General features: G+C 66.7%; 51 protein-coding genes and 2 pseudogenes (1 of these 53 cut by a window edge). 26 read left to right on the top strand and 27 right to left on the bottom strand.

Going from position 1 to position 55,309, the window contains the following annotated elements; translation table 11 throughout:
* Positions 1-327, bottom strand: partial view of a LysE family translocator gene (locus G3N96_RS11065; RefSeq protein WP_206137230.1) — the 5' portion only. It extends 285 nt beyond the left edge of the window; only the first 327 of its 612 coding nucleotides appear in the window; it begins with the start codon at positions 325-327; its stop codon lies off the left edge, out of view.
* 88 nt (positions 328-415) lie between these two features.
* On the opposite strand from G3N96_RS11065, the gene G3N96_RS11060 reads away from it, so the two are divergent.
* Complete coding sequence (locus G3N96_RS11060) at positions 416-943, top strand: GNAT family N-acetyltransferase (RefSeq protein ID WP_206137229.1); 528 nt, start codon at positions 416-418, stop codon at positions 941-943.
* 18 nt (positions 944-961) lie between these two features.
* On the opposite strand, the gene G3N96_RS11055 is transcribed toward G3N96_RS11060, so the two are convergent.
* The 3 genes from G3N96_RS11055 to G3N96_RS11045 all read right to left on the bottom strand — a co-directional run bounded on the left by G3N96_RS11055 (position 962) and on the right by G3N96_RS11045 (position 3,336).
* Positions 962-2,023: an alkene reductase gene (locus G3N96_RS11055; RefSeq protein ID WP_206137228.1), complete on the bottom strand. Its 1,062-nt coding sequence runs from the start codon at positions 2,021-2,023 to the stop codon at positions 962-964.
* An 82-nt stretch (positions 2,024-2,105) separates the two neighbouring features.
* On the bottom strand, positions 2,106-2,414 hold the full coding sequence (locus G3N96_RS11050) for a helix-turn-helix transcriptional regulator (RefSeq protein WP_089427115.1): 309 nt from the start codon (positions 2,412-2,414) through the stop codon (positions 2,106-2,108).
* 325 nt (positions 2,415-2,739) lie between these two features.
* The gene (locus G3N96_RS11045) at positions 2,740-3,336 is read right to left on the bottom strand and encodes a carboxymuconolactone decarboxylase family protein (protein ID WP_206137227.1); all 597 of its coding nucleotides are present in this window, start codon (positions 3,334-3,336) and stop codon (positions 2,740-2,742) included.
* 182 nt (positions 3,337-3,518) lie between these two features.
* Here G3N96_RS11045 and G3N96_RS11040 point away from each other — a divergent pair, with 182 nt between their 5' ends.
* Together G3N96_RS11040 and G3N96_RS11035 are read left to right on the top strand one after the other, a co-directional pair.
* Positions 3,519-3,830, top strand: coding sequence for a winged helix-turn-helix transcriptional regulator (locus G3N96_RS11040; RefSeq protein ID WP_241022590.1), 312 nt, complete (start codon positions 3,519-3,521; stop codon positions 3,828-3,830).
* 85 nt (positions 3,831-3,915) lie between these two features.
* Positions 3,916-4,596, top strand: a complete 681-nt coding sequence (locus tag G3N96_RS11035) for an HAD-IA family hydrolase (RefSeq protein WP_206137226.1) — start codon at positions 3,916-3,918, stop codon at positions 4,594-4,596.
* A 266-nt stretch (positions 4,597-4,862) separates the two neighbouring features.
* Here G3N96_RS11035 and G3N96_RS11030 read toward each other — a convergent pair whose 3' ends face one another.
* The gene (locus G3N96_RS11030; RefSeq protein WP_241022589.1) at positions 4,863-5,162 is read right to left on the bottom strand and encodes a hypothetical protein; all 300 of its coding nucleotides are present in this window, start codon (positions 5,160-5,162) and stop codon (positions 4,863-4,865) included.
* Positions 5,163-5,546: 384 nt separating this feature from the next.
* On the opposite strand from G3N96_RS11030, the gene G3N96_RS11025 reads away from it, so the two are divergent.
* Complete coding sequence (locus G3N96_RS11025; protein ID WP_206137225.1) at positions 5,547-6,707, top strand: alpha/beta fold hydrolase; 1,161 nt, start codon at positions 5,547-5,549, stop codon at positions 6,705-6,707.
* 128 nt (positions 6,708-6,835) lie between these two features.
* Positions 6,836-7,801 (top strand): annotated as a pseudogene (locus G3N96_RS11020) (D-2-hydroxyacid dehydrogenase family protein); the annotation flags it as partial.
* A 277-nt stretch (positions 7,802-8,078) separates the two neighbouring features.
* Here G3N96_RS11020 and G3N96_RS11015 read toward each other — a convergent pair.
* The 3 genes from G3N96_RS11015 to G3N96_RS11005 all read right to left on the bottom strand — a co-directional run bounded on the left by G3N96_RS11015 (position 8,079) and on the right by G3N96_RS11005 (position 10,675).
* The gene (locus tag G3N96_RS11015) at positions 8,079-9,218 is read right to left on the bottom strand and encodes a patatin-like phospholipase family protein (protein ID WP_206137223.1); all 1,140 of its coding nucleotides are present in this window, start codon (positions 9,216-9,218) and stop codon (positions 8,079-8,081) included.
* 157 nt (positions 9,219-9,375) lie between these two features.
* Positions 9,376-9,708, bottom strand: coding sequence for a cupredoxin family copper-binding protein (locus G3N96_RS11010; protein ID WP_206137222.1), 333 nt, complete (start codon positions 9,706-9,708; stop codon positions 9,376-9,378).
* A 25-nt stretch (positions 9,709-9,733) separates the two neighbouring features.
* Positions 9,734-10,675, bottom strand: a complete 942-nt coding sequence (locus tag G3N96_RS11005) for a metallophosphoesterase (protein WP_206137221.1) — start codon at positions 10,673-10,675, stop codon at positions 9,734-9,736.
* 255 nt (positions 10,676-10,930) lie between these two features.
* On the opposite strand from G3N96_RS11005, the gene G3N96_RS11000 reads away from it, so the two are divergent.
* The 3 genes from G3N96_RS11000 to G3N96_RS10990 all read left to right on the top strand — a co-directional run bounded on the left by G3N96_RS11000 (position 10,931) and on the right by G3N96_RS10990 (position 15,714).
* Positions 10,931-12,520 carry an inorganic phosphate transporter gene (locus tag G3N96_RS11000; protein WP_206137220.1) on the top strand — a complete coding sequence of 530 codons (1,590 nt, stop codon included), beginning with the start codon at positions 10,931-10,933 and terminating at the stop codon, positions 12,518-12,520.
* A gap of 81 nt (positions 12,521-12,601) precedes the next feature.
* A complete protein-coding gene (locus G3N96_RS10995) occupies positions 12,602-14,356 on the top strand; it encodes an ABC transporter permease subunit (protein ID WP_206137219.1) in 1,755 nt (584 codons plus the stop codon).
* An 11-nt stretch (positions 14,357-14,367) separates the two neighbouring features.
* Positions 14,368-15,714 (top strand): nitrate/sulfonate/bicarbonate ABC transporter ATP-binding protein, encoded by a 1,347-nt coding sequence (locus tag G3N96_RS10990; RefSeq protein WP_046548245.1) that lies wholly within the window; start codon positions 14,368-14,370, stop codon positions 15,712-15,714.
* Between the two features lie 27 nt (positions 15,715-15,741).
* On the opposite strand, the gene G3N96_RS10985 is transcribed toward G3N96_RS10990, so the two are convergent.
* Positions 15,742-16,620: a MurR/RpiR family transcriptional regulator gene (locus tag G3N96_RS10985; RefSeq protein ID WP_206137241.1), complete on the bottom strand. Its 879-nt coding sequence runs from the start codon at positions 16,618-16,620 to the stop codon at positions 15,742-15,744.
* A 362-nt stretch (positions 16,621-16,982) separates the two neighbouring features.
* On the opposite strand from G3N96_RS10985, the gene ggt reads away from it, so the two are divergent.
* Positions 16,983-18,734, top strand: a complete 1,752-nt coding sequence (ggt, locus tag G3N96_RS10980; protein WP_206137218.1) for a gamma-glutamyltransferase — start codon at positions 16,983-16,985, stop codon at positions 18,732-18,734.
* 234 nt (positions 18,735-18,968) lie between these two features.
* Positions 18,969-20,297 carry a dicarboxylate/amino acid:cation symporter gene (locus tag G3N96_RS10975; protein WP_206137217.1) on the top strand — a complete coding sequence of 443 codons (1,329 nt, stop codon included), beginning with the start codon at positions 18,969-18,971 and terminating at the stop codon, positions 20,295-20,297.
* A gap of 29 nt (positions 20,298-20,326) precedes the next feature.
* Here G3N96_RS10975 and G3N96_RS10970 read toward each other — a convergent pair whose 3' ends face one another.
* A complete protein-coding gene (locus G3N96_RS10970) occupies positions 20,327-20,725 on the bottom strand; it encodes a DUF3331 domain-containing protein (protein ID WP_206137216.1) in 399 nt (132 codons plus the stop codon).
* 44 nt (positions 20,726-20,769) lie between these two features.
* Positions 20,770-22,062, bottom strand: a complete 1,293-nt coding sequence (locus G3N96_RS10965) for an NAD(P)/FAD-dependent oxidoreductase (RefSeq protein ID WP_206137215.1) — start codon at positions 22,060-22,062, stop codon at positions 20,770-20,772.
* 149 nt (positions 22,063-22,211) lie between these two features.
* Between G3N96_RS10965 and G3N96_RS10960 the strand changes: the two genes are divergently transcribed.
* Positions 22,212-22,865 carry a TetR/AcrR family transcriptional regulator gene (locus tag G3N96_RS10960; RefSeq protein WP_206137214.1) on the top strand — a complete coding sequence of 218 codons (654 nt, stop codon included), beginning with the start codon at positions 22,212-22,214 and terminating at the stop codon, positions 22,863-22,865.
* A 24-nt stretch (positions 22,866-22,889) separates the two neighbouring features.
* Here the strand turns inward: G3N96_RS10960 and G3N96_RS10955 are convergent.
* Positions 22,890-23,078 (bottom strand): annotated as a pseudogene (locus tag G3N96_RS10955) (LysR family transcriptional regulator); the annotation flags it as partial.
* 19 nt (positions 23,079-23,097) lie between these two features.
* On the bottom strand, positions 23,098-23,577 hold the full coding sequence (soxR, locus tag G3N96_RS10950) for a redox-sensitive transcriptional activator SoxR (RefSeq protein WP_124585397.1): 480 nt from the start codon (positions 23,575-23,577) through the stop codon (positions 23,098-23,100).
* An 80-nt stretch (positions 23,578-23,657) separates the two neighbouring features.
* Between soxR and G3N96_RS10945 the strand changes: the two genes are divergently transcribed.
* From G3N96_RS10945 to G3N96_RS10935, 3 genes are read left to right on the top strand one after another with little or no spacing between them, the layout of a single operon-like run.
* The gene (locus G3N96_RS10945; protein ID WP_206137213.1) at positions 23,658-24,893 is read left to right on the top strand and encodes an efflux RND transporter periplasmic adaptor subunit; all 1,236 of its coding nucleotides are present in this window, start codon (positions 23,658-23,660) and stop codon (positions 24,891-24,893) included.
* A gap of 13 nt (positions 24,894-24,906) precedes the next feature.
* Complete coding sequence (locus G3N96_RS10940; protein WP_206137212.1) at positions 24,907-28,080, top strand: multidrug efflux RND transporter permease subunit; 3,174 nt, start codon at positions 24,907-24,909, stop codon at positions 28,078-28,080.
* On the top strand, positions 28,077-29,597 hold the full coding sequence (locus G3N96_RS10935) for an efflux transporter outer membrane subunit (RefSeq protein WP_206137211.1): 1,521 nt from the start codon (positions 28,077-28,079) through the stop codon (positions 29,595-29,597). The genes G3N96_RS10940 and G3N96_RS10935 overlap by 4 nt, the downstream gene beginning before the upstream one ends.
* Positions 29,598-29,656: 59 nt before the next feature.
* On the opposite strand, the gene aceE is transcribed toward G3N96_RS10935, so the two are convergent.
* Complete coding sequence (aceE, locus tag G3N96_RS10930; RefSeq protein ID WP_206137210.1) at positions 29,657-32,350, bottom strand: pyruvate dehydrogenase (acetyl-transferring), homodimeric type; 2,694 nt, start codon at positions 32,348-32,350, stop codon at positions 29,657-29,659.
* A gap of 173 nt (positions 32,351-32,523) precedes the next feature.
* Between aceE and G3N96_RS10925 the strand changes: the two genes are divergently transcribed.
* Entirely contained in the window at positions 32,524-32,979 is a 456-nt protein-coding gene (locus tag G3N96_RS10925; RefSeq protein ID WP_206137209.1) for a MarR family transcriptional regulator, read from the top strand.
* 2 nt (positions 32,980-32,981) lie between these two features.
* Here G3N96_RS10925 and G3N96_RS10920 read toward each other — a convergent pair whose 3' ends face one another.
* The gene (locus G3N96_RS10920) at positions 32,982-34,097 is read right to left on the bottom strand and encodes a pyruvate dehydrogenase (protein WP_206137208.1); all 1,116 of its coding nucleotides are present in this window, start codon (positions 34,095-34,097) and stop codon (positions 32,982-32,984) included.
* Positions 34,098-34,202: 105 nt separating this feature from the next.
* On the opposite strand from G3N96_RS10920, the gene G3N96_RS10915 reads away from it, so the two are divergent.
* Together G3N96_RS10915 and G3N96_RS10910 are read left to right on the top strand one after the other, a co-directional pair.
* Positions 34,203-34,850 (top strand): glutathione binding-like protein, encoded by a 648-nt coding sequence (locus G3N96_RS10915; RefSeq protein WP_124585411.1) that lies wholly within the window; start codon positions 34,203-34,205, stop codon positions 34,848-34,850.
* Between the two features lie 202 nt (positions 34,851-35,052).
* Positions 35,053-36,570 (top strand): cytosine permease, encoded by a 1,518-nt coding sequence (locus G3N96_RS10910; RefSeq protein WP_206137207.1) that lies wholly within the window; start codon positions 35,053-35,055, stop codon positions 36,568-36,570.
* A gap of 195 nt (positions 36,571-36,765) precedes the next feature.
* Here G3N96_RS10910 and G3N96_RS10905 read toward each other — a convergent pair whose 3' ends face one another.
* From G3N96_RS10905 to G3N96_RS10895, 3 genes are all read right to left on the bottom strand, one after another.
* The gene (locus G3N96_RS10905; RefSeq protein WP_124585415.1) at positions 36,766-37,521 is read right to left on the bottom strand and encodes a glucose 1-dehydrogenase; all 756 of its coding nucleotides are present in this window, start codon (positions 37,519-37,521) and stop codon (positions 36,766-36,768) included.
* 40 nt (positions 37,522-37,561) lie between these two features.
* Entirely contained in the window at positions 37,562-38,098 is a 537-nt protein-coding gene (locus tag G3N96_RS10900; RefSeq protein ID WP_206137206.1) for a VOC family protein, read from the bottom strand.
* 209 nt (positions 38,099-38,307) lie between these two features.
* Positions 38,308-39,225, bottom strand: coding sequence for a LysR family transcriptional regulator (locus G3N96_RS10895; RefSeq protein WP_206137205.1), 918 nt, complete (start codon positions 39,223-39,225; stop codon positions 38,308-38,310).
* Between the two features lie 331 nt (positions 39,226-39,556).
* Between G3N96_RS10895 and G3N96_RS10890 the strand changes: the two genes are divergently transcribed.
* The 3 genes from G3N96_RS10890 (at position 39,557) to G3N96_RS10880 (ending at position 43,065) form a co-directional block, all read left to right on the top strand.
* Positions 39,557-40,873, top strand: a complete 1,317-nt coding sequence (locus G3N96_RS10890; RefSeq protein WP_206137204.1) for an MFS transporter — start codon at positions 39,557-39,559, stop codon at positions 40,871-40,873.
* Between the two features lie 156 nt (positions 40,874-41,029).
* Positions 41,030-42,280, top strand: coding sequence for an MFS transporter (locus G3N96_RS10885; RefSeq protein ID WP_206137203.1), 1,251 nt, complete (start codon positions 41,030-41,032; stop codon positions 42,278-42,280).
* A gap of 173 nt (positions 42,281-42,453) precedes the next feature.
* Positions 42,454-43,065 (top strand): cysteine hydrolase family protein, encoded by a 612-nt coding sequence (locus G3N96_RS10880; protein ID WP_206137202.1) that lies wholly within the window; start codon positions 42,454-42,456, stop codon positions 43,063-43,065.
* Positions 43,066-43,085: 20 nt separating this feature from the next.
* Here G3N96_RS10880 and G3N96_RS10875 read toward each other — a convergent pair whose 3' ends face one another.
* The 4 genes from G3N96_RS10875 to G3N96_RS10860 all read right to left on the bottom strand — a co-directional run bounded on the left by G3N96_RS10875 (position 43,086) and on the right by G3N96_RS10860 (position 46,654).
* A complete protein-coding gene (locus tag G3N96_RS10875; protein ID WP_206137201.1) occupies positions 43,086-44,711 on the bottom strand; it encodes an amidohydrolase in 1,626 nt (541 codons plus the stop codon).
* A gap of 110 nt (positions 44,712-44,821) precedes the next feature.
* On the bottom strand, positions 44,822-44,980 hold the full coding sequence (locus tag G3N96_RS10870) for a hypothetical protein (protein WP_206137200.1): 159 nt from the start codon (positions 44,978-44,980) through the stop codon (positions 44,822-44,824).
* A gap of 149 nt (positions 44,981-45,129) precedes the next feature.
* Complete coding sequence (locus tag G3N96_RS10865) at positions 45,130-45,945, bottom strand: helix-turn-helix transcriptional regulator (RefSeq protein WP_206137199.1); 816 nt, start codon at positions 45,943-45,945, stop codon at positions 45,130-45,132.
* Positions 45,946-46,177: 232 nt separating this feature from the next.
* Complete coding sequence (locus G3N96_RS10860) at positions 46,178-46,654, bottom strand: nuclear transport factor 2 family protein (protein ID WP_206137198.1); 477 nt, start codon at positions 46,652-46,654, stop codon at positions 46,178-46,180.
* 329 nt (positions 46,655-46,983) lie between these two features.
* Here G3N96_RS10860 and G3N96_RS10855 point away from each other — a divergent pair, with 329 nt between their 5' ends.
* On the top strand, positions 46,984-47,370 hold the full coding sequence (locus tag G3N96_RS10855; RefSeq protein WP_206137240.1) for a helix-turn-helix domain-containing protein: 387 nt from the start codon (positions 46,984-46,986) through the stop codon (positions 47,368-47,370).
* A 487-nt stretch (positions 47,371-47,857) separates the two neighbouring features.
* On the opposite strand, the gene G3N96_RS10850 is transcribed toward G3N96_RS10855, so the two are convergent.
* A complete protein-coding gene (locus tag G3N96_RS10850) occupies positions 47,858-48,232 on the bottom strand; it encodes a YXWGXW repeat-containing protein (protein ID WP_206137197.1) in 375 nt (124 codons plus the stop codon).
* A 594-nt stretch (positions 48,233-48,826) separates the two neighbouring features.
* Here G3N96_RS10850 and G3N96_RS10845 point away from each other — a divergent pair.
* Positions 48,827-49,945 carry a porin gene (locus G3N96_RS10845; protein WP_206137196.1) on the top strand — a complete coding sequence of 373 codons (1,119 nt, stop codon included), beginning with the start codon at positions 48,827-48,829 and terminating at the stop codon, positions 49,943-49,945.
* 176 nt (positions 49,946-50,121) lie between these two features.
* On the opposite strand, the gene G3N96_RS10840 is transcribed toward G3N96_RS10845, so the two are convergent.
* Positions 50,122-50,520 (bottom strand): GreA/GreB family elongation factor, encoded by a 399-nt coding sequence (locus tag G3N96_RS10840; protein WP_059239999.1) that lies wholly within the window; start codon positions 50,518-50,520, stop codon positions 50,122-50,124.
* 513 nt (positions 50,521-51,033) lie between these two features.
* Between G3N96_RS10840 and G3N96_RS10835 the strand changes: the two genes are divergently transcribed.
* On the top strand, positions 51,034-51,363 hold the full coding sequence (locus G3N96_RS10835) for a DUF4148 domain-containing protein (RefSeq protein ID WP_124583969.1): 330 nt from the start codon (positions 51,034-51,036) through the stop codon (positions 51,361-51,363).
* 153 nt (positions 51,364-51,516) lie between these two features.
* Here G3N96_RS10835 and G3N96_RS10830 read toward each other — a convergent pair whose 3' ends face one another.
* Positions 51,517-51,978 carry a CBS domain-containing protein gene (locus G3N96_RS10830; protein WP_069252006.1) on the bottom strand — a complete coding sequence of 154 codons (462 nt, stop codon included), beginning with the start codon at positions 51,976-51,978 and terminating at the stop codon, positions 51,517-51,519.
* 177 nt (positions 51,979-52,155) lie between these two features.
* On the opposite strand from G3N96_RS10830, the gene ribA reads away from it, so the two are divergent.
* Together ribA and G3N96_RS10820 are read left to right on the top strand one after the other, a co-directional pair.
* Positions 52,156-52,806 carry a GTP cyclohydrolase II gene (gene ribA, locus G3N96_RS10825; RefSeq protein WP_069260282.1) on the top strand — a complete coding sequence of 217 codons (651 nt, stop codon included), beginning with the start codon at positions 52,156-52,158 and terminating at the stop codon, positions 52,804-52,806.
* A gap of 160 nt (positions 52,807-52,966) precedes the next feature.
* A complete protein-coding gene (locus tag G3N96_RS10820; RefSeq protein ID WP_206137195.1) occupies positions 52,967-53,533 on the top strand; it encodes a GNAT family N-acetyltransferase in 567 nt (188 codons plus the stop codon).
* Positions 53,534-53,554: 21 nt separating this feature from the next.
* On the opposite strand, the gene G3N96_RS10815 is transcribed toward G3N96_RS10820, so the two are convergent.
* Entirely contained in the window at positions 53,555-53,941 is a 387-nt protein-coding gene (locus G3N96_RS10815; RefSeq protein WP_124584105.1) for a VOC family protein, read from the bottom strand.
* Between the two features lie 297 nt (positions 53,942-54,238).
* Between G3N96_RS10815 and G3N96_RS10810 the strand changes: the two genes are divergently transcribed.
* On the top strand, positions 54,239-54,529 hold the full coding sequence (locus tag G3N96_RS10810) for a hypothetical protein (RefSeq protein WP_206137194.1): 291 nt from the start codon (positions 54,239-54,241) through the stop codon (positions 54,527-54,529).
* Between the two features lie 173 nt (positions 54,530-54,702).
* Here G3N96_RS10810 and G3N96_RS10805 read toward each other — a convergent pair.
* Positions 54,703-55,309: hypothetical protein (locus G3N96_RS10805; RefSeq protein ID WP_206137193.1), on the bottom strand; the 607-nt coding region annotated here is incomplete at its 5' end.

Below are 55,309 nucleotides of genomic sequence, written 5' to 3'. Positions count from 1 at the left end.
CCACGGCGACTGGCCGCGCGGCAGGTCGTCGGCGCCGGTTTCCGTCGGCGCGGTCCACATCTTCCAGGCAAGGAACAGCAGGTATGCGACGCCGAGCAGCTTCAGCACGATCAGCCCGGCCGCGAACGTGCGCGCGAACGCGGACAGCCCGGCGACCGCAAGCGTGAGCCACAGCGCTTCGCCGAGCCACATGGCCGCGAGGAACGGCAGCACGTCCCGCACGCCGTTCGTCAGCACGCGCGCGACCAGCGCGGCGACGCTCGGGCCGGGCGTGCCGGCGGTGACGAGCAGGGTGACGGCGAAGACGGCGAGCGCGGACAACGTCATGACGAACCTCGTGGGTGGGGGCCTTCGAAACGTATGAGGTTTCGATTATAGTGACGGCCGTTCCAGACTGCCTGCCTGAATTGCCGTGATGACTGCATCGATCCTGATCCGTCCCGCCACGCGGGAAGACGCGGCCGCGATGGCCGCCGTCGAAGTCGCCGCCGCGCAGCGGTTCCGCGCAATCGGCATGACCCACATCGCCGACGCCGAGCCGACCGATGCGGCGGCCGTGCGCGTGCGCATCGACGACGGTCGCGCGTATGTCGCGGTCGATCCCGAGGGCACGTGCGTCGGGTTTGCGTTCTACCGGCGGATCGATGGGCAGCGGCTCTATCTGGAAGAACTGGATGTCGCGCCGTCGCATGCCGGACAGCGGATCGGCGCGCGCCTGATCGAACAAGTGATGGCGCGGGCGGCGCAGGAAGGGATCGCGGAGGTCGTGCTGTCGACGTTTCGCGAGGCGCCGTGGAATGCGCCGTATTACGCGCGCCTGGGGTTCAGCATCGTCGCCGACGCTGCGCTCGACGACACGCTCCGTGCGATCCGCGCGCACCACGTGTCGCTCGGGCTCGACGAGACACAGCGCGTGTTCATGCGTGCGGACGTGCGCCGCTGAACACGCGCTGCCGGGCCGTCAGGCCGCGTTGCTCAGCGCCGGGTAATCGGTATAACCCGTTTCGCCTTCCGCGTAGAACGTTTCCGGCACCGGCTTGTTGAGCGGCGCACCGAGTTCGAGGCGGCGCGGCAGGTCGGGGTTCGCGATGAACAGCTTGCCCCATGCGATCGCGTCGGCGCTGCCGCTTGCGAGCGTGGCCTGTGCGGTGTCGAGCGTGAACTGCTCGTTCGCGATCAGCGGGCCGCCGAACGCTTCCTTCAGGCGCGGGCTCAAGTGGTCGCCCGAATACGACTCCCGCGTGAAGAGGAACGCGATCTTGCGACGGCCGAGTTCGCGCGCCACATAACCGAACGTTGCCGCCGGATCGGAATCGCCCATCGTGTGCGCGTCGCCGCGCGGGGCAAGGTGCACGCCGACGCGGCCGGCGCCCCACACGTCGATCGCCGCATCGACCACTTCGAGCAGCAGGCGTGCGCGGTTCTCGATCGGGCCGCCGTACGCATCGGTGCGGTGGTTGGTGCTGTCCTGCAGGAACTGGTCGAGCAGGTAGCCGTTCGCGCCGTGGATCTCGACGCCGTCGAAGCCGGCCGCTTTCGCGTTCTCCGCCCCCTTGCGGTACGCGGCGACGATGCCCGGGATTTCGTCGAGCTCGAGTGCGCGCGGCGTCACGTACGGGCGCTGCGGACGCACGAGGCTCACGTGGCCGCCCGCGGCGATCGCGCTCGGCGCGACCGGCAGGTCGCCGTTCAGGAACACCGGGTCGGAGATCCGGCCGACGTGCCAGAGTTGCAGCACGATGCGCCCACCGGCCGTATGCACGGCCTGCGTCACCTGTTTCCAGCCCTCGACCTGCTCGTCGGACCAGATGCCGGGGGTATCCGCGTAGCCGACGCCCTGCGGCGTGACCGACGTGGCCTCGGTAATGATCAGGCCGGCCGTTGCGCGCTCGGCGTAGTAGCGGGCCATCAGTGCGTTCGGCACGCGCGTCGCGCCCGCACGGGAGCGGGTGAGCGGCGCCATCACGATGCGGTTCGGCAGGGTCAGGTCGCCGAGGGTGACGGGATCGAACAGGGTGGGCATGGCAAATAACCTCTTCACGAAAGGCGGGAAACCGTCGCGTCATGGGCGACAGCGCTCCGCATGGCCGGTTCGGCCGTGTTGACTAGAGTTCGCGGCGCAGGGCGTCGTGAAATGCGTCGATGACGGCCTCGTTGCGCTGAAAGAACGCCCACTGGCCGATCCGTGTCGACGTCACGAGCCCCGCGCGCTGGAGCGTCGCGAGGTGCGCGGAGACGGTCGACTGCGACAGCCCGCAGCGCGCGTCGATCTGGCCCGCACAGACGCCGTGTTCGTACGGCAGCGTCTGGTTCGGGAAATGCTCGCCCGGCGTTTTTAGCCAGAGGAGGATTTCCCGGCGCACGGGGTTCGAGAGCGCTTTCAGGATGGCTTCGATGTCGAGTTCGGTCGGCATGGATCGGGCGGGCGTTTCAGTCAGGCAAACAGGTATCGTCGATGGGCGAATCATATATCGGAACTTGACGATATGTTTGAAAGCATTGCTGTCAATGGGGTTGATAGTGAAACGCGATAACGGGGATGGATCGGGGTGACGCTCGAGGGCGTGCGCGGCGGGTCGCTCCGCGATGGCGCGATCCGGCCCTCAGTCGGGCAGTCCGGCGAACGTGTACCGCCCCTGCGTCGCATCGACATGCGCGACCGCATCCGGCACGCGTGTCACGGGCGGAAAGCCATCCACCTGCTGGACCATCGCCTTGTATTCATCTCCATGCCAGAAATCACGGTCGATCCTCCGTCGGCAAATCAGGGGAATGAACCGCACATGCCGACGTACGAGACGGAAACCGTGCCGCATGCGCTTCAAGCGGCAGGCGCAGTGCAGTCGCGAGATAACTGACCGTCCGATAGAAGCCCGCGAGCATCAGCAGCTCGAGCCGTGCCTCGTCACTGAAATGCCGGCACAGCGCGTGCCACAGGTCATCGTCGATATCGCAGTGCCGATCCAGCGCATCGCACATCCGGATCAGCACCCGGTCGTCATCGTCCCAGCATGCATCGTCGGCGGAGCCGAGCGCCAACGACCGGATCTGTTCGCTGGTCAGCTTCGCCGTCCGGGCGAACACGGCGACATGCACGCCCCATTCGTATTCGCACCCGCAAAGCGCGGTAGTGCGGTCGATGACGATCTCGCGTTGCCGGATGTCGAGATGGCCCTTGTCCAGCAGGCCGGCGGCGAAGAATTTCGTGAACAGGCGCGGATCGCGGGCGAGCGTGGTGAAGAGTCGCAACGGTGGACGGCCCTGCATGATCCGGTCGATCGACGCTGCGATGCCGGGTTCGAACGGCGGTGATGCGGATGCAATACGCTGAGTCATGTGAGCCCCTTGCCTGAGACGATGCATGCGTGGAAGCGTAGGCGTCGTGCTTTAAAAAGTAAAGCAAAGGCGAGGCGTGATTCAAGCAATTGACTCCGCGTGGCTATTGCTTTAAAAAGTACAGCATGACCACACCAAAAATCGGACAGCGCGTTCGCGGATCGAAGACAGGACGACCCATCATGGTCGTGCTGGATCTGCTCGGGCGGCGCACCACGCTGCGCATCCTGTGGGAACTGCGCGGCGAGCCGCTCACATTCCGGGCACTGCAGGAAGCCTGCGAAACGAATGCGCGCCTGCTCAATACGCGGCTGGCCGAGCTCAAGGCGTCGGGCCTCGTCGAGCACGGCGAGGGCGGCTATTGCATGACGGCCGAAGGCCGGCGGCTCGAGGCGTCGCTGCAACCGTTGCTGGGGTGGGCAAAACAATGGGCGAAGCGCGACCCGGACGGGTTCGACGCGGCCGATCGCGAGCAATCCGGTCAGGAACGCTGATCGATCGACACGCGGGTAGGTATCGCAACGTCATGCCGGTTGGCGCATCGCGCGCGCAAGCCGATTTCTTTCGGAGAATCCTTTCATGCCGGTTCGGGCCGTCATCTTCGATTTCGATCTGACGCTGGCGGATTCGTCCGCCGCAATCATCGAATGCACCGAATACGCGCTGCATCAACTGGATGCCGCCGGCGCGACGCCGGCGCAGATCGGTGCGGTGATCGGGCTGCCGCTGCACGAGATGTTTCGCTCGCTGACGGGCGAAACCGAGCCGGCGCGGGCCGACGCGTTTGCGCGCCACTTCGTGGCACGCGCCGACGAGATCATGGTGCACGGCACGCGCCTCTATCCCGAGGTGCCGTCGCTGCTTGCGCGTCTGCGCGAGCAGGGTCTCGCGATTGCGATCGTGTCGTCGAAGTTCCGCTACCGGATCGAGGCGATTCTTGCGCTGAACGAACTGCAGTCGCGCGTCGACGTGCTGATCGGCGGGGAGGACGTGCAGCGTCACAAGCCCGATCCCGAAGGGCTCGTGCTGGCGCTGGCGCGGCTGGGCGTGCCGGCCCGTTCGGCGATCTACGTGGGTGACCACGCGGTGGATGCGCAGGCGGCCGAGCGTGCCGGCGTGGCGTTCGTCGGCGCGGTGAGCGGGATGACGTCGTTCGATGGATGGGCACGCGCGGGCAAGCAGGCGGTGGTCACGCATCTCGGCGAACTGGACGCGATCGTGCAACGGATGCAGCGCGATCCGTCCGAAGCGTCGGGCTGACGCGGCCCGGCCCGACGATCGTCGGGATATCGATGATCCTGACGATCCGCTTCCAGGTCAGTGCGATCGACCCGCTGGCGGCTGGCGGGGAGGGTGACGGATGCCGGGAATCGGTGTCCGCGACATGGCGATTTCGCGGAATTCATCCCGGCATCCCGGGTTCGTCAAACTGACGAACCCATGGCGGCCGCATTTCGCTCGGGATTCATGAAATGGTGTTTTCATGAAATCCCGGTTTTCAGCGTAAATGCAGATTCGATCGAATATCAGCTGATCGTGCCGACAACGATGAAGCTGAAATTCCGGTCGCTGTATTTACCATACGAGTCGCCGGTTTGAATCGTGGCGCCGCTACCGGAAAGCGCCGGAAAAATCACGTTGTCCAGCGTGTTCTGCCCGCCGCCGTACCCCCATTGCGACCCGGTAATGGCCGGCGTCTTGGTGAAGGTGGTGCTGAACGAGAGTTGATACGTACCCGTGCTTTCGCGTTTCACGGTGAATCCGCCCGAGCCGTCGACAACCGTACCGTTGCTCTGGACGCTACCCCATAGTGTGACTTGAGCCATGATCGCTTCTCCTTATCTATTGTTGAAACAATATCGATAATTGAAACGGGATGCCGATTCGGCGTCGCATTAATCATCTGGATCGGCGGTTGTATTGTATGTGATGGATTTTTAAATTTCGATCCGGGGTAAATAATTTATTCTGATTTTTATTTTAAATATGCCGAATTTGTAATTGAAAGAGCGCACTGTTGCGTAACGTTGGTATTCGGCCGTTGGCCGGGTATCTGGACGATCGACGCGCGGTGATGCCGGGAATGGGCGGGCGGCGCGAACGCCGCGCAGACCCGGCGGACTGACGCGCTTCCCGCAACCGCCCGGCAGCGCGCGACGGATTCTGCGACCATCGCCGTTAAAGTCATATCCGCCACTCGATCCGTTGCCATGTCACTCATTTCCGTCGCCTCTGTCCGCATCCGGCGCTCACGCGTGTTGCCGGCCACCCGAACCCTGGCGTTCGCGATTTCGCTCGCGGCAGCCATCGGCGTCCTGGGCGGCGCGCATCCAGCCGAAGCCGCCACGCCCACCCAGCGCGAACGTCTCGAAGCACCGGTGAAGGCAGTCGCCGACCAGCGCTTGACCGTCGACACGCCGCAGGGCAGCGCGATGTTGCCCGTCTATGCCGACCATCCCGTCGACAAGGCAGCACCCGACGTCACGCGTGTGTTCATCGTGATTCACGGCACGCTGCGCAACGCCGACGCTTATTACGCATCGGGGCTCAAGGTCGTCGAGCAGGCCGGTGCGGCGGGCCAGGGCACGATGGTCGTCGCGCCGCAATTCCTGACACGCGCCGATACGCGTGCGTTCTCGCTGCCCGCGCCGACGCTGGCCTGGACCCAGGAAGGATGGAAGGGCGGCGAACCGGCCCGCCAGCCCGCCCCGATCAGTTCGTTCACCGCGCTCGACGCATTGCTCGCGCATTTCGCCGACCGCAGCCTGTATCCCGCGTTGTCGACGGTCGTCATGATCGGCCACTCCGCCGGCGCGCAGTTGCTGCAGCGCTATGCGGTGGCCGGGCACGAAGGCGATGCGCTCGCGCAGGCCGGCATTGCGGTGCGGTATGTGGTCGCGAACCCGTCGAGCTACCTGTATTTCGACGACGAGCGGCCGGACGGCCAGGCGATCGCAGGCGGAACCTGTCCGAGCGCGACCGAGTGGAAGTACGGGCTGAAGTCGGCGCCGCCTTATGTCGCGTCGCAGGACGTGCGCGATCTCGAAACACGCTATGTCGCGCGTCACGTCGTGTACCTGCTCGGCCAGGCCGACACGAACCCTTACACCCACTTCATCGACCGTTCATGCGCGGCCATGGCGCAAGGCCCGTACCGGCTCGCGCGCGGGCTCGCGTATTTCGATTACCTGAAGAAACGGCATCCTGGCGATCTCGCGCAACAGGTCGTCGAAGTGCCGGGCGTCGGGCATGACGGCCTCGGCATGTTCACGTCCGCTTGCGGGCTGGCCGTGCTGTTCGGGCAGGCGTTGCCGCCATCGTGTCCGGTCGTTGCCGGCACGGCGCCGGACCTGCGCGCGGCAGGGCAGTGAGCGTGCGTGCGAAGTCCGCGCAGGGCGAACGTCGATCGATCAGAAAAATGCAGGAATCGGCAAGATAAATTCATTTCCCTGCGAAGCGTTCCCGGTTCAGGATGACGGCGTTGTCAGGAGCGCTCGCCATGAACATCACGATCCTAGACGATTATTTCGACACGCTGCGCACGCTGCCGTGCTTTCGCAAGCTCGACGGGCACGCGGTCACGATCTGGAACGATCACGTGCAGGACGTCGACGCGCTGGCCGAGCGCCTGCGCGACACGGACGTGCTGGTGCTGATCCGCGAACGCACGCAGATTCGCGCGCCGCTGATCGCGCGGCTGCCGAAGCTGCGGCTGATCAGCCAGCGCAGCGTCTATCCGCACATCGACATCGACGCATGTACCGCGCACGGCGTGATCGTGTCGTCGAACCAGCATGCGGGCACGCCTTCCCATGCGGCCGCGGAGCTCACGTGGGGTCTCGTGCTCGCCGCGATGCGCCAGATTCCGCAGCAGATGCGCGCGCTGCAGGCCGGTGACTGGCAGATCGGCGTCGGGCGGACGCTGCGCGGGCGCACGCTGGGGATTTACGGCTATGGCCGGATCGGTGCGGAGGTTGCCCGGTACGGCGCCGCGTTCGGGATGAACGTGCTGGTCTGGGCGCGCGAAACGTCGCTGCAGCGTGCGCGCGACGACGGGTGGAGCACGGCGCCGGACAAGGGCGCCTTCTTCGAAACCTGCGATGTGCTTTCGCTGCATATGCGACTCGTGCCGGCCACGCGCGGCATCGTGACGGCCGAGGATCTGGGCCGGATGAAACCGGGTGCGCTGCTGGTGAACACGAGCCGCGCGGGCCTTGTCGCACCGGGTGCGCTCGAAGCGGCGTTGCAGGCCGGCCGACCCGGGATGGCGGCGGTGGACGTCTACGAGACGGAGCCGTTGCACGACCCGCGGCATCCGCTGCTGCGTTTGCCGAATGTCGTATGCACGCCGCACATCGGCTACGTGACGGAGGACGAATACGAGACGCAGTTCGCGGATGTGTTCGACCAGATCGTGTCGTATGCGGCCGGGCAGCCGATCCACGTGGTCAATCCGGACGTGCTCGAGCGCGAATCGGCGCCGATCGAGTCGCTGATCCTCGACCTGCTCGAATGGATCGGGCCCACCGGGCGGCCCTATGACGAAGTGATCGATGCGTGGCGCACGTCGTGCCCGCGCCTGCCGGTGTGGGAGGAAGCCTGCGCGCGCGGCTACGTGGTCCGGCACCCCGCGCGGGACGGCGTGGCGACGGTCGAGGTGAACGCAGCCGGCCGGGCCCGGCTTCAGGCCGGGCGCGCGTGATCGAACCGAAGCGCTCGGCGCACGATCGCGGCGCCGCGTGTCATGCCGGATCTTCCGTGATCGGCGGCCCGCTGGCGTCGAATACCGTCAGGCCTTCCGTCGGGTCCGTCGGCGTCTCCCACGGACGCGCCGCGATGGCCCGTTGTGCGGCTTCGTAGCCGGCCTGCCGGCGGGCCTCGATGCCGGCCGGCGTGAAATCGATGTCCTTGAACTGATTGTCGTCGGCGAGTCGCGGCGCCGCGAGCTTGATCAGATGCATCGTGGTTTCGCATCCCCACGCGGCGAGCCGGCGCACGGCCGGCGACGCGCGTTCGGCCTCCGGCACGTGCTGGGCCAGCTCGCGGATCACGTGGCGCAGCCGGTGGATCTGCTGCTGGCGCGCGATGTGGCTGTCGGTGCGGCTCGCGTACTGGATGTCCTTCTGCCGCTCCGACACCTGCCAGATGCTCTGGGGCTCGGGGCCGGCCGGGTTCCACATCTGGACCGAGAAGATGATCGAGCTGCGGCGCGGATTGTCGTCGAGCACGACTTCGACCGGCGTGTTCGAATACACGCCACCGTCCCAGTACGGCTCGCCGTCGATCCTGATCGCCGGGAACGCGGGCGGCAGCGCGCCGGAACTCATGATGTGCTCGAGCGACAGTCGCGTATCGCGTGAATCGAAATAGCGCATCGTGCCCGAGCACGCATTGACCGCGCTGACGGTCAGGCGCGGGTGGCCGGCGTTCAGCAGGTCGGGATCGATCAGCGACGCAAGGGTGTCGCGCAGCGGCGCGATCCGGTAATACGACGCGCGATCGACGCCGAGGCGGACCATCGGCCCGAGCCACGAGGCCGGATTGGGCTGGAAGAATCCCGCGATGCCGCCGCCGATGATCATCAGCTCGGCCAGCGTCCGGTTCCAGCCGGGCAGCAGCGGTGCGGTGTCGAAACGGGTCCGTTCGGTCACGCGGCGCCAGAATGCCGACAGCTTCTCGTCACGCTGCGCGGGCGGGTTCCCGGCGATCAGCGCCGCGTTGATCGCGCCGATCGACGTGCCGACCACCCAGTCGGGCCGGATGCCGGCTTCGTCCATCGCCTGAAAGACGCCGAGCTGGAATGCGCCCAGTGCGCCGCCGCCCTGGAGCACGAGCACCACTTGCCCGGGGAGATCCATGCGTGCCGGCTGGCTCGCGGTCATGGCTGGCCTCGCTGCGTGTGAGGGTGGGTCGGGTTCGAACGGATCGATTCAGTTTAGGCGATCGGCGGCGCAGGGCCGCCCGCAGTGCAGCGGGCGGCCGCGTTCGATTCGACGTCAGTCGCTTCCGACCCTCGAGCGCATGTCGTGACGCGCCGCGTCATTCGACCGTGATGGTCTCCTTCATGTACGGGTGAATCCCGCAGAACACCTTGTAGATGCCCGGCTTGTCGAAGCGGAACGAGTAGGTATCGTTCTGGTCGAGTGCGCTCGAGTGAAAGATGCCGGCATCGTTGACGACCGTGTGCGGTTCCCCGTCGAGGTTCTTCCACGTGATCGTCGTGCCGGCCTTGATCGTCGTCGACATCGGCGAAAACATGAAATTGCGGATCGTCACGAGCGTGCCGTCGGGGCCCTGCGCGAACGCGGTGAGCGGGGCGGTGGCGCACAGCAGCAGCGCCGCGATGAGGCTGGATGGCTTGAAACGGGTCATGTCGGTCTCCCTTGGGTTCAATGCGTCAGGCCAGCGTCGCATCGCGCAGCGACGACGCGACCGGATGGCCCGCGAATTCGACGGTCGTCACGCCGAGCATCGACGGCAGCCGGTCGCGCGGCACGGTGAGCGGCACGGGGCCCGGGCCGTTGCCGGCCGTCGGTTGCGGGAATGCGGTGGAGCGCGCGGTGTGGAACGTCACGTTGCCCTCGACCTTCGACACGATCTGGTGGATGTGCCCGTTCAATACGGTGACCGAGCCGAAGCGGCGCAGCAGCGCCATCGTCTGCGGCGCGTCGCCGGTGCCCCAGCCCCACGGCTCGTAGATGGTCCACATCGGCATGTGCGAGAACACGACGATCGGCGTGCTCGACGAGCGGCCCTTGAGATCCTGTGCGAGCCACGCGAGCTGGTCGTCGCCGAAGCTGCCGAGCCCGTTCGGCTTGAAGTGCATCACGTTGACGAGGCCGATGAAGTGCACGCCCGCGTGATCGAAACTGTAATAGCCGCGGTTGTCCGACGCCTTGCCGAACCGGCCGAAATATTCGGCACCCGAACCGTCGGTGACGTCGTGCTCGCCGGGCACCGTATGCAGTTCCGGCACGCGCAGCGCGGCGAGCAGTTGCTTCGCGTGGTCGAACTCCTCGGGCTTGGACAGGTGCGTGATGTCGCCGGTGTGGATGGCCAGCGCGGGCATCGCCGGCATGCCGTTGACGAGGTCGATCGTCTGGTTCAGCGTGGCCGATACGTCGGGGTTCGCGTCCTTGTTGAAGCCGATGTGCGTGTCGCTGATCTGCACGAACAGCGGGCGGCCCGCATTGGCCGGCAGCGCGTCGCCGGTCTGCGCGAGCGCGAGGTCGAACGGTGTCAGGATGCCGCCCGACAGCGTAAACAGCGTGCCGAGGCCGCCGAAGGCCATGCATTGCAGCGCCTTGCGGCGCGACGGGTTGCTGGGGGATGAAGACATGTGAGCCTCGCATTCGTGTGACGAAACCGGACGGCCGGATCGTCCTGGAATAAGCCGGCGCCTTCGCGTGCCATACCGCGGCAGCGGCGAATTTATTCCCGCGAGTGACAAGGTCGAACGCCCGTGTTTGCGGCTTGCGCGGCGATCCGGGATTCCTGTCGGATGACCTGTCAATGTCCTGTAAGTGACACGTCACATTTGCGTCACGACCGATCGATAGCCTGCCACTCCGAGTCACCTCTCCGGAGCCCCTTCATGCCGAATCTCGCGGCAACGGAAACCAGCGGTGCGGTCAGCACCCGCACGCGCACCATCAGCCTCGCGCTGTTTTTTCTGATCATTGCCTGCGGCATCGTCTACGTCGGCATCCACCTGAGCGCCGACCTCAGTCCCGTCAAGGAAAGCTCGGTCCTGCCGTTCCTGCTGCTGATCGTCGCGCTGCTGATCGCGCTCGGCTTCGAATTCGTCAACGGCTTCCACGACACCGCGAACGCGGTCGCGACCGTCATCTATACGCACTCGCTCGACCCGCACCTGGCCGTCGTGTGGTCTGGCCTCTGGAACCTGTTCGGCGTGCTCGTGTCGAGCGGCGCCGTCGCGTTCGGCATCCTGCAGTTGCTGCCGGTCGAGCTGATCCTGCAGGTCGGCAGCGGCTCGGGCTTCGCGATGGTGTTCTCGCTGCTGATCGCGGCCGTCACGTGGAACCTCGCGACCTGGTATTTCGGGTTGCCGTCGTCGAGTTCGCACACGCTCGTCGGCTCGATCATCGGTGTCGGCCTGATGAACCAGATCGTCAGCGGCCCGTCGGGCACGAGCGGCGTCGACTGGAACCAGGCGCTCGGCGTCGGCAAGGCGCTGCTGTTCTCGCCGCTGATCGGCTTCGTGCTGTCCGCGCTCGTGTTGCTGCTGCTGAAGGCGCTCGTGCGCGTGCCGGCGTTGTACCAGGAACCGAAGGGCAACAAGCCGCCGCCGTTCTGGATTCGCCTGCTGCTGATTCTCACCTGCACGGGCGTATCGTTCGCGCACGGCTCGAACGACGGGCAGAAGGGCATGGGGCTGATCATGCTGATCCTGATCGGCGTGATGCCGACCGCGTATGCGTTGAACAAGGCCGTGACGCCGGATCAAACGAGCACGTTCGTCGCGGTGGCGCGCCACGCGTCGACGACGCTCGTCAAATATGCGGACCCGGCTGCCCGGACGGCCGACCCGCGTGCCGATGTCGAGGCCTACGTGCGCACGCACAAGCTGACGCCGGCGACGATTCCCGCACTGGGCAAGCTCACCGACACGATCGCCGACCAGGTCGCGCAGGCCGGCGGCATCTCGAGCGTGCCGCAGAACCTCGTCGACAACGTGCGCAACAACATGTACGTCGCGTCCGAGGCGATCCGGTTGATGGAGAAGGCGAAGGCGCCGGCGTTCTCGGTCGAGGACGCGAGCGCGCTCGAGGCGTTCAAGAAGCAGATGGACCGCGCGACGAAATTCATCCCGACCTGGGTGAAGGTCGCGGTTGCGATCGCGCTCGGCCTCGGCACGATGGTCGGGTGGAAGCGGATCGTCGTGACGGTCGGCGAGAAGATCGGCAAGTCGCACCTGACATACGGGCAGGGCGCATCGGCCGAGGCCGTCGCGATGCTGACGATCGGGATGGCCGACGCGTACGGGCTGCCGGTATCGACGACGCACGTGCTCGCGTCGGGCGTGGCCGGCACGATGACGGCCAGCGGCGCGGGCCTGCGCTGGGATACGGTGCGCAACCTCGTGCTCGCATGGGTGCTGACGTTGCCTGCCTCGATCGCGCTGTCCGCCGCCCTGTACTGGGTGCTGCACGGGCTGTTCTGATCCGCGCCGGGAGGCGCGACGCCCGGCCGCGCGACACGCGGCCGGACCCATCGATTTTCAATTCAACACAAGACGCTACCGATGGATATCCGTTTCTTCGACCCGAACCGCACCGCGAATGCATCCGCGTGGCGCGTGCTGCCCAATCGCTGGGACGCGGTCGCGTTTCCGTTGATCATCGGCATACTCGCGATGGCGATCGTCGGCTTTCACGAGACGATGGCGCCGATCGGCGTGCTGCAGACGCAGAAGATCTCGCTCGATCCGTCGAACCTGCCCGAATACGCGTTGCGCACCACGCTGCGGATGCTCGCCGCGATGGTCGCGTCGCTTGCGTTCACGCTGATCTACGGCACGCTCGCCGCGAAAAGCCGCCGCGCGGGCATGGTGCTGATCCCGATCCTCGACATCCTGCAGTCGGTGCCGGTACTCGGCTACATCTCGTTTACCGTCACGTTCTTCCTTGCGCTGTTTCCGGGCCGCGTGCTCGGCGCGGAGCTGGCCGCGATCTTCGCGATCTTCACGAGCCAGGCGTGGAACATGACGTTCAGCTTTTACCAGTCGCTGCGCACGGTGCCGCGCGACCTGAGCGAAGTGTCGCGCGGTTTTCACCTGACACCGTGGCAACGCTTCTGGAAGCTCGAGGTGCCGTTCTCGATGCCGGGCCTGATCTGGAACATGATGATGTCGATGTCGGGCGGCTGGTTCTTCGTCGTCGCATCGGAGGCGATCACCGTCGGTAACCAGACCATCACGCTGCCGGGCATCGGCGCCTATCTCGCGCAGGCGATCTCCGACAAGAATCTCGGCGCGGTGGGCTGGGTGATCGTCGCGATGTCGGTCGTGATCCTCGCGTATGACCAGTTCCTGTTCCGCCCGCTGGTCGCGTGGGCCGACAAGTTCCGGATGGAGAACACCGCGTCGGGCGATGCGCCGCAATCCTGGCTGCTCGACATGATGCGCCGCACGCACCTGATCCACCAGCTGCTCGTGCCGGCCGGCTGGCTGCTGTCGCAGGCCGCGCGGATTCCGCTGCGCTTTCCGGCGCTGAAAGGCACGCGTACGCGCGGCGCATCGTCGCGCGGCGCGTCGCGCATCGGCGACATCGTGTGGGGCGCGTTCGTGATCCTGCTGACGGCGTACGTCGTATGGCGCGTCGTCACGTTCGTCGCGACCGGCGTGACGATGGGCGAAGTCGGGCACGTGCTCGTGCTCGGGCTCATCACGCTGCTGCGCGTGCTGGTGCTGATCGCGATCGCATCGGTGATCTGGGTGCCGCTCGGCGTGCTGATCGGGCTGCGCCCCGCGCTGGCCGAGAAGATCCAGCCGCTCGCGCAGTTCCTCGCCGCGTTCCCGGCGAACCTGCTGTTCCCGGTGTTCGTGATCGTGATCGTCCACTTCCACCTGAACGCGGACATCTGGCTGTCGCCGCTGATCGTGCTCGGCACGCAGTGGTACATCCTCTTCAACGTGATCGCCGGCGCGATGTCCTATCCGAACGACTACAAGGAGGCGACGAAGAATTTCCGCATCCGCGGCTGGCAGTGGTGGCGGCAGGCGATCCTGCCCGGCATCTTCCCGTACTACGTGACGGGTGCCATCACCGCATCGGGCGGCGCGTGGAACGCGAGCATCGTGTCCGAGTTCGTGCAGTGGGGCGACACGAAGGTCGTCGCGCACGGCCTTGGCTCGTATATCGCGCAGACGACCGCCGCCGGCGATTTCCCGAAGATCATCCTGGGCATCGCCGTGATGTCCCTGTTCGTTACCTTGTTCAACCGTCTGCTGTGGCGTCCGATGTACGCCTATGCGGAATCCCGGCTCCGTCTCGATTGAGAGTAAGCGCGATGCAAAATTCGACCGTTATCAACGCCCCCGCCAAGACGTCCCAGCCGCTGCAGCCGCCGCGTCTCGGTGACGAAATCCTGCGCGTCGAGCACGTGAACCGCGGCTTCAACAAGTCGCAGGGCGAATTGCTCGTGCTCGACGATGCGAACCTGTCGCTGCGCGAAGGCGAGATCGTCGGGCTGCTCGGCCGTTCCGGCTCGGGCAAGTCGACGCTGCTGCGCATCATCGCCGGGCTGATCGAGCCGACCGGCGGCGAGGTGACCTATCTCGGCCAGCCGCTGCGCGGCCCGGCCGAAGGCGTCGCGATGGTGTTCCAGACTTTCGCGCTGTTCCCATGGCTCACCGTGCTGCAGAACGTGGAAGCCGGCCTCGAGGCGCTCGGCGTCGGCGCACGCGAGCGGCGCGAGCGCGCGCTGGCCGCGATCGACCTGATCGGTCTCGACGGCTTCGAGAACGCGTACCCGCGCGAGCTGTCGGGCGGGATGCGCCAGCGCGTCGGCTTTGCACGTGCGCTCGTCGTCGACCCGACGATCCTGCTGATGGACGAGCCGTTCTCCGCGCTCGACGTGCTGACGGCAGAGACGCTGCGTACCGACCTGCTCGATCTGTGGACGCAAGGCCGGATGCCGATCAAGTCGGTGCTGATCGTCACGCACAACATCGAGGAAGCGGTGTTCATGTGCGACCGGATCCTCGTGCTGTCGTCGAACCCGGGCCGTGTGATCGCCGAGATCAAGGTGCCGTTCAAGCATCCGCGCAACCGGCTCGACACCGATTTCCGCAAGCTCGTCGACGACATCTACGCGAAGATGACGGCCCGCCAGACCAACGAGGCGACGAAGAAGGGGCTGGAGCTCGGCAGCTGGATGCCGCGCGTGTCGACCAACCTGATGGCCGGCCTGATCGAGACGCTCGCGATGGCGCCGTACCATGGCCGCGCGGACATGCCGGAAATCGCGCGCACGCTGCATCTGGAAGTTGACGAACTGTTCCCGATCGCCGAAGTGCTGCAGCACCTCGGCTTCGCGGACGTGCGGGAAGGGGACGTGTTCCTCACGCCGCCAGCGCGCGTGTTCGCGGAATTCGGCACGCAGGAACGCAAGCTGATGTTCGCGGATCATTTGCTGAAGCACGTGCCGCTTGCTGCGCGGATTCGGAAGGTGTTGAACGAGCGCCCGGGCCATCGGGCGCCGCGCGTGCGGTTCGAGCAGGAGCTGGAGGATTTCCTGTCGGACGAAGCGGCCGAGGAAACGCTCGATGCGGTGATCGACTGGGGCCGTTACGGGGAAGTGTTCTCGTACAACGACAAGACGGAGGTGTTCAGTCTCGAGGATGTCGAGAGCTGAAGCCCGCGCCCGAATGGCGAGTCGTCGTCATTCGGGCAAATCGCGCTGGTTGGTGTCCTGTTCGATGCCGCCCGTGTTGAGATGCTCGATCTTCTCCATCCGCTGCCTTGCCATCTCCGGCAGCTGGTTTGTCACACCGATCACGAGCGCCTCGGCGAGCGCGAGCGCCGGGACGTTCGTCTGAAGCATCGCAAACGGCTGCCCGCGAATCCGCAGCACGATCTCCGCAAATTCGCCGATCGGCGAGTGCCATTCGTCCGTGATCAGCAGCACGCGTGTGCCGAGTTGGTGAGCGGCCTGCGCAAACCGGATGCTGTCCCGCTGATAACGGCGAAAATCGAAAATAACGAGCACGTCACCGGCCCCCATGTCCGCCAGCGCAACCGACGCGAGGTTCACATTCGGTTCGACATACTGAACATGTGGCCGCGCGTAGGCGAGGGTGAACGAAAACAGCGACGCGAGCGGCGCCGTGTAACGCCCGCCGCCGCAAAAGACACGCGCTTCCGGATTGGCCAGCAGGGCCACCGCGGCGTCGAACGCCGCCGCATCGAGCCCTTCGATCGTCGCGGCCAGCGACTCGGACAGCCGTTGGAAGATTGCCGAATGACTGTCGCGCATGCCCGCGGGCGAGTGGAACGCATCCATCCGCGCGAGCGGCGAATTCATCGCCGTGTCGATCTCGCCGTACAGCGCCTGCTGGAATGACGAGTAATTCGGAAAGCCGATCCGGACGACGAAGCGAAACACGGTCGGATCGCTCACTTCCGCCTGTTTGGCGAAGCTCGCAATCGGCCCCAGCCCGAGGCTCGGGTAACGGTCCAGCAACGCTTGCGCGACCTTCTGTTCCGACGGCGTGAAGCTATCCATCTGGGATAGCAGCAACGCCCTGATGCTCGTCCCCATCGGGCACTCCAACTCTCGTATCCAAATAACAAACGGCAGACGGGTGTCTGCCGGCGACTCCACGCATGTTAGCCGATCGACGTCAGGCGGGCCGTGCACGCTCCGAAATTAGAGGGACGCATCGCTCGGTGGACCGGCTCATTCATTATTGTAATAAAACAAACATTGGCAAACGACCCATATCTGCGGATATTCGTTCTTTGTTCGGTGATAACCCTAGGTTTTGGTGTAAAAAAGCGAGTGCTATGATCGCGGCCTCGCTGGAATGTATTGTTTATTACAAGCGTGATTGACGCGTCGACACACCCGGTGCGACGTCGCATTCCGGTATGCCACGGTTCATTTGTCTGGAGGATCCCGTCATGAGGCGGCTCGTAGTACTCACCCTGTTGTCGGCCATGAGCGTGTGCGCGTTCGCCGCGTCGGACCCCGCGGTCGAAGCGAAGAACGGCATGGTCGTTTCGTCGCAGCACTTCGCGTCGCAAATCGGCGTCGACATCCTGAAGGAAGGCGGCAACGCGGTGGACGCCGCGGTGGCGGTCGGTTATGCGCAGGCCGTGACCAATCCATGCTGCGGCAACATCGGCGGCGGCGGTTTCATGACCGTCCACCTGGCCGACGGCCGCGACCGCTTCATCAATTTCCGCGAAACCGCACCGGCTGCGGCTTCCGCGAACATGTATCTCGACGCGAAGGGCAACGTCATTCCCGACGACAGCCTGTACGGCTATCGTGCGGTGGGCGTGCCGGGCACGGTTGCCGGCCTTGACCTCGCGCAGCGCAAGTACGGCAAGCTGACGCGCAAGCAGGTCATGGCGCCGGCGATCCGCCTCGCGCGCGACGGCTTCGTGCTGACGCGCGGCGATACGGACATCCTCGACACGACGATCGACCGTTTCAAGAAGGATCCGGATGCGGCCCGCATCTTCCTGCGTCCGGACGGCACGCCGCTGCAGCCGGGCGACCGCCTGGTGCAGAAGGATCTGGCCCGCACGCTCGAGCGCATCGCGGAGCAGGGCCCCGACGCGTTCTATCACGGTGAGATCCCGAAGATCGTCGAGGCGGCGGCCAGGAAGGGCGGCGGCCTGATCACGGCGGCCGATTTCGCGTCGTACCGTGCGCAGGACATGGCGCCGCTGACGTGCACGTATCGCGGCTACGAGTTCGTGTCGGCCCCGCCGCCGAGCTCGGGCGGCGTGACGATGTGCGAGACGCTGAACATCCTCGAAGGGTATGACATGCGCAAGCTTGGCTACCATTCGGCCGCGGCGGTGCATTACATGACCGAAGCGATGCGCCACGCATACGAAGATCGCAACACGCTGCTCGGCGACCCGAACTTCATCGACAACCCGGTCGCGAAGCTGACGAGCAAGGACTACGCGGCGCAGATCCGCAAGAGCATCCATTCGGATACGGCGACGCCGTCGGTCGACGTGCAGCCGGGCGTCGGCGTGCACGAGAAGCCGGAGACGACCCACTATTCGATCATCGACAAGGACGGCAACGCGGTATCGACGACCTACACGGTCAACGGCCGCTTCGGCGCCGTGGTCATCGCGCCGGGCACGGGCTTCTTCCTGAACGACGAGATGGACGACTTCACCGTGAAGGTCGGCGCGCAGAACCTGTTCGGCCTCGTGCAGGGCACGCGCAACTCGATCGCGCCGGGCAAGCGTCCGCTGTCGTCGATGGCGCCGACCATCGTGAAGAAGGACGGCAAGGTGTTCATGGTGGTCGGCTCGCCGGGCGGCTCGCGCATCATCACGATCACGCTGCAGACGGTGCTGAACGTGATCGACTACGGGATGACGCCGCAGGACGCGGTCACCGCGCCGCGCATCCACCACCAGTGGCTGCCCGACGAGGTCTATTACGAAACCTACGGGCTGTCGCCCGACACGCTCGCGATCCTGCGCAACATGGGCTACAAGATGGTCGAGCAGACGCCGTGGGGCGCCGCCGAGCTGATCATGGTCGGCCTGCCGGGCACCGAAGCGGCGAGCCGCCAGAGTTCCGGGAACGATTCGTCGGTGTCCGGGAACGTGCGGGTCGGCCTCATCTACGGCTACAACGACCCGCGCCGTCCGGCCGGCTCGGCAATCGGTTACTGACCCGAGCCGACCTGATCGCATCATGCTGAATCGCTGCTCCGCAACGGCGCTCGCCCTCGCGCGAATGCCGTTGCGGCGGCAGCACGTCGGTTCGTGGAGATCCGCGAGCCGACCCGCGCCGGCGACCGTGCCCGATACACCGGGCACGACCGGCTCGCCACGCGCGCACCCTGGCACGGCACAGGAATGCGCGCCTTTCATCCGTCAACTTCTTCCCGTGCGTCCAATTCCGATATGAACAAACGAATGTCCGCGGCAGGCTGGATCCTGCTGGCGATGGCGGCCGGCATCCTGATCGGCTACATGATCTACACGCAGCTGCCGGACAAACAGTCGGCGGCGGAAATCGCCGGCTACATCTCGCTGGTGTCCGACGTGTTCCTGCGGCTGATCAAGATGGTGATCGGCCCGCTGGTGTTCTCGACGCTGGTCGTCGGCATCGCGCACATGGGCGACGCGTCGTCGGTGGGCCGCGTGTTCGTGAAGGCGCTCGGCTGGTTCGTCACCGCGTCGCTGATCTCGCTGCTGCTCGGCCTGCTGATGGCGAACCTGCTGCGCCCGGGCGAGAACCTCGGTTTGCCGCTGCCGGATATCGGCGCGTCCGCGCATCTGGCGACGTCCAAGTTCACGCTGAAGGATTTCGTCGGCCACATGGTGCCGAAATCGATCGCCGAGGCGATGGCGAACAACGAGATCCTGCAGATCGTCGTGTTCTCGATGTTCTTCGGCGTGGCGCTCGCGTCGCTCGGCGAACGCGGCAAGATTCTCGTCGCGGCGATCGACCAGCTCGCACATGTGATGCTCAAGATCACCGGCTACGTGATGAAGCTCGCGCCGCTCGCGGTGCTGGCGGCGATGGCGTCGACCGTCGCGGTCAACGGGCTGTCGATCCTGCTGAAGTTCGCGGTGTTCATGGGCGACTTCTACCTGAGCCTGTTCCTGCTGTGGGGCACGCTCGTCGCTGCTGGCCTGCTGTTCCTCGGCCGCCGCGTGTTCAAGCTGCTGGTGCTGATCAAGGAAGCGTTCATGCTGTCGTTCGCGACCGCGAGCTCGGAAGCCGCGTATCCGAAGATCCTCGATGCGCTCGACCGTTTCGGCGTGCGTCGCAAGATCTCGAGCTTCGTGATGCCGATGGGGTATTCGTTCAACCTCGACGGCTCGATGATGTACTGCACGTTCGCATCGCTGTTCATCGCGCAGGCCTACGGCATTCACCTGTCGCTCGGCACCCAGGTCACGATGCTGCTGATCCTGATGCTGACGTCGAAAGGCATGGCCGGCGTGCCGCGTGCGTCGCTCGTCGTGATCGCCGCGACGCTGCACCAGTTCAACATCCCGGAAGCCGGGCTGCTGCTGATTCTGGGCGTCGACACGTTCCTCGACATGGGCCGTTCGGCCACGAACGCGGTGGGCAACTCGATCGCCAGCGCGGTGGTCGCGAAATGGGAAGGCGAGCTGATGCCGGAAGCGGAAGCCGAAGCGAATGCGGCGCGGCTGGATGCGGAAGCCGAAGCACGCATGAACGAGGCGGTTCGCGATTCGGATCGCGTCACCCCTGCCTGAAGCGGGGCCCCGGGTCGAATGCCGGGCTGTCAGGCGGCCTCGGCGGGGCGGGCCGCGTCGATGCACGCGGCCAGCACCATCGCGGCGGCGTTGCCTGGCGTCGAGCCGAGCAATTGCGGCGCATAGACGCTGTCGCCGATCTCGATCGGCTGCCCCGACAGCGCACACATGCCGCGCTTGCGCGTGGTGAACAGCCGCCACTTCTGATAACCGTAGTGCCCGGTGCATGCGTCGCGCCATGAAATCATCACGGTGTCGGCCGTGGGCCGCTCGAGCACGCTGATGGACGGCTTGCTCGTCGCGTCCCACGACGGCAGCCGGTCGCGCGTGACGCTGCGCCGCCGCGGCGCCCCCCACGAGACGGACGGCATGTCGAAGCTGCTGATCGCGGCAACGGTCATGAGCCAGGGCGCTAAACGGTTGTTCATGTCGGTTTTCCTCGAAACGTTATGCGACACCGCCACGTGCGGTATCACGACAGGCGGATGCGCGGCTGCACGCAGCCGTTGATCCGTTCGGCGATCCACAGCAGGGTCGCCTTGGAGAAGCCGTGCAGCGCCTGCTGGTGCCGCCGGTAGAGCATCAGGTGGCTGAACTGCGCGAAACGCCCCTGGATGAAGCCGCCGCGAAAGAACCCGAACTGCCCGAGCGTGCCGAACGCGTCGTAGTCGCTGATCGACACGAGCGCGCCGAAATCGTGGAACGCGAACGGCGGAATCGGCTTGCCGTCGAGCCACGCGGGCAGGTGCTTCGCGAGATGCTCGGCCTGCTGCGTCGCGACTTGCGCGGTGGGCGGCAGCGGCCGTTCGTGGCCGTCGGGCAGCAGGCTCGCGCAGTCGCCGATCGCGAACACGTGTTCGTCGCCGGTGGCCTGCAGCGTCGGCCCGACGACGATCTGGTTCGCGCGATTCGTGTCGAGCCCGTCGAGCGCCTGCATGAAATCGGGCGCCTTCACGCCGGCTGCCCACACCATCAGGTCCGCTTCCGCAAACGAACCGTCGCCGTAGTGAAAGCCGTTTGCGTCGGCCGACGTGACACGGGTGGACGTCAGCACATGAAAGCCGATCTGTTCGAGCCGCCGCTGCGCCGACGCGGAAATCCGCGGCGGAAACGCGGCGAGGATGCGCGGGCCGCTCTCGAGCAGCGTGAGCTGCAGCCGCTCGCGCACCGTCGCGTCGCCGTACGCCTGCGCCACTTCCAGCAAGCGGCTCAGCTCCGCCGCGAGTTCCACGCCGGTCGCGCCGGCGCCGACGATCGCGACGCGGAACGGCTCGTCGCGCGCGATGCTGCGAAATACGCGCATCCGCAACGCCTCGTTGAAGGTCTCGGCCTGCTTCTGGCTGTCGATGAAGTAGCAGTGCTCGCGCACGCCCGGCACGCCGAAATCGTTGGCCTGGCTGCCGAGCGCGAAGATCAGCACGTCGTATTCGAGTTCGCGTGCGTCGAGCACGAGTTCGCCGTCCTGCGAGCGGATCTCGCCGAGCTGCACGCGGCGGCGTGCGCGATCGAGCCCCGTCAGTTCGCCGGGCTGGTACGCGTAACCGTGATCACGTGCATGGGCAAGGAAGATCACCTGTTGCTGCTGCACGTCGCGCGTGCCGGCCGCGATCGTGTGCAGCATCGGCTTCCAGATGTGGGTCGGGCTGCGGTCGACGACGGTCACCTGGGCGCGCCCGGACCGGCCGAGGCGCTCGCCCAGGCGGGTGGCGAGCTGCAGGCCGGCGATCCCGCCACCGACGATGACGATGCGTGTAGGGGTTGTCATGGATAAATCATCACGTGATGAATAAGGTATGATCCTAGCGCTTCCCGGCTTCGCGTGTCAACGGAGCGGGGCGGGTCACCCGGTGTCCGGCGTCGCTCGAGCGGGGCCGGAACAGGGGTATTCGAATCATTCAAGGAGAGCAGGAGAACGTGGCTGAAGTCACTGAGCGCGCGCCGGCCAGGCGGCGTATGCGAGGGCGGCCGCTGGCCGGGGCGTCCGTGGGGCCGGACGTGATATTGCGGGCCGCGCGTCGCACGTTCGCGAAGCGTGGCTACGACGCCACGAGCGTGCGCGAAGTCGCGCGCGAGCTGGGTGTCGATGCGGCGCTGATCGCGCACCATTTCGGCACGAAGGAAACGTTGTGGCTGGCGGTCGTCGAGCAGATCGCGGAGTTGGCCGAGCCGATGTTCGACGCAATGCGCGCGCTGCGTACGTCGTCGTTACCACATCGCGAGCGTGTGCGGCGCGCGATCGAGCTGTGCGTCGAGCACGAGTTCGACGAGCCCGACCTGGGCATGTTTTTCTCGACCGCGGCGACCGAGGAGGGCGGGCGGCTCGACCGGTTGCAGGAGCGGCTCGTGCGCCCGTATTACGACGTGATGTTCCCGTTGCTGTCGGAGGCGGTAGAGGCCGGGGTGATCCGCCCGGTCGAGCCGACGGTGCTGTTCTTCATGATCGCGAGCGCGATCGGCACGACCGTGTCGTACAGTCACATGATGCTGGAGTACACGTCGCTGCCCACGCGGCAGGACGCGTTCCGGCAGGCCGTGGTGGACATCGCGTTCAACGTCGTCGGCGGCTGAGCACGGCGCGCGTGACGCGCGCGGTCACGTCGCCAGCACCAGCCCCAGTTCGCGCACCGCGCTTCGTGCGGTCCCGCGCAACGCATCGACGAGCGGCGAGGGCGTCCGGTACGCGATCGCCAGCTCGTACGCGAGCGGGCTGCCCGCATCCTTCAGTTCGCAGAACGTAATGCCTTGCGGCTGCATCGGCACGAACAGGCGCGGCATCAGCGCGCCCCGTCCGGCCTGCCGGTCATTCGATATCCGTGGGCGGCTTGTCGCCGAGCCAGCGCCGCGCGCCGGGCCCGTTGCGGCCCGCACGATCCTCCGGGTTGGTCAGCTTGCAGCGCTTCAGCGACAGGCAGCCGCAGCCGATGCATTCGTCGAGGTTGATGTACAGGCGCTGCAACTCCTCGATCCGGCTCGCGACGCGCTGCTTCCAGCCGCGCGACAGACGCTGCCAGTCCTTGTTGCTCGGCGCGGTGTCCTCGGGAAGGCTGACGAGTTGCTCGGCGATCTCGTCGAGCGAATAGCCGATCTTCTGCGCGAACACGATGAACGCGATCAGCCGCAGCACCGCGCGCGAATAGTGGCGATGGCTCGAGCCGTTGCGGTGCGACTTGATGAGCCCGCGCGTCTCGTAGAACCGCAGTGTCGACGCCGGCACGCCGCTGCGCGCGGCCACTTCGCGGATCGACATCAGCGGCCATTGCGGTGTTTCCTGGATACCCATGTCGCCCCTCCGGGAAAGCTTGACTTGAAGTTAACTTCAACTTTTATGCTACGCGGCAGTTTAACCCGTCGCGAGGCATCATGCTCTCCTTATCCCTACGCAGGACGTCGCCTTTGGGCGTGGCCTGTGCACTGCTGCTGGCGTTGTCGGGCTGTCACGACGGCAAAGGCGCATCGTCGGCCCAATCCCTTCCCGAAGTCGGCGTCGCCACCATCGCACCCCGCACGATCCGCCTCGCGGACGAATTCAACGGACGCGTCGAAGCGGTCGACGCGGTCGAACTGCGGCCGCGCGTGAGCGGCTATCTGCAGCGCGTCGCCTACAAGGAAGGCGACCTGGTCGCGCAGGGTGCGCTGCTGTTCGAGATCGACCCGCGCCCGTACCGGATCGCGCTCGATCGCGCCAATGCGCAGCTGCAGCGGGCCCGGGCGGCCGCGAGCCTCGCGAACGTGCAGCTCAAGCGCGTGCAGACGCTGATCGATGCGCATGCGACGTCGCAGGAAGAACTCGACAACGCGCGCGCCACCGCCGAGCAGGCGCGTGCGGACCTGCAGGCGGCCGACGCGGCCGTCGCCGATGCGAAGCTCAATCTCGGTTTCACCGAAGTGCGCGCGCCGATCGCGGGCCGCGTCGGCCGCGCGGTCGCCACCGTCGGCAACCTGGCGCGCGCGGACGACACGCTGCTGACGACCGTCGTATCGCAGAACCCAGTCTACGTGTATTTCGACTGCGACGAGCAGAGCTACCTGCGCTACAACGCGCGGCGCGCCGATCCGAAACATCGCGCGATCGGCGCCGATCCGGTGCGCGTGGGCCTCGCGAACGAGACGGGCTTCCCGCATGCGGGCACCGTCGACTTCCTCGACAACCGGCTCGACCCGCAGACCGGCACGATCCGCGCGCGCGTGCGGCTGCCGAATGCGGACCGTACGTTTACGCCGGGCCTGTATGCGCGCGTGCAGCTCGTCAGCGGCCGCGACCAGGATGCGCTGCTCGTCGACGACAAGGCCGTGCTCACCGACCAGGACCGCAAGTACGTGTATGTGATCGGGCCCGGCGACAAGGCGCTGCGCCGCGACGTGACGATCGGCCGCGGCGTGGAGGGCGAGCGGATCATCGAGAAGGGGATCCAGGCGGGCGACCGCGTGGTCGTCGACGGGATGCAGCGGATCTACTATCCGGGCGCGCAGGTGAAGCCGAAGACGCTGCCCGCCCGCGCCGACGCCGACGCCGGTGCCGGCAATGGCGAAGGCAACGGCCCGGGCAACGGCCCGCAGGCCGTCGCCGATGCCGGCGCGCCGCCGGCCGCGCAGTAACGGGAGACATGCAATGGATTTCTCCCGATTCTTCATCGACCGGCCGATCTTCGCGGTCGTGCTGTCGATCGTCATCTTCGCGATCGGCCTGATCTCGATCCCGATGCTGCCCGCCGGCGAATACCCGGAAGTCGTGCCGCCGAGCGTCGTCGTGCGGGCGACGTACCCGGGTGCGAACCCGAAGGAAATCGCCGAATCGGTCGCCGAACCGCTGGAAGAGGCGATCAACGGCGTCGAAGGCATCATGTACATGAAGTCGGTCGCCGGTTCGGACGGCAGCCTGCAGGTGGTCGTCACGTTCCTGCAGGGCGTCGATCCCGACACGGCCGCCGTGCGCGTGCAGAACCGCGTGAGCCAGGCGCTGTCGCGCCTGCCCGACGAGGTACGCCAGTACGGCGTGACCACGCAGAAGCAGTCGCCCACGCCGCTGATGTACGTGAGCCTCTATTCGCCGGACAACAGCCGCGATTCGCTGTACCTGCGCAACTACCTGACGCTGCACGTGAAGGATGAGCTGTCGCGGCTCACGGGTGTCGGCGACGTCGGCCTGTCCGGTTCCGGCGACTATGCGATGCGGCTGTGGCTCGACCCGAACCGGCTCGCGTCGCGCGGGCTGACCGCGAGCGACGTGATTGCCGCCGTGCGCGAACAGAACGTGCAGGTGTCGGCCGGCCAGCTCGGCGCGGAGCCGTCGCCGAAGAAGAACGACTTCCTGCTGTCGATCAACGTGCGCGGCCGGTTGCGCACGGCGCAGGAGTTCGGCGACATCGTGCTGCGCACCGGCGACGACGGGCAGGTCGTGAAGCTGTCGGATGTCGCGCGCGTCGAGCTCGGCGCGGGCGATTACACGCTGCGCTCGTATTTCAACGACAAGCCATCGGCGGTGGTCGGCATCTTCCTGTCGCCGGGCGCGAACGCGCTCGAGGTCGCGAAGGCCGTGTATGCGAAGTTCGACGAACTGGCGAAGCGCTTCCCGCCCGGCGTCGCGTACCGGCCCGTGTGGGATCCGACGGTATTCGTGCGCGAATCGATCCGCGCGGTGCAGCACACGCTGATCGAGGCCGTCGTGCTGGTCGTGCTCGTCGTGATCCTGTTCCTGCAGACGTGGCGCGCGTCGATCATTCCGCTCGTCGCGGTGCCCGTGTCGGTGGTCGGCACGTTCGCGTGGCTCTATCTGCTCGGCTATTCGATCAACACGCTGACGTTGTTCGGGCTGGTACTGGCGATCGGGATCGTCGTCGACGATGCGATCGTGGTCGTCGAGAACGTCGAGCGCAACATCGCGCAGGGCCTGAGCCCGCGCGACGCCGCGCACCAGGCGATGCGCGAGGTGTCGGGGCCGATCGTCGCGATCGCGCTCGTGCTGTGCGCGGTGTTCGTGCCGATGGCGTTCATGTCCGGCGTCACGGGGCAGTTCTACCGGCAGTTCGCGGTGACGATCGCGATCTCGACGGTGATCTCCGCGATCAACTCGCTGACGCTGTCGCCCGCGCTCGCCGCGAAGCTGCTGCGTCCGCACGATGGGCCCAAGGATGCGCTCACGCGCGGGCTCGACCGCGCGTTCGGCTGGCTGTTCCGCCCGTTCAACCGCTTCTTCGACCGCAGTTCCGATCGCTATCACGGCTTCGTCGGCCGCACGCTGAAGCGGCGCGGCGTGGTGTTCGCGGTCTATGCGGCGCTGCTCGCGGCCACCGCGCTGCTGCTCAACGCGGTGCCGGGCGGCTTCATCCCCGTGCAGGACAAGCTGTACCTGTTCGCGGGCGCGAAGCTGCCGGAAGGCGCGTCGCTCGCGCGCACCAGCGAGGTGACCGAGCAGATGACGAAGATCGCACTCGGCACCGACGGTGTCGAAATGATGCCGGCGTTTGCCGGGCTGAATGCGCTGCAGGGCGTGAACACGCCGAACATCACGAACTCGTACGTGATCCTGAAGCCGTTCGACCAGCGCCACCGCAGCGCCGCGCAGATCAACGCGGAGCTGAACGCGCGCTTCGCGGCCATCGGCGGCGGCATCACCTATGCGCTGATGCCGCCGCCGATCCAGGGCCTCGGCAACGGCTCGGGCTATTCGCTGTATCTGGAGGATCGCGGCGGGCTCGGCTACGGCGCGTTGCAGAATGCGCTCACCGCGTTCCAGGGCGCGGTCGCGAAGACGCCGGGGATGAGCTACCCGGTCAGCTCGTACCAGGCGAACATCCCGCAGCTCGAGGTGAAGGTCGACCGGTTGAAGGCGAAGGCGCAGGGTGTCGCGCTGACCGACCTGTTCAGCACGCTGCAGGTCTATCTCGGCTCGATGTACGTGAACGACTTCAACCTGTTCGGCCGCGTGTACCGCGTGATGGCGCAGGCGGATGCCGGGCACCGGCAGACGGCCGCCGACATCGCGAACCTGCGCACGCGCAACGCGAAGGGCGAGATGGTGCCGATCGGCTCGATGGTGACGGTGGCGCCCGCGTACGGGCCCGACCCGGTCGTGCGCTACAACGGCTATCCGGCCGCGAACCTGATCGGCGACGCCGATCCGAAGGTGATGTCGTCGTCGCAGGCGATCGAGAAGCTGCAGCAGATCGCGAAGGACGTGCTGCCGCCGGGCATCACGCTCGAATGGACCGACCTCAGCTACCAGCAGGTCACGCAGAGCAACGCGGCGATCGTCGTGTTCCCGCTCGCGGTGATGCTCGTGTTCCTCGTGCTCGCGTCGCTGTACGAGAGCTGGACGCTGCCGCTCGCGGTGATCCTGATCGTGCCCGTATGCATCTGCGCCGCGCTGTTCGGCGTGTGGCTGTCCGGCGGCGACAACAACGTGTTCGTGCAGGTCGGCCTCGTCGTGCTGATGGGGCTGGCGTGCAAGAACGCGATCCTGATCGTCGAGTTCGCGCGCGAGCTCGAAATCCAGGGCAAGGGCGCGATCGACGCCGCGCTCGAAGCGTGCAAGCTACGGCTGCGCCCGATCGTGATGACGTCGGTCGCGTTCATCGCGGGCTCGGTGCCGCTGCTGATCGGCGGCGGCGCGGGCAGCGAAGTGCGCGCGGCCACCGGCATCACCGTGTTCGCGGGGATGCTGGGCGTCACGCTGTTCGGGCTGTTCCTGACGCCCGTGTTCTATGTGGCGATCCGCAAGCTCGCGGGCGGCACGCCGGCCGTGTGGAGCGAGCACCACGGCACCCTCGAAGGAGAAAACCGATGAGCGCCGCTTACCGTCTTTCCGCGCTCGCGATGTCGGTGACGCTCGCCGCGTGCGCGGTCGGCCCCGATTTCAAGCGGCCCGATACGGCCACGGCCGCGCGGTTCGCGCGCGATGCGCATCCGGCGGAGTCGTCCGGTACGGCGCCGGATGCGCCGCCCGACGCATCGGCCGATGCCGATGCCGCGTTCTGGCGCGGCTTCGGCGATCCGGCGCTGACGCAGCTGATCGACGCGGCGCTCGCGGCGAACCAGGACCTGCAGGTTGCCGTGTCGCGCTACGACGCATCGAATGCGCTGCTGTCACAGGCCACGTTCGATCGCTACCCGACGATCACCGCGAGCGGGCAGATCGGCCATCAGCTGATGAGCAAGGACCAGGCGTTCGGCGCGCCGCGCAGCCAGCGCGATACGCCGACGTCCAGCGTCGGGATCAATGCGGCGTGGGAGCTCGACCTGTTCGGCCGCGTGCGGCGTTCGATCGAGTCGCAGCGTGCGGAAGCGGCCGCCAGCGCGGCGGACGTGCGCGCGGTGCGCGTCGCGATCGCCGGCGAGGTGGCAAGCACGTACGTCGAACTGCGCGGGTCGCAGGAGCGGCTGCGGATCGCGCGCGAGAACGCCGACAACCAGAGGCAGACGCTCGCGCTGATCAATGCGCGCGTGGGCGCGGGGAGAGGCTCCGAACTCGATGCGGCGCGGGCGCGCGCGCAGTACGAATCGACGACGTCGCGGATTGCCGTGTACGAAGCGGCGATCGGCGTCGACGAGCACCGGCTCGCGGTGTTGACCGGGCAGACGCCGGACGCGCTGATCGGCCGCTTCGATCTGCCGAAGGCCGCCGCGTCGGCGGGCACACCGGTGCCGCTGCCGGCGCTGGCCGCCGATATCGATCCCGGCACGCCGGGCGACCTGCTGCGGCGGCGGCCCGACGTCGCGGCCGCCGAGGCTCGGCTGCACGCGGCGACCGCACGCGTCGGCGTCGCGACGGCCGACCTGTTCCCGCGCTTCACGCTGTCGGGGCTGCTCGGCAGTGCGACGAGCAGCTACGGATTCTTCCGCGCGGGCAGCGACACGAACCTGATCGCGCTCGGCATCGACTGGTCGTTCCTCGACGTCGGCCGCGTGCGTGCCCGGATCGCCGCGAGCGATGCGGAAGCGGCCGGGCAGCTCGCGCAGTACCGGCAGACCGTGCTCGGGGCGCTGGAGGAAACGGAGAACGCGCTGCTGCGCGCCGCCCGCACGCGTGACGAGACGGGCCATCTCGTGCAGGCCGCGGCCGACAGCGCACGCGCCGCGCAACTGGCGCAGGCGCGATTTTCGGCGGGCGCGATCGACTACTACGAGGTGCTCGACGCGCAACGCACGCTGCTGCAGGCGCAGGATGCGGCGGCCGACGGGCAGATGCGCAGCGCGTCGTCGACGGTGGCGTTGTACAAGGCGCTGGCGGGCGGCTGGCCGTCGGGAACGGGGCAGGGCCCGCGGCAAGGCCCGCTCGCGCACGCGCGACAGTCAGCGCAGTAGCGCGGACAGGGCGGCGGCGCGGCCGGCCGGGGCAATCCCGCCTGCCGCGCGTTGCTTGATTACACGCTGGCCGGATCGACCTTGTCGATGTCGATGCCGTAGCGCCGGATGGCTTCGCCGACGCGTGCGCGCGGAATCGCGCCGTCGTCGGCGAGCGCCTTCAACGCGGCGATCACGATGAAGTGCCGGTCGACCTCGAAGAACGTGCGCAGCGCGTCGCGCGTATCCGAGCGGCCGAAGCCGTCGGTGCCGAGCGACACGAAGCGCCGGCCGTCGACGAACCCGCGGATCTGGTCGCCGACGATCTTCATGTAGTCGGTCGCCACCACCACCGGCCCCGTGCGGCCGTCGAGGCATTGCTGCACGTACGGCACGCGCGGCGCCTGCTCGGGATGCAGCAGGTTCCAGCGTTCCGCGGCAAGCCCGTCGCGGCGCAGTTCGTTCAGGCTCGTCGCGCTCCACACGTCGCTCGATATGCCGAAGTCCTGCGCGAGCAGGTCGCTCGCGGCGATCACTTCGCGCAGGATCGCGCCGCTGCCCATGAGTTGCACATGCGGCACTTGCGGCGCATCGGCCGCGTGCGACGCGCCTTCGCGCAGCAGGTAAAGCCCCTTCAGAATGCCGGCTTCCGCGCCGTCCGGGAGTGCCGGATGCGGATAGTTCTCGTTGAGCAGCGTGATGTAGTAGTACACATCCTCCTGCTCCGCGAACATCCGCCGCAGCCCGTCGCGCACGATTACCGCGAGTTCGTACGCATAGGTCGGGTCGTACGACACGCAGTTCGGAATCACCGACGACAGCACGTGGCTGTGCCCGTCGTCGTGCTGCAACCCTTCGCCCATCAGCGTCGTGCGGCCCGATGTCGCGCCGAGCAGGAAGCCGCGCGTACGCGCGTCGCCGGCCGCCCACGCGAGATCGCCAACGCGCTGCAGCCCGAACATCGAATAGAAGATGTAGAACGGAATCGCCGGCAGGCCGTGGTTGCTGTATGCGGTGCCGGCCGCGATCCACGACGCGATCGCGCCCGATTCGTTGATGCCTTCCTGCAGGATCTGCCCGTCCTTCGCTTCCTTGTAGTAGCTGAGCTGGCCGGCGTCCTGCGGCGTATAGAGCTGGCCGAGATGCGAGTGGATGCCGATCTGGCGGAACAGGCCCTCCATCCCGAACGTGCGCGATTCGTCCGGCACGATCGGCACGACGAGCTTGCCGAGCGCCGGATCCTTCAGCAGCGTGCCGAGGATGCGCACGAACGCCATCGTCGTCGACAGCCCGCGCTCGCCGCTGTCCTTGAGCTGACCGTCGAATGCGGCGAGCGGCGGCACCGGCAGCGGCGCCACGGCGCTGAAGCGGGCCGGCACGTGGCCGCCGAGTGCGGCACGGCGTTCGGCGAAGTAGCGTGCCTCGGCGCTTCCCGGCTCCGGCTTCAGGTAGGGCAGTTCATCGAGCTGCGCATCGCTGACCGGCAACGCGAAGCGGTCGCGAAACGCGCGTACCGCATCCGCGCTCATCTTCTTCAACTGGTGGTTCACGTTCTGGCCTTCGCCGGCTTCCCCCATCCCGAAGCCCTTGACCGTCTTCGCGAGCACGACGGTCGGCCGTCCGTCCGCGTGCATCGCCTGCGCATAGGCCGCATGCACCTTTTCCGGATCGTGGCCGCCGCGTGCCAGTTTCCAGATGTCGTCGTCGGACAGGTCGGCGACGAGCGCGAGCAGTTCCGGATACTTGCCGAAGAAATGCTCGCGCACATACGCGCCGCTTTGCGACTTGAAGGTCTGGTAGTCGCCGTCGACGCATTCCATCATGCGCTGACGCAGCAGGCCCGTCGTGTCGCGTTCGAGCAGGCGATCCCAGCCGGCGCCCCAGATCACCTTGATGACGTTCCAGCCCGCCGCTCGGAACGTGCCTTCGAGTTCCTGGATGACCTTGCCGTTGCCGCGCACGGGGCCGTCGAGGCGCTGCAGGTTGCAGTTGACGACGAAGATCAGGTTGTCGAGCCGTTCGCGCCCGGCGAGCGAGATCGCGGCGAGCGATTCCGGCTGATCCATCTCGCCGTCGCCGAGGAATGCCCAGACCTTGCGGCCCTGATGCGCTTTCAGCCCGCGATATTCGAGGTAGCGCATGAAGCGCGCCTGATACGCGGCCGTGAGCGGCCCGAGCCCCATCGACACGGTGGGGAATTGCCAGAAATCCGGCATCAGCCGCGGATGCGGATACGACGACAGCCCGTCGCGTCCCGCTTCGCGGCCGGTCTCGCGGCGGAAGTTGTCGAGTTGCGCGTCCGTGATGCGGCCTTCCAGATAGGCGCGGCCATAGATGCCGGGCGCCGAATGGCCCTGGATGTAGACCATGTCGCCGTCGAAGGTGTCGGTGCGGCCGCGGAAGAAGTGATCGAAGCCGACGTCGTACAGCACCGCGGCCGACTGGTAGGTCGCGATGTGCCCGCCGACGTTCGAATGCCGTCCGGCGCGCAGCACCATCACCATCGCGTTCCAGCGGATCATCGCGTTCAGGCGTCGTTCGAGCGCAAGATCGCCCGGGTAGGCCGGCTGCCGTTCACGCGGCACCGTGTTCACGTACGCAGTCGTCACGCGGCCGTGCAGGTCGCCGTGGCGCGCCGCGTCGAGGTCGGAAAGCCGGTCGAGCAGGTAGTGCGCGCGCGGGCGGCCTTCGAGCGCGATCACGGATTCGAGCGCATCGAGCCATTCGCGGGTTTCCTGCGGGTCGATGTCGGGTAGCGCGAGAGGTGCGGTCATGCAATGTCTCCAGAAGCATAAGGCTGCGCGGGGCGACGGTCGTGGCGCCGCGACGCGCGACGGAACGCCCGCCGATCGGCGGGCAGATGGTTGCAATTGCAATCGTATGAGGGCAATTGTTATCGAGGTAAAATTTAATTGCAACTGCAATTCAACGAGAGGAACGACCTGACATGAGCGCACCCGAACCCGATCTGTGGTTCTCGTTCGTCCGAGCACACCGGACGATGATTCGCGAGATCGAGCGCCGCCTCGCGGCGGCCGGCCTGCCGGCCTATGCGTGGTACGACGCGTTGTGGGGGCTCGAAAGCGGGCCCGACGGCACGCGCCGCATGCACGAGCTGGCCGACGTGCTCGCGATCGAGCGCTACAACCTCACGCGGCTCGTCGACCGGCTCGAACAGGAGGGGCTCGTCACGCGCGCCCGTTCGGCGGACGACGGCCGCGCCGCCTATGCGAGCATCACCGACAAGGGGCGAACGCTGCGCAGGAAGATGTGGAAGGTGTACCAGTCGACGGTCTCGGAACTCTTCCTCGATCAGTTCGGCGGCAAGGAGCAGGCGGCGATGGCAGCCGCGCTCGACCGTGCGGCCGCCGCGGCGCGCGACGCCGGAGCCGACGCGAAGTAGCGTCAGCCGCTCGCACAGCGTTGCATCGCCTGCGCGGCCCAGTCGGCCGGCACGCGGCCGTCGTCGGCCAGCAGCCGAAGCGCGACCGCGGCGATCCAGCGCGCACTCGGCGCGCGCGTGCCGGGGCCCGCCAGATCCGCGCCGAGCGCCGCGAAGCGGGCAGGGACGAACGCGCCGATTTGCGCGGCGACGTGCCTCGCATAGCCTGTCACCGCGAGCACCGGTGTGCGCTTGTCGCCGAAGCATCGGCGCACATGCGCGATCTGCGGTTCGTCGTGCGGATGCAGCAGGTTCCACCGGTCGGCTGCATGACCGTCGCGGGCGAGTTGCGTGTAGCTCGGGCAGCTCCAGATCGTCGAGTCGATGCGCCATTCGTCGTGCAGCAGGTCGGCCGCCTCCAGCACCTGCGCGAGCGTGCTGCCCGCGCCGCACAGCCGGATCTGCGCAGCCGCGCCGGCCGCCGTGCGCCGGCTGGCCCGGAGCACCATGCCGCAGAACGCATCGCGGGCCGCGGTGGCCGACAGCGGTTTCGCATCGGGTACGAGGTCGTCGTGGCTCGCGAGGTAACAGAATCCCGGCTGGCCGGCGACATAGAGCGTGCGTAGCGCGTGGCGCAGGATCGCGATCGCCTCATGGCCCGACGCCGGATCGTACGGCGTGCACGCGGGGTTCGCGGCGAGCCAGTGCGGGACGTCGGGCGTCACGCCTTTCGGCCAGGACGACGCGACCGTTTCGGCATCGTTGATGAATATCCCGCGATCGATGGTTTCGACCGACGCCAGCCACAGCCGGTCGGTCGCGCGCGCATGCAGCAAGTACAGCAGTGGTTTCTCGAACCGTTTGCGGGCATCGAGAAACCGTAGCGGCCATGCGCTGATGCGGCGATGCGCTCCCGCGTCTACAGACGGCTCCCGCGCATCGGCTCGCACGATCCAGACACGTTCCGCTGTCGCCGCATCGCGTTCGAGGCAATCGGCGGCCGCGCGCATCGCGGCGAGAGGCGACACCGCTCGGCCACGCGGCGCGAGCCGCTGCGTGATCAGCCTGTCGAGGCAGGCCGCCGCGGCGCGGCGGGTGTCGGGTGTCCGCACGGGCGGACCGGATCGCGCAGTCTGCATGTCCCTCCTTCGAGTACTGGCATGTCGCCGGGTCTATCGGTTCCGGCATAGGATTGCAATTGCAACGATTGTAGTTGCAACGATAACCGGAAGACAAGGACCACCATGATCTCGACGCATCCCCTCACGTTTTATACGGCCAACACGCCGAACGGGCACAAGGTCGCCATTTACCTGGAAGAGGCGGGGCTCGCCTACGACCGCGTGCACGTGAATCTTTCCGCCGGCGAGCAGCGCAGCCCGGCGTTTCTCGCGATCAACCCGAACGGCAAGATCCCGGCCATCGTCGACCACGACGCCGGGCTGACCGTGTTCGAATCCGGCGCGATCCTGAGCTATCTCGCCGCGAAAGCGGGCGTTCTGCATCCCGACACGCTGGCCGAGCGCACGGCCGTCCAGCAATGGCTGCACTTCCAGATCGGCGGGATCGGGCCGATGCTCGGCCAGCTCTGGTGGTTCCTGCATGCATCGAAGACAGTCAATGCGCAAGCGCTCGAGCGCTACCGGAACGAGGCGCGGCGTCTCTATGGGGTCGTGAACGGCCGCTTGGCGGAATCGGCGTATCTCGCGTCGCCGCGCTACTCGATCGCCGACATCGCCGCGTTTCCGTGGCTGCGCACGGCGCCTGAACTCGATCTCGATCTGGCCGACTACCCGCACGTCGAGCGCTGGCTCGCCGGCATCGAGGCGCGGCAAGCCGTTCAGCGGGGCCTGATCGCCTGCCGTGCGCCGGCGGCGGGGGGCGCGCACTGACCTCGCATCGCCCGCGCCGGATGGATGGCGCGGGCGCCGCCCGCCTGCCTGCCGGGAAACATTGTTCTCCTTCGTCGTAAACGTCTCGAATGCGTGATATTTGCGCCGCGCGATCCGGTTTAGAGTGGCCGCGAATCGATGACGATGTGTCGTATCGCCGCAGCACAGGGCGGTGCAGACGCACCAGAGGAGTAGGAGACAAATGAGTGAAGGCAGGATTACGCAGGTCGAGTCGTTCGGTTTCGAGCGCATTCCCGATGCATCGCGCTATGCGCGGCCGATCGATCTGTTCAGGTTGCTGTTCGGCGGATGCAATACCTTTTCCACGTCGGTGCTCGGCAGTTTTCCCGTGCTGGTCGGGCTGTCGTTCAAGGCGGGTGCCTGCGCGATCGTGCTCGGCGTGCTCGCCGGCACCTGCATCCTCGCGCCGATGAGCCTGTTCGGCCCGCGCAACGGGACGAGCGACCCGGTGTCGTCCGGCGCGCATTTCGGCATCCACGGCCGGATCGTCGGCTCGTTTCTCGCGCTGCTCACGTCGATCGCGTTCTTCTCGCTCGCGGTGTGGAGCTCGGGCGACGCGCTCGTCGGCGGCGCGCACGACATGGTCGGCGTGCCGGTCAACGGCTTCACGCTCGGCGCGGCGTACATGGTGTTCGCGGTGCTCGTGCTGATCGTCTGCATCTACGGCTTCCGCTTCATGCTGTGGGTCAACAAGATCGCCGTGTGGGCCGCGAGCGTGCTGTTCGTCGCGGGCCTGTTCGCGTTCGCCGCCCTGTTCGACGTGAGCTATGCCGGCACCGTGCAGCAGGGCAGCGCGGGCTTCTGGGCCGCGTTCGTCGGCGCGGTGCTGGTGGCGCTGAGCAACCCGGTGTCGTTCGCGTCGACGCTCGGCGACTGGGCGCGCTACATCCCGCAGCGCACACCGAAGCATCGCGTGATGGGCGCCGTGTTCGCCGCGCAGATCGCGACCTTCGTACCGTTCTTCTTCGGCCTCGCGACCGCGACGATCATCGCGACGAAGGCGCCCGCGTTCATCGCGTCGAACGACTACGTCGGCGGGCTGCTCGCGATCTCGCCGCGCTGGTTCCTGCTGCCGATGTGCCTGATCGCGATCATCGGCGGGATGTCGACCGGCACGACCGCGCTGTACGGCACCGGCCTCGACGTGTCGAGCATGTTCCCGCGCCTGCTGAACCGCGTGCGTGCGACGCTGCTGATCGGCACGATTGCGATCGCGTTCATCTTCGTCGGCCGCTTCTGGTTCAACCTCGTCGAAAGCGTCGCGACGTTCTCGACGCTGATCGATACGTTCAGCTGCCCGTGGATGGCGATCATGGTGATCGGCTACGTGACGCGGCGCGGCTACTATCTCGGCGACGACCTGCAGGTGTTCAACCGCGGGCTGCGCGGCGGCCACTACTGGTTCACGCATGGGTGGAACATCCGCGCGATGGGTGCGTGGCTGCCGGCTGCGTTCGTCGGGTTGTCGTTCGTGAACCTGCCGGGGCAGTTCGTCGGGCCGCTCGGCAACCTCGCGGGCGGGCTCGATCTGAGCGTGCCGGTGTCGCTGCTGGTGGGTGGCGTGCTGTATTTCGTGCTGCTGACGTTGTATCCGGAACCGGATGGCGTGTACGGTCCGCACGGGCGACGCTTCGTGCGTGGTGGCGGCAGGCAGGCGGCGCGCGGCAATGGCGCAACGGTGATCCAGCCGAGGGGGTAAGCGCGGCGCGTGGTGCGTAGCGCCGCCAATGACGATGCCGCCGCGCGGGACAGCCGTCGGCGGCATTGTCGTTTTCGGGCGTGTGGTTGCCAGAGGGGGCGGCTGCACGCCCCACACGGCGCCGCATAAACGCAAACGAAAGCGCCAACGAAACCGCCCGCCGGGTTGGCGGGCGCGCGTCGACCTGGATGCGGTTCAGTGGAATGAACTGCCGGCGAGCATCCCGCCGTCGACGATGAATTCCGACCCGGTGCAATACGCGGATTCGTCTGACGCGAGGAACAGCACGAGATTGGCCACCTCATCGGGCTTGCCGATGCGCGCGATCGGCAGGCCGCTGTAGATCGACGACGGATCGAAATCCGCGAACTCGGGCGGGCGCGCCATCACCGTATCGATGCCACCGGGGTGCACCGAGTTCACGCGAATGCCGTAGCGGCCGAATTCGAGCGCGGCGGCCTTCGTCATGCCGCGCACCGCGAATTTGCTCGAGACATACGCACTGCCGCCCGCGACGCCTTCCATCCCGGCCGTCGACGACACATTGACGATCGAGCCGCCGCCCGCCGCCTTCAGCGCGCCCAGCGCCGACTTCATGCCGAGCCAGCAGCCGACCTGGTTCACGTCGATCACCTTGCGATAGTCGTCGAGCGAGCACGCTTCGATCGGCACGAGCTTCAGGATCGCCGCGTTATTCACGAGGATGTCGAGGCGGCCGAACTGCGCGAGCGTCGCATCGACGGCAGCTTGCCAGTCGGCTTCGCGGGTCACGTCGAGATGCTGGAAACGTGCGGCGTCGCCGAGTTCGGCCGCGACGCGCCGGCCGGCTTCGTCGAGCACGTCGGCGATCACCACGCGGGCGCCTTCGGCGACGAACCTGCGCGCTTCCGCTTCGCCCTGACCGCGGGCACCGCCCGTGATCAGCGCCACCTTGTCTTCGAGTCGTTTCATGTTGCTTGCTCCTGTGAGTGAGAGGGGCGTGCGGGGCCGCTTACGCGGAGGCGGCCGCCGCGTCGATGATGCGAACCGGATCGGCGCCGTCCCAGGCGCGGGCTTCGGCAATGCCGTGCGCGATCCTGTCGCGCATGCCGGCCCCTTCGATCACTTCGACGCGCACGCCGGGATCGTCGGCGTCGTCGAGATAGGCGACGCGCGTGGCCGGATTGCGTGCGTCGAACACGACACGCAGGCCGCGGGCCGTGAGCTGCGCGAGCGCGGCGTCGAGATCGTCGACGACCCATGCGACGTGATGCAGCCCGACGAGCGGCTGCCCGTGCGCATCGCGGTACGGCGAGCGCGCCTCGTTCGTCACGCGAATCAGTTCGATCTGCAGATCGCCGCGATACGCGAGCCCGACGTCCATCGCGACCGTCACGGGTTCGCCGAGATGGAAGCCGTCGAGGCGCACGTTGCGGAATACGGTCCACGGTCCGACGTCGTGACGTTCGCGCCAGCGCGCGATACTGCGGTCGAGATCCGCGACCACGTAGCCGATCTGGTCGATGGGGCCGAACATGGGATCGTTCATGGCGTCTCCGTGGCGGGCACACGTGGGCGTGCCGCGCGATGAATGACGGCCATGATCGCAACAAAGCGCGCGCGGCGTGCCGTCCAAACGGATGAGCTCGCGTGCTTATCGTGGCGTGGCGGGCGGGTGGGTGGGTGCGCCAGGGCGCGACGATGCAGGAATGCGAAGCGGAGCGGAGAAGGCGCGTTTCCGGCCGGGCGATCCGCGCGTTACCGCGCGTTCGGCCCCTTGACCGTCAGCCGGCACACGGTTGCGAGCGCAAGGAGGTTCGGGTCGCGTTCTCGCCGGTGCAGGAAGCTCAGCCCGATCGTCTGGCGGATCGTCGGCCCGGCGAGCGGCACGAGCGCGATCTTGTGCGCGAACAGGTCGCGCACGCGGCCGGGCAGCAGCGAGCAGCCGACGCCGCCCGACACGAGGTTGATCACCGAGAAGATGTCGCCCACCCGCATCACGACGTTCGGTGTGACGCCGGCCGAACGAAACGCTTCCGTGAAGCCATGATGCGTCGCGAAGCCTTCGCCGAGCGACACGAACGGCGCGTCGCCGCACGAGCACAGATCGATGGCATCGTGCCGCGCGTACGGCGAGTCGATCGGCGCGGCGAAGAACATCTCGTCCTCGAACAGCGCGATCGATTCGATCTCGGCATCCGGTTCGGGCAGCGCCATCAGCGTCGCGTCGATCGCGCCTTGCCGGAGCTTGTCGAGCAGGTCGGCATTCGAGCCGAGCACGAGCTCGGCCTGCAGCTCGGGGCGGCGCTCCTTCAACGCGATCACGACTTCGGGCACGGTGCGGATCGTCAGCGAGTAGAGCGAACCGATCTTCAACTGGCCGGCGCCGTAGCCGGCCGCCTCGCGCGTCGAGCGGATCCCGTCCGTCATCGTCTTGAGCACTTCGCCCGCGACTTCGGCGAGCACCTGCGCGGCGTCGGTTGGCATCAGGTTCCGCCCCTCGTGGCGAAACAGCGCGCAGTGCATCCCTTCCTCCAGCGTATGCAGCGCGCGGTGCACGCTGACCGTGCTCACGCCCAGCGCCTCGGCGGCCTTCGCGAGGCTGCCCGCTTCCATGAAGGCAAGCAGCACTTCGAGCTTGCGGAACGTGATCTCTTCGTTGATGCGGTTGCGCATGGTGCGGGAGACGGGAAGGGCGGCCGACGATTCTGCCGCAGAACCGGGGCGGCAACAATGCGCGGATTTCCGGGGTTTCCGCGTGGCGGCGCCCGGCGGGGCAACATTTAATCTCCGGCTAATCATCCGCCGCGGGTATTAATTGATGCGGGTTTTCGGCGTCCCTATGATCGTTTCACGCCGGTCGCACGGGCAGGCCGCGAGGTTCCGATGGTGCGGGCCCGCGCCCGCGCCTGACCGGCCGGCGATACGAACAGCCGGTTCGCTCATGCGTGCCACGGAACGCGGCAAGCATGCGGCGCGGCGCCATGAGACTGCAGGAGAGACAAGCATGCGCGACTCACGTCGGAACTCGCGGCATCGGCAGGTGGTTGCCGCTGTCGTCGGCAATACCCTCGAGTGGTACGACTTCATCGTTTACGGTTTCTTCTCCGGCATCATCGCGCGGCTGTTCTTTCCCGCCGAGAGCCAGTACGCGTCGCTGCTGATGTCGCTTGCGACCTTCGGCGTCGGTTTCTTCATGCGCCCGGTAGGCGGCATCCTGCTCGGGCTTTATGCGGACCGCAAGGGCCGCAAGGCCGCGATGCAGCTCATCATCTTCCTGATGACGCTGTCGATCGCGCTGATCACGTTCGCGCCGTCGTACGCCGTGATCGGCCCGGCGGCGCCCATCCTGATCGTCGTCGCGCGGCTGCTGCAGGGCTTCGCGACGGGCGGCGAATACGCGAGCGCGACTGCTTTCCTCGTGGAAAGCGCGCCGGAGAACCGGCGCGGGCTGTACGGATCGTGGCAGCTGATCGGCCAGTGTCTCGCGGTGTTCTCGGGCGCCGCGATGGGCGCGTGGGCCACGCAATCGCTGTCGGACGCGGCGCTGCATAGCTGGGGCTGGCGCGTGCCGTTCGCGCTCGGGCTGCTGATCGGGCCGGTCGGCCTGTGGATCCGCCGACACATGGAGGAGACCGAGGCGTTCGTCGCCGCGAGCAAGTCGACCATCGAGCCGCCGGCGAGCGTGTCCGGCGTGCTGCGCGACAACCTGCGCGGCGTGCTGGTGTCGATGGGGCAGACGATTACCGGCACGGCCGTGTTCTACGTGATGCTCGTCAACATGCCGACGTTCGTGCACAAGACCTTCGGGCTGCCGCTCGACCAGGTCTTCAAGGTGCAGATGGCGGCGGTTGCGCTGCTGACGGTGACGATCCCGTTCGCGGCGCTCGTGTCCGACCGCATCGGCCGGCGTCCCGTGCTGATCGCCGGTTCGCTGGCGCTGCTGACGGTCACGTATCCGCTGTTCACATGGCTGGCTGCCGCGCCGGGCATCGGGCGCCTGCTCGTGATGCAGCTCGTGATCTGCACGATCATCGGCATCTGCTACGGGCCCGCGCCGACCACGCTCGCCGAGCAGTTCGCGACGCGTTCGCGCTCCACGGGCATCGCGCTCGCGTACAACGTCGCGGTGATGGTGTTCGGCGGCTTCGCGCCGTTCATCGTCACGTGGCTGACGCACGCGAGCGGGTCGCCTGTCGCGCCCGCGTGGTACGTGCTGTTCGCGGCGTCGTTCGGGCTGCTCGCGAGCGTGTTCATGCACGACGGCGCGCCGTGCGTGCTCGCGCGCCGGCAGTATCAGGGCGAGCCGTTGAGCGCCAAGTAGCGGCCGTGGCCCGCCGCCCGCGGCGGCGACCCATCGGCGCGGGCGGCAGGCAGGGTAGCGGTCCTGCCGATGCTTAGCATCGCGGGCGGCGGCCTACCGTGGCCGCCGCCCCATCGTTACGCTTGGGCGATCATCCACTCTGTCCGGAAGGTCGCCATGTCCCGGCTCGACTACAAGCTGCTCGGCCCCTGCCTGCTCGCCATCGCGATCGACGCGATGGGCTTCGGGCTCGTCTATCCGATGATGTCCGCGATCTTCAGCGATCCGCACGCGGGCATCCTGCCGGCCGACGCCGGTGCGCATGCGCGCAATTTCTACCTCGGTCTCGGCTACGGGATCTACCCGTTGTGCATGTTCTTCGGCTCGTCGCTGATGGGCGACCTGTCGGATCGCTACGGTCGCCGCAAGATCCTGCTGCTGTGCGTGCTCGGTCTCGCGGCCGGCTACGCGATGATGGCGGCCGGCGCGTGGCACGCGAGCGTCGCGCTGCTGCTGGCCGGTCGTGGGCTCACGGGCTTGATGGCCGGCTGCCAGGGCATCGCGCAGGCGGCGATCACCGATCTGAGCACGCCGGAGAACAAGGCGCACAACATGAGCATCATGTCGCTCGCGTTCAGCGCGGGCGTGATCGTCGGCCCCGTGCTCGGCGGCGTGACGTCCGATCGCACGATTTCGTCGCTGTTCGACTACGGCACGCCGTTCGTGCTGGTCGCCGCACTGTCGCTGGCCTGCGCGTGCTGGACCTGGGCGTCGTACCGCGACTCTGCCGCGCCGCGCGGCGACACGCGCATCGATCCGCTGCTGTCGCTGCGGATCATCGGGGAGGCCGCGCGCCAGCGCAACGTCGCGTTCCTGTCGGTGGTGTTCTTCCTGATGCAGGTCGGCTACGGGCTCTACCTGCAGACCATCATGCTGGTGCTGCAGGCGAGATTCGGCTACACGAGCGCGCGGCTCGGGCTGTTCAGCGGCGTGATCGGGCTGTGCTTCGTGTTCGGCCTGCTGTCCGTCGTGCGGCGGATGCTGCGCGTGTGGCGCGTGGTCGACATCGCGAAGACGGGCCTGCTCGTCGCGGGCGTCGGCCAGGTCCTGTCCGCGCTGTTCCCGCACGAGCCGGTGCTGTGGGCGCTCGCGATGGTCGTCGGCTGCTTCGACATGGTCGCGTACACGACGATGTATACGGCGTTCTCCGATGCGGTCAGCGAGGACCGGCAAGGCTGGGCGCTCGGCGTCGCGGGCTCGGTGATGGCCGTCGCGTGGGTCGTGACGGGCGCGCTCACGAACCTGCTGCCGGTGTTCGGCGAGCTCGGCCTGCTGCTGATCGGCGGCGCGGGCTTCCTGCTCAGCTTCGCGATGATGGTCGCGTATGGCCGCACGCAGCCGGGCGCGCGAACAGCCGCGCTGTCGTAGGCCGTTTGCACGTTGGCCCGATCCTGTCGGACGTTGTCCCGCGCACCGCTGTCGCGCCAGGCCGCGCGGCACGACACTGGCGCCTCGCGTCCCGGGAGCATCCGGGCCGCGTCCGGCGGCGCCGGCTGGCCCGGCGCGCCGTTCCTTCGACATGCCAACCGAGAGAGCGACCCATGCAACATCCGACCATCCGTACCCTGGCGGGCGCGAGCGCGCCGACATCGATCGACGCCGCCCGCACCGCGCTGCTGGTGATCGATTTCCAGAATGAATATTTCAGCGGCCGCCTGCCGATTCCGGAGGGACCGCGCGCGCTGGGCAACGCGCAGCGCGTGATCGCGTTCGCCGACCGCGCGGGCATGCCGGTGTTTCACGTGCAGCACGTCGATGCGGCCGACGGCCCGATCTTCGCCGACGGCAGCGACGGCTTCCGCTTTCACGCGGACCTGCAGCCGGCGGCGCATCACACGGTCGTGAAGAAGACGTCGGTGAGCGTGTTCCCGACGACGGACATCGATGCGCGCCTGAAGGCGGCCGGTGTCGACACGCTGATCGTCACGGGCCTGATGACGCATGCGTGCGTCGCCGGCGCGGCACGTGATGCGGTGCCGCTCGGCTACGCGGTGATCGTCGTCGACGACGCATGCGCGACGCGCGACCTCGACCTCGCGGATGGCGGCACGGTGTCGCACCGCGACCTCCATCGCGCGACGCTGGCCGCGCTGTCGGACACGTTCGGCGACGTGCTGACGACCGAGCAGGTGCTGGCGCTGGCCGTCGCCTGACGGCACGCCGGATGCGTGCTTCAGTCGGCCCAGCCCGGCGCGGCATACACGACTTCGCCGCGGAAGCACGTCTCGATCACACGGGTTTGCGTGAACGTCTCGACCGGATGCGCGAACGGATTGCGGTCGAGGATCGCGAAGCTCGCGTCCTTGCCCGCTTCGAGCGAACCCGTGCAGTCGTCGAAGCGCAGCGCATACGCGGTGTTCACCGTATAAGCCTCGAGCATCGTGAGCAGGTCGAGGCGTTCGTGCGGATTCCACGGCGGGCTGTCGGGCTGGTCGATCAGCAAGTGCGTGACACCGGTCTGGATGATCTGCATCGGGTCCATCGTGCTGACCGACCAGTCGGAGCCGGCCGCGAGCATCGCGCCCGCGTTGCGCAGGCTGCGGAACGGATAGTTGCGCGCGGTGCGCTCGGCGCCGAGCAGGTCGCGATAGAGCTGCTGTTGCTCCTCGCGCGCGGCTGTCCACAGCGTCTGCACGCTGGCGATCGCGCCGAGCCGGTTGAAGCGGCTCATGTCGGCCGGATCGACGAGCTGCAGGTGCGCGAGCTGCGCGCGCCGGTCGCGCATGCCGTTGCGAATCTGGACGTATTCGAGCGCGTCGAGCGTCATGCGCACCGCGCGGTCGGCGAGCGTGTGGAAGTGCAGGTCGAGGCCGGCCGTGTCGGCGAGCAGGCAGATCTCGTTCAGCGCGTCCTGGCCCCACAGCGCGAGGCCGCAGTCGTCGGTGCCGGCGTACGGCTCGAGCAGCGCGGCGGTTTTCGATTCGGGCACGCCGTCGACGAAGATCTTCACCGTATGCAGGCGCAGGTTGTCGCATGTGTATTCGCGACGCCATCTGGCGAAGCGCTCGATCTGCTCGCGCGGATCGCGGCGCGGGTTCGCATAGAGGCCCGCGCTCATGTACACCTTCAGCGTGCCCGCGCGCTGCGCGTCGGCGTAAGCCTTGAGTTCGGCCTCCTCGACGCGCGCGTCGAACCAGCCGGTGAGGCCGTAACCGTGCGCCATCGCGTGCGCTTTCGCGAGCGACTTCGGGTAGCCGGCCGGGCTCAGTTGCGGAATGATCGGGCACACGCGGTAGAACGCCGCTTCGTGCACGACGCCATTCGGCGCGCCGGACGCGTCGCGCTCGTACACGCCGCCGGCCGGGTCCGGCGTATCGGCGTGGATGCCGGCCGCTTCGAGGCCCTTGGTGTTGAGGCAGCCGCTGTGCACGTCGAAGCCGACCACGAGCAGCGGCCGGTCCGGCACGATCCGGTCGAGCAGCTCGCGGGTCGGATACGCGCCGAATGCGCCCAGGTTGGCGCCGCCGAGATAGACCCACGGTTCGTTCGGCGTCGCATCGGCGCATGCGCGAATGCGCTGCAGGATCGTGTCGGGATCGTTGATGCCGGACAGGTCGAAGTCACCGAGGATCTGGTGGCCTTCGAGCGGGTGCACGTGGCCGTCGATGAGGCCCGGCAGCATCAGCCTGCCGGCCAGGTCGACGATGCGCGTCGCGGGGCCGGCCAGCGGGCGGATGTCGTCGTCGCGGCCGACGGCGACGATCTTGCCGTCCTGGGTGGCCAGCGCCTGAGCGAAGCGGCGCTGCGCGTCGCCGGTGTAAAGCAGGCCGTTCAGATAGACGGTATCGGCGTGTTGCATGTGTCTCCTCCGGATGGGGGAAGGTCGACGGGCGCACGTGTCCTGCGGGCGGGCCATGCGGCGCGTCCGGTCGCGTGAACCCGGTCGGGTTGGAATGAGATGCGGGGCGGCTAGGTGCCGGTGTGGCGCGGCAGGCGCGGCGATCCGTCGTGGTGAAGGCCGGCCGCCGCCGGCGCGTCACGCCGATCGCGCCGCCAGGTCTGGATCGGCGAATCGATGGGCGACGCGTGCGCGGCCGTGCGGGCCGGCGTCCATCCGGTATTCGGCATGCCGTGTCTCCGTGATATCCGACGCGTTCCGGTCGTCGGGTGAGTCAGATACTAGGAGCGGGGCGCCCGGCTGTCTGTCATCGTTTTGAGGACAAAACGCGACAAAGAAGGCGGGGGGGAGTGGGCGTGCAGCGATGCGGGGGTGTCATCTATTGACCGCGGTCCCCCGTCGGTTCTTCCTCGGTCACGCACCACGCGAACAGGCCGGCCCGGTTCGCCACGCCGAGCTTCGCGAGCGCCCGCCCGAGATAGGTGCGCACGCTGCTGGGCTTGAGCGCGAGGGTGTCGGCGATCTGCGGGACAGGCTGGCCTTGCAGCACCGCGCGGCATACGAGCCGTTCGCGCTGCGACAGCGTCGCGCCGCTGGCCGACAGGCGCTGCTCGAACCGCTGCAGCAACGCGCCGTCGTCCGAACGCGGCGTCAGGCGGGCGAGCCGTGCATGCTGGATCAGGAGCGGCAGCACGAAATCGCCGAGCTGCCGCAGCAGCGCCAGCTCGGCCAGCGTATAGGACGGCTGGCCGCGCCGGCGGAACAACGAGAACGCATAGACATAGTCGCGCTCGCTGCCGAGCAGCGTGCAGTCTTCGCCGAGTTCGCCGAGCGCGAAATGGCGGCCGTATTCGGTTGCCGTATCGATGTCCTCGTTGCACGAGAACACGAGCTGCGAATCGGTGGCGCGCTCGATATGCGGGAGCAACGTGTCGGTGCGCCAGTCGCCCTGGGTATAGAGATCGAGCGCGTGGCGCGTGCCGTCGGGATCGTCGCCGCCCGCGAAGAACAGCACGTCGACGCTTTCGACGGACTGCGACGGCGTATCGCGGCGGTAGCGCGTCGCGACGCTGTAATGGGACTGCGGATCGACGGTTTCGCGCAGCCATGCCCAGAGCCGGGCGGGAAATTGCGGACTGCCGAGGCTGGCGACCAGGTCGCCGGCATTGCTGAGGGAAATATGGGCGGGGCTCATCGTTGACACCGTCTTCGCGAACGGCCGCCCGTGCCGGCCGTGCTTCGCTTGCGACGGCGCGCCGGCGGCGCGGCGGCTGGCGGTGCTGTCATGCGGGACGGAGGCCGGCGCGGCGGCGAAGCTCGATTGTAGGGGAGTTCGCCGCCGCGGGGCATGCGCGTGCCCGGTGGGCGGCCGATCGTCCGTCGACGGGTGGTGCGCATCGTGGCGCACCACATGGCGGCCGCGCGGGTCAGAACATCGTGTTCGCGTTCGCGGACTTTTCCGGTACCGGCTGGATCACGTCCCAGTGTTCGACGATCTTGCCGTCCTTGACGCGGAAGATGTCGACGACCGCTTCACCGCGGTCGCCCGGACGCTCGGTCGCATGCACGTGCAGGTAGACGAGATCGCCGTCGGTTGCGCTGCGCACGATGCGCGCGCGCGATGCCGGGTTCTTCTGGAACGCGCCGACGAAGTACGACACGAACGGCTTCTTGCCGTCCGGCACGTGCGGGTTGTGCTGCTTGTAGTCGTTCGCGACGACGGCGGCGGCCTCGACCGCTTCGTGTTTGTTGAAGAAGCGGTCGTAGAACGTCAGCACGAGCTGGCGGTTGGCTTCCTCGGCGGCCAGGTCGCGCGTGGCCGGGCCGGCGGCCAGCGCGGCCGTCGACGCGGCCAGCAGGACAAGCGCGGCAACGGCGCGAACGGGAGAGCGGAGCGATGACATGTAGCGGGTTCCTTGTCTGACGGAGCGTGGATGGGGGCGCGATGCGCGACGGCGGGTCGAGCCTGCCGCGGCGATCGGCGGGCTGCGGTGCCTGGTTGCGGATCCAGGCGCGTTGCCGCCGCGAGCGGTTTTCCGCCTGGGCCGTATCGCGACGACACGGGCCGGCAGAGGCCGCGCGCCGTCGTCATGCTTCGTTGAACTGGCGAATCCGCGCGGCTGTCGGGCCGATCGAATGGTACAGTTGCCGCGAACCCGTCACAAGAAGTCAGCGCGGTGTGAACAAGTCACACCGCGCTGACCCTGCGTTGCCCGTGAAAGAGAATCCAGTCATGCCGTTCCCGCCCGCCGATGAACCCGTCGAACTCGATCAGCCGTGCCCGATTCGCGATGTGCTCGACCGCATCGGCGACCAGTGGAGCTTGCTCGTGCTCGAGACGCTGTCCGGGGGGGCGATGCGTTTCAACGAACTCGGCCGTACGATCGGCGATGTGTCGAATCAGATGCTGTCACGCACGCTCAAGCGGCTCGAGCAGGACGGCTTCGTCAGTCGCACGCTGTACGCCGAAGTGCCGCCGCGTGTCGAATATGCGCTGACCGACCTCGGGCGTTCGTTCCTGACGCCGATGCAGGCGATGATCCGATGGGCCGACGAACATCATCGCGCGATCTGCGCTGCGCGACGTCGTGCGCGGGAAACGGAAGGGGGCGGGCGCTGAGCGGGGCGCTTGCGCCGCGTTGTCGCTGGGCGTTGTGCTGCGTTCGGGTGCGATGCGACGAGGCGTGGCGTGGTTGCCGGTGTATCGCCATTGCATGAATTCGTTATCCGAATGATTTCGTCGGGTTGAGCGAGTGCGCCGATGCTGCGGTGCGCTCCATTCGCCCGTATGCGGCAAAGGGCTGGCGATGCTCCGTTTACAAGAGCAGGTGCGGGATGATCGAGCCGGCGGTCTTTCCGCGCATCGCGTACGAAGGGTGCGGCGGGGTCCGGTCGAGGCGGGATGGTGCGCCGTAGACCGGCGAGCACGTCGATGGTCGAGGTTGCGTGACCGGAAGCATCCCCCCGGTTCGCGCGCCGGCATTAGGCCGCGGGGCAGGATTCGTGGGGGCGCCTTCCGGGCATCATGATGTTGATGTCGGGGCGGCACGGGTTCGCTCGCGCCGCCTGCCCCGAGCCTGCTACTGGCCGGGCAGCCCGGTGGCTGCCTACCGCCACGTACCGTCGACGTAGATCCACACTCGTCCCTGGCGGCGCCAGTAGCCGGGCGCCCACCGACGCCCGGGGCGCCGTGCGACCCAGCGCCCCGACACCCATATATAGCGGCCACGCTGCCAGCGCCAGTAGCCGTCGGTCCATATATAGCCGTGCGGCCGTGGCGGCGGCGGACGGCGGTCGTGCCTTGCGGCCGGCGGTGCGAAGCCCGGGCGGTCCGGATAGGGCGGGCCGCCGGGCACGCGATTCGGGCCGGACGGCCGGTACACGGGCGGCGCGGGCTGGGCCGAGGCCGCGCGGAGCCAGCCGCCGGTGCCGACGAAGGCGGCGGTCAATCCGATGGCGCGTAACAACGAGCGTCGATTCATGGCGTGTCCTGTTCTGTTCTGTATTCGAGGCTGCCTTACATTAGCCTGCCAGTCGGCCGGCCGGGTTACGCGAGCGGTTAACGCTGTTACCGTGTGTCACGGCAGGTGGGAGCTGGCCTTTCTATATGGATGGCTGTCGGGGGATGCGACCCGCTGAACGACTGTCGAGCCCTGTTTACTGGCCGACGGATGCGTTTTAGATGTCCCGAGCCCGAAATTCGAGATCAAATTGGGTAAAATTTGCCGATTCCGGGGTGTCGCGCCGAATCCGTTTGTTGTTTCTATGCAACCGTCAAGACGATGACATGTAAGAATGGTGCGATGAAAGGCTCCAAAAAGCCTCCGTCAAGAAGTCAAAAACAAACGTCAAAACAAATACTTATAACTCGGCCCCACTTTTATTATTTCTAGTTCTGGAAAAGCTTATTTCTTTATTTGCGGATCGCTCCCCTAGGGTACACCCCTAAACTCACGGTTCCCAAACGGGCAACTATCCGGGCGCGGCCAGCAGGATCGATGGCGCTCCCGGGCGGTTGCAGACCGTTTATGAACAAGGTCGCGAGACCTGCCTCTTTTTAGAAGGGAGCTCCACGAATGAACAAGACTCTGATCGTTGCAGCAGCTGCAGCATCGTTTGCTACCGTCGCTCACGCACAAAGCAGCGTCACGCTGTACGGCGTCCTGGACGCAGGCATCACCTACACGAGCAACGTCCAGCCGGCACTCGGCCAAGCTGGCAAGTCGCGCTTCGCGATGGGTTCGGGCATTGACCAGAGCCGTTTCGGCCTGCGTGGCTCGGAAGACCTGGGTGGCGGCCTGAAGGCAATCTTCACGTTGGAAAGCGGCTTCAACATCGGTAACGGCAAGTTCGCGAACAGCAACGGCATGTTCAACCGCCAAGCTTTCGTCGGCCTGTCGAGCCAGTACGGCACGGTCACGCTGGGTAAGCAGTATGACGCAACGCAAGACTACCTGGCGCCGCTGACGGCAACGGGCTCGTGGGGCGGCACGTACTTCGCGCACCCGCTGAACCTCGACCGCCTGAGCACGAACGGTGATGTCGCTCAGAACAACACGATCAAGTTCACGAGCGCGAACTACGCTGGCCTGCAATTCGGCGGCACGTACTCGTTCTCGAACAACACGAACTTCGGTAACAACCGTGCGTACAGCGCAGGCGTTGCATACCAGTTCCAAGGCCTGAAGCTGGCGGGCGCATACTCGCAAGCGAACCTGGGTGACGGTACGAACGCAAACGGCGCAACGTCGTCGGCAATCGGTGGCATCGCTAGCCAAGGCCGCGTCCGCACGTACGGTGCTGCTGCTGGCTACGCATTCGGCCCGGCACAAGTCGGCGCTGCATGGACGCAAGCTCGCCTCGACAACAACGCAGTTGGCGTCGGCACGCTGCGCACCGACAACTACGAAGTCAACGCGAAGTACAACCTGACGCCGGCTCTCGGCCTGGGTGCTGCTTACACGTACACGAACGCGAAGATCAACAACGGCAGCACGCACTGGAACCAGTTCGGCCTGCAAGCTGACTACGCTCTGTCGAAGCGCACGGACGTCTACGCACAAGCTGTGTACCAGCGTGCAGCGAAGAACGGCATTGGCGCATCGATCTACAACGGCAGCAACTTCAGCGACAACCTGCCGAGCTCGTCGATCAACCAAACCGCAGCAACGGTTGGTCTGCGTCACCGCTTCTAAGCGTGACGGCGGGGTAACCCGCTACGCAGCATCGAAAAAGGCGCCTTCGGGCGCCTTTTTTTCGTCTGCGAAATGCGATGTCGGCGATTCATGTCGTCCAGATGCAAAAAAGCGAGGCCTGTGCCTCGCTTTTTTCGTTGCGCGCCGCTATGGCGCGGTGCCGACGGCAGGGGGGCTCAGCGCGTGTATTCGCCGTTAGCTTCCGGCTGAAACACGATCGCGGCCACCTTCATCTGCTTTTCGGCGCCGCTCGGCTGCGTCACCTTGACCATCTGGCCTCGCTGGGTGCCCAGCAGTGCCATGCCGACGGGCGAGAAGACGTTCAGACGGCCGAGTTCGAGATTGGCGGCATCCGGATAAACAATCGTCCAGGTGGCCTGTTCCTGGGTCGCCTCGTCGAGCAGCGTGATCTGCGAGTTCATCGTGACGACATTGGCCTTGATGGCATCAGGCTGGACGATGTCAGCACGCTCCAGCAGCGTGTCGAGCATGGTCTGGAAGCGCGGGTTGTGTTCGGCGTGCTTTTCGAGGCGAGCAACGTCGAGTTCGGTCAACTGGTAAAGGCGTTGTTTCATGGCAGTTCTCCAAATGATCGGCAAGGGCAGGCGTGGCGTGCCTATGGGGATCGCCCGGAGCCTGTCTGACCTGGCTCCGGGAGGAGACCGAGCCGTCAGATCAGGCGCCGGGCAGGGGCGAGCGGCGCCTGGGCCGTGCGTCGAGCGAGGGGATGCACCGGATGACCGGCGCGCGCGCGCACGCCGGCCGGGCCGGACGGCGAAACCGAAAGGGGCGTGAGCGCGTACATGGTGGATGGAAGATCGACAGACGAATATAACCTTACGATTCTACAACACAACCTTCGGGATATGTGATTTGGCTGTCGGCATTTTGTCAGCGATTGTTGTGCAAGTGAAGCAAGTTGCCGCGATATCGTCCGGGATGTGCCAGCGATTTTTGTCAAAATCGCAACGCTGTATGTTCAAACTAAGGGTTTCCCCTTGGATGGGCGAGCACTACACTGAATTCAATCGCTTCAGACAGTCCCTGCCGAGGCGACGCCAAAAGAGAACACATACCGGAGGTAAATCATGAAGTCGGTCATCTACGCAGCTATCGCCGCATCCGTCCTTGCCGCCCCGATCGCATCGTTTGCACAGTCCGAGCAGGGGTTGACCCGCGACCAGGTCAAGGCCGAGCTCGTGCAACTCGAACAGAACGGCTACAAGCCGCTGGCGAGCGATTCGCAGTATCCGGACAACATCCAGGCCGCTGAACAACGCATTCAACCGAACCAGCCGATGCTCGCGCAAGCCGATACGAGCGGCTACGGTGCCGTGGCGACGGCTGCGGGCCAAGCCGGCCGTCGCATGACGCGCGAAGCACCGAATCCCGTGAACTCGGTCTATTTCGGCAACTGAACGTCCTTGGGTCTGCCCGAGCGCACCGCTTAATCGACGAGACGCGCACCCGTTGTGCGCGTCACTCGCCCGCAGGAGCAGAACCTCCGTCGCCGCATTCCGGCGGCTTTCCGCCCAGACGCTCGCGCGTTTGGGCCTTTTTTGCTGGGCGGGTCAGGCGGACGTGACCGCGGGCGTGCCGTGGATATAGTGTTCGAGCTGGCTGATCGTGAACTGCTGATCGGCAATCACGCTCTTGACGAGGTCGCCGATCGAGATGAGGCCGACCAGCTTGCCGCCGTCGAGGACGGGCAGGTGGCGCATCCGGTGCTCGGTCATCAGCGCCATGCACTCGTCGGTGGATTGCGACGGTTCGACGTAGCGCACCTTCGCCGTCATGATTTCCTCGACGCGGGTGGCTTTCGACGAACGATCCTGCAGGACGACCTTGCGCGCGTAGTCGCGCTCGGTGACGATGCCCGCGATGTCGTCGCCGTCCACGACAAGTAGCGCGCCGATGCCTTTTTCCGCCATCAGCTTGATGGCGTCGTAGACGAGATCGCTCTTCGTGACGGTGTAGATGGTGCGGCCCGAATCCGGCTTGGCCTTGAGAAGTTGCGCGACAGTCGTACTCATTCGCTTTCTCCGTGTGCAGGTCGATGCTGGGCAGGCAGGGTGTGATGCTTGTCACCCGATGAGCCCAGTATAGCCGCGCAGGTGGCGGCAGTCGCGTGACGATTCGAGATTAGCGGTAAACTCCGGTCACGCACTATCCACACAATTCCTACATTCCTGAACGTTTCGATTGAATTCATGATGTCTTCGCGTCCCCAATCGCCCACGCCGGGCAATGGCCAGGCCGACGAGTGCGTGACGCTCGTCGCTACCGCGTCGCTGCCCACGCGCTACGGTACGTTCACGTCGTACGCTTTCCGCGTATCGGGCAGCGATGCCGAACATCTCGCGCTCGTGATGGGCGACGTCGCCGGCGAGCAGTCCGTGTTGACGCGCCTTCATTCCGAGTGCCTGACCGGCGATGTATTCGGCTCGTACCGCTGCGACTGCGGCGAGCAGCTCGATCTCGCATTGCGCTACATCGCGGCCGAAGACCGCGGCGTGCTGCTGTACCTGCGCGGCCATGAAGGGCGCGGGATCGGCCTGAGCAACAAAATCCGTGCTTATGCGCTGCAGGAGCAGGGGCGCGACACCGTCGAGGCGAACCTCGACCTCGGCCTGCCTGACGACGCCCGCGAATACGACTCGGCTGCCGCGATTCTCCGGATCCTCGGCGTGACGTCGGTGCGGCTGATGAGCAACAACCCGGCGAAGTTCGATACGCTCGCGAAGCACGGTATTCCGGTTTGCGAACGCGTGGCGCTTGCGGTGCCCGTGCGCGAGGAAAACGAGCGTTATATCCGCACGAAGCAGACGAAGTTTGGGCATTACTTCGAGGAAAACGAGTAATCGCCTCGGGCGCGCCGGCGCCCGTTTCTCGTCATCCGTTCCCTGGATTGTCGCCGGCAAAGGCGACGATTTCCATTTCCCCTTCGTCTCCCTTCCGTCCGTTGCGCTTTCGAGTGTGTGACGGCGCTCGCGTTACGCCGCCTGAACGATCCATTGCCCTGTGTCCACACCGCCGAAGATCGAAACCGAACGCTTGACGCTGCGTCGCTGGCGGCCGACGGATGCGGGCGCGCTGTCGGCGATGCATGAAGATCCGGACGTGACCGTATGGCTCGCGCGTGGCCCGATGTCCGTTGACGAGGCGAGCGACGTCATCGCGCGCTTCGACGCGCATTTCGAGGCACACGGTTTCGGCCCGTGGGCCATCGAGCGCCGTGCCGACGCGATGCTGATCGGGGTGTGCGGCCTGTCGCACGAAGCGCGTGCAACGCATCCGATGGCGCCGTGCGTCGAGATCATGTGGCGGCAGGCGCGTCACGCCTGGGGGCATGGCTACGCTGTCGAAGCGGCCGCCGCCGCATTGGCCGACGGGTTCGACCGGATCGGGCTTGGCGAGATCTTCGCGTGGACGGCCGACACCAACCTGCGATCACGGCACGTGATGCAGCGGCTCGGCATGCAGCATCGGCCCGCGCGTGATTTCGACCATCCCGCGTTGCCGGAAGGGCACGCGCTGCGTCGGCACGTCGTGTCTGCCGCTCGCACCGCCGGCCTGGCCGGCGCGTAACGGTTCACGCGTGTTCGCCTGTCAGCGCCACGTGCCGTTCTGCAGCACGATCCGATAGCCGTCGGCATCCTCGAAAGTCTGGCCGGAAATTTCCCAGTACGGATTGAACGACGTCGCCGGCATGAAGCCATGTTCCGTGGCGCGCGCGCATGCAGCCTCCCATTCCGGCCGGTCGGGCAGGTAGAACACGATCAGGTCTTCGGGCGTCGGTGACGGCGCGATCGGGTGGTCGGGGCAGTGCGTGAATTCGAAGTGATAGTCGAGGCCGTCGCGCCCGAGCATCACGCCGGAAAATCCGTCGTGATCTTCAAAGCGCGCAAGAACGGACAGCTCGAGAGCGTCGCGATACATGCGCTCGGTGCGGGCGAGGTTGCTGACCGGGCGGGCGATGCGCAGATGGGCGTGCAAGATGGCCTCGGGGGCGAGTGGCGGGCCGGTCAATGATAAGCCGGCCGATCCGGATTGCGTGTGACGAACGGGGCGCGTTTCGGCGCGGGCCCATCGTATCGAACCATATGGGCTCCTTCCGGCCAAACGAATCGACCCGTCGAACCTCGTCTCATGAAAGAAAAAACATGACGCTCCCGATCAAATGCGCGCACCCCATTGCAGCCGGTGCTTGTCAGGACAACCTTCGACGTCCTGTTTTCGCCTCGGTCTGTCGATCGATGGGCCGACGTGCCGATCCCGGGCGAGTGCGCGCAAATGGGTAAGCCCGATCTCCGTCGGCCGGTTACCGGCCCTTATCGCCAGTCGCGATGGGCGGGCGCGTTGGAGGTTGCCTTTGGATGGGTGGCGAAGGGAACGATGGTGCTGGTCGGACTCGGCATGGTCGCGCTGGCGGCCCTGACGGGCGACGTGAGCGCGCTGGTGGATCTGCCAACGACCCAAAAGGGCTGGTTGTACCTGCTGCTGGTCGTGATCGGGGTGGTGGCGCTGATATTTGCGGTGCACCACTTCTGGCCGTGGCCGTCTGGTGTGCGCCCGGCAGGTTAGGCGGGGCGGAAGGAGATCTGTCCCCGTAATTCGCGCAGGCAAGAAAAAGCCCGCTACATTGAGCGGGCTGAATCCATGTTTGGAGACATGGAGGAGACAGACGTAAATTTAAGGGAAAACCCGAGGCATGGCAAGCCCTAGTTGTATCGATACAACTTCCTGTTGCATCGCACTCACATGCCGCCTGCTCGGGCGTGCGCCGCAAATGCGCTGAAACGCTCCTGCGCGACCGGTAACGCGTACTTGTCGCGCATCTCCGTCTCGATCCATGCACAGGCCTCGCGCGCGCAGTCGGTCAGCGCATGCCGCGTCGTATGGCCATCGATGTCGTACACGAAGCGCACGCCGACCTCGTCGTCGGCCACCTGCCGCTCGAGCTGGTTGAGCTGCAGTTGCGGGCCATGCTGTTGCGACAGCGCACGGAGTTCGTCGAAGTGATATTCGAGCCAGTCGGCAAAGAACAGCGCGTCGCTGTGGCACGGCAGCCGGAAGGCCGCGCTGCGCGACGGGCGCGGCCCGGCTTCGCCGGCCGACGCGTGCGGGTCGCCGTCGGTGGCGATGGACGCGTCGACGGGCGCAAGCGGCTGCAGAATCTGGCGGTACGGCTCGCGATCACGCAACGCATGCCACAGCAATTCGTCGCCGGCGGCGCCGGACGGCTGCATCGTCAGGTCATGCCGCCCTTCGCCGGCCGGCACGACGTCGCGGATCACGAGGCGCAGCGAGCAGAGCGGCTCGTCCGCGACCAGCAGCGTCGCCGCGCGCGGCAGCCCGCAGACC

The sequence above is a fragment of the Burkholderia sp. Se-20373 genome (assembly GCF_017104705.1).
Lineage (GTDB): Bacteria > Pseudomonadota > Gammaproteobacteria > Burkholderiales > Burkholderiaceae > Burkholderia.
Note: the sequence above shows the minus strand (reverse complement) of the source record. Positions and strands in the feature narration are given on the sequence as shown.

Excerpts from the sequence above, each read along its gene's own strand:
- G3N96_RS11005 (WP_206137221.1), bottom strand. The coding sequence starts at position 10,675 with ATGTCTTCATCCCCCAGCAACCCGTCGCGCCGCAAGGCGCTGCAATGC.
- G3N96_RS10915 (WP_124585411.1), top strand. The coding sequence starts at position 34,203 with ATGATCTCGACGCATCCCCTCACGTTTTATACGGCCAACACGCCGAAC.
- G3N96_RS11040 (WP_241022590.1), top strand. The coding sequence starts at position 3,519 with ATGGTCGTGCTGGATCTGCTCGGGCGGCGCACCACGCTGCGCATCCTG.
- G3N96_RS10875 (WP_206137201.1), bottom strand. The coding sequence starts at position 44,711 with ATGCAACACGCCGATACCGTCTATCTGAACGGCCTGCTTTACACCGGC.
- G3N96_RS11030 (WP_241022589.1), bottom strand. The coding sequence starts at position 5,162 with ATGGCTCAAGTCACACTATGGGGTAGCGTCCAGAGCAACGGTACGGTT.
- G3N96_RS10990 (WP_046548245.1), top strand. The coding sequence starts at position 14,368 with ATGCAAAATTCGACCGTTATCAACGCCCCCGCCAAGACGTCCCAGCCG.
- G3N96_RS10870 (WP_206137200.1), bottom strand. The coding sequence starts at position 44,980 with ATGCCGAATACCGGATGGACGCCGGCCCGCACGGCCGCGCACGCGTCG.
- G3N96_RS11055 (WP_206137228.1), bottom strand. The coding sequence starts at position 2,023 with ATGCCCACCCTGTTCGATCCCGTCACCCTCGGCGACCTGACCCTGCCG.
- G3N96_RS11050 (WP_089427115.1), bottom strand. The coding sequence starts at position 2,414 with ATGCCGACCGAACTCGACATCGAAGCCATCCTGAAAGCGCTCTCGAAC.
- G3N96_RS11035 (WP_206137226.1), top strand. The coding sequence starts at position 3,916 with ATGCCGGTTCGGGCCGTCATCTTCGATTTCGATCTGACGCTGGCGGAT.
- soxR (WP_124585397.1), bottom strand. The coding sequence starts at position 23,577 with ATGGGTATCCAGGAAACACCGCAATGGCCGCTGATGTCGATCCGCGAA.
- G3N96_RS10890 (WP_206137204.1), top strand. The coding sequence starts at position 39,557 with ATGCGCGACTCACGTCGGAACTCGCGGCATCGGCAGGTGGTTGCCGCT.
- G3N96_RS10935 (WP_206137211.1), top strand. The coding sequence starts at position 28,077 with ATGAGCGCCGCTTACCGTCTTTCCGCGCTCGCGATGTCGGTGACGCTC.
- G3N96_RS11025 (WP_206137225.1), top strand. The coding sequence starts at position 5,547 with ATGTCACTCATTTCCGTCGCCTCTGTCCGCATCCGGCGCTCACGCGTG.
- G3N96_RS10855 (WP_206137240.1), top strand. The coding sequence starts at position 46,984 with ATGCCGTTCCCGCCCGCCGATGAACCCGTCGAACTCGATCAGCCGTGC.
- G3N96_RS10835 (WP_124583969.1), top strand. The coding sequence starts at position 51,034 with ATGAAGTCGGTCATCTACGCAGCTATCGCCGCATCCGTCCTTGCCGCC.
- G3N96_RS10885 (WP_206137203.1), top strand. The coding sequence starts at position 41,030 with ATGTCCCGGCTCGACTACAAGCTGCTCGGCCCCTGCCTGCTCGCCATC.
- G3N96_RS10975 (WP_206137217.1), top strand. The coding sequence starts at position 18,969 with ATGAACAAACGAATGTCCGCGGCAGGCTGGATCCTGCTGGCGATGGCG.
- G3N96_RS11015 (WP_206137223.1), bottom strand. The coding sequence starts at position 9,218 with ATGACCGCGAGCCAGCCGGCACGCATGGATCTCCCCGGGCAAGTGGTG.
- G3N96_RS10895 (WP_206137205.1), bottom strand. The coding sequence starts at position 39,225 with ATGCGCAACCGCATCAACGAAGAGATCACGTTCCGCAAGCTCGAAGTG.
- G3N96_RS11045 (WP_206137227.1), bottom strand. The coding sequence starts at position 3,336 with ATGACTCAGCGTATTGCATCCGCATCACCGCCGTTCGAACCCGGCATC.
- ribA (WP_069260282.1), top strand. The coding sequence starts at position 52,156 with ATGATGTCTTCGCGTCCCCAATCGCCCACGCCGGGCAATGGCCAGGCC.
- G3N96_RS10965 (WP_206137215.1), bottom strand. The coding sequence starts at position 22,062 with ATGACAACCCCTACACGCATCGTCATCGTCGGTGGCGGGATCGCCGGC.
- G3N96_RS10845 (WP_206137196.1), top strand. The coding sequence starts at position 48,827 with ATGAACAAGACTCTGATCGTTGCAGCAGCTGCAGCATCGTTTGCTACC.
- G3N96_RS10920 (WP_206137208.1), bottom strand. The coding sequence starts at position 34,097 with ATGCAGACTGCGCGATCCGGTCCGCCCGTGCGGACACCCGACACCCGC.
- G3N96_RS10810 (WP_206137194.1), top strand. The coding sequence starts at position 54,239 with ATGGGTAAGCCCGATCTCCGTCGGCCGGTTACCGGCCCTTATCGCCAG.
- aceE (WP_206137210.1), bottom strand. The coding sequence starts at position 32,350 with ATGACCGCACCTCTCGCGCTACCCGACATCGACCCGCAGGAAACCCGC.
- G3N96_RS10995 (WP_206137219.1), top strand. The coding sequence starts at position 12,602 with ATGGATATCCGTTTCTTCGACCCGAACCGCACCGCGAATGCATCCGCG.
- G3N96_RS11000 (WP_206137220.1), top strand. The coding sequence starts at position 10,931 with ATGCCGAATCTCGCGGCAACGGAAACCAGCGGTGCGGTCAGCACCCGC.
- G3N96_RS10970 (WP_206137216.1), bottom strand. The coding sequence starts at position 20,725 with ATGAACAACCGTTTAGCGCCCTGGCTCATGACCGTTGCCGCGATCAGC.
- G3N96_RS10865 (WP_206137199.1), bottom strand. The coding sequence starts at position 45,945 with ATGAGCCCCGCCCATATTTCCCTCAGCAATGCCGGCGACCTGGTCGCC.
- G3N96_RS10925 (WP_206137209.1), top strand. The coding sequence starts at position 32,524 with ATGAGCGCACCCGAACCCGATCTGTGGTTCTCGTTCGTCCGAGCACAC.
- G3N96_RS10985 (WP_206137241.1), bottom strand. The coding sequence starts at position 16,620 with ATGGGGACGAGCATCAGGGCGTTGCTGCTATCCCAGATGGATAGCTTC.
- G3N96_RS10840 (WP_059239999.1), bottom strand. The coding sequence starts at position 50,520 with ATGAAACAACGCCTTTACCAGTTGACCGAACTCGACGTTGCTCGCCTC.
- G3N96_RS10905 (WP_124585415.1), bottom strand. The coding sequence starts at position 37,521 with ATGAAACGACTCGAAGACAAGGTGGCGCTGATCACGGGCGGTGCCCGC.
- G3N96_RS11010 (WP_206137222.1), bottom strand. The coding sequence starts at position 9,708 with ATGACCCGTTTCAAGCCATCCAGCCTCATCGCGGCGCTGCTGCTGTGC.
- G3N96_RS10945 (WP_206137213.1), top strand. The coding sequence starts at position 23,658 with ATGCTCTCCTTATCCCTACGCAGGACGTCGCCTTTGGGCGTGGCCTGT.
- G3N96_RS10940 (WP_206137212.1), top strand. The coding sequence starts at position 24,907 with ATGGATTTCTCCCGATTCTTCATCGACCGGCCGATCTTCGCGGTCGTG.
- G3N96_RS10860 (WP_206137198.1), bottom strand. The coding sequence starts at position 46,654 with ATGTCATCGCTCCGCTCTCCCGTTCGCGCCGTTGCCGCGCTTGTCCTG.
- G3N96_RS10830 (WP_069252006.1), bottom strand. The coding sequence starts at position 51,978 with ATGAGTACGACTGTCGCGCAACTTCTCAAGGCCAAGCCGGATTCGGGC.
- G3N96_RS11060 (WP_206137229.1), top strand. The coding sequence starts at position 416 with ATGACTGCATCGATCCTGATCCGTCCCGCCACGCGGGAAGACGCGGCC.
- ggt (WP_206137218.1), top strand. The coding sequence starts at position 16,983 with ATGAGGCGGCTCGTAGTACTCACCCTGTTGTCGGCCATGAGCGTGTGC.
- G3N96_RS10910 (WP_206137207.1), top strand. The coding sequence starts at position 35,053 with ATGAGTGAAGGCAGGATTACGCAGGTCGAGTCGTTCGGTTTCGAGCGC.
- G3N96_RS10900 (WP_206137206.1), bottom strand. The coding sequence starts at position 38,098 with ATGAACGATCCCATGTTCGGCCCCATCGACCAGATCGGCTACGTGGTC.
- G3N96_RS10880 (WP_206137202.1), top strand. The coding sequence starts at position 42,454 with ATGCAACATCCGACCATCCGTACCCTGGCGGGCGCGAGCGCGCCGACA.
- G3N96_RS10850 (WP_206137197.1), bottom strand. The coding sequence starts at position 48,232 with ATGAATCGACGCTCGTTGTTACGCGCCATCGGATTGACCGCCGCCTTC.